Annotated in this window: 54 protein-coding genes, 1 rRNA gene and 2 pseudogenes (1 of these 57 cut by a window edge); 31 read left to right on the top strand and 26 right to left on the bottom strand. The window is 71.0% G+C overall.

Translation table 11 applies throughout. From position 1 onward, the window contains the following. A protein-coding gene (locus ACPT94_RS32640; protein WP_425247460.1) for an alpha/beta hydrolase crosses the window boundary here: on the bottom strand, window positions 1-453 show its 5' portion. Its footprint begins 387 nt before the window's first position; the window shows 453 of its 840 coding nt (coding positions 1-453); its start codon is at window positions 451-453; its stop codon lies off the left edge, out of view. Window positions 454-624: 171 nt separating this feature from the next. Between ACPT94_RS32640 and ACPT94_RS32635 the strand changes: the two genes are divergently transcribed. From ACPT94_RS32635 to ACPT94_RS32610, 6 genes are all read left to right on the top strand, one after another. Next, window positions 625-1,404 carry a winged helix-turn-helix transcriptional regulator gene (locus tag ACPT94_RS32635; protein WP_360344427.1) on the top strand — a complete coding sequence of 260 codons (780 nt, stop codon included), beginning with the start codon at window positions 625-627 and terminating at the stop codon, window positions 1,402-1,404. Window positions 1,405-1,509: 105 nt separating this feature from the next. Continuing rightward, a complete protein-coding gene (locus ACPT94_RS32630) occupies window positions 1,510-2,532 on the top strand; it encodes a LacI family DNA-binding transcriptional regulator (protein WP_360344424.1) in 1,023 nt (340 codons plus the stop codon). Between the two features lie 145 nt (window positions 2,533-2,677). Next, window positions 2,678-3,820 (top strand): S1C family serine protease, encoded by a 1,143-nt coding sequence (locus ACPT94_RS32625; RefSeq protein WP_360344421.1) that lies wholly within the window; start codon window positions 2,678-2,680, stop codon window positions 3,818-3,820. Between the two features lie 29 nt (window positions 3,821-3,849). Next, complete coding sequence (locus tag ACPT94_RS32620; RefSeq protein WP_360344418.1) at window positions 3,850-4,065, top strand: hypothetical protein; 216 nt, start codon at window positions 3,850-3,852, stop codon at window positions 4,063-4,065. A 98-nt stretch (window positions 4,066-4,163) separates the two neighbouring features. Next, window positions 4,164-4,898: a response regulator transcription factor gene (locus ACPT94_RS32615; RefSeq protein WP_360344415.1), complete on the top strand. Its 735-nt coding sequence runs from the start codon at window positions 4,164-4,166 to the stop codon at window positions 4,896-4,898. Further along, entirely contained in the window at window positions 4,895-6,406 is a 1,512-nt protein-coding gene (locus ACPT94_RS32610) for a sensor histidine kinase (protein ID WP_360344412.1), read from the top strand. The genes ACPT94_RS32615 and ACPT94_RS32610 overlap by 4 nt, the downstream gene beginning before the upstream one ends. 148 nt (window positions 6,407-6,554) lie before the next feature. Here the strand turns inward: ACPT94_RS32610 and ACPT94_RS32605 are convergent. Both ACPT94_RS32605 and ACPT94_RS32600 read right to left on the bottom strand, forming a co-directional pair. Then, window positions 6,555-6,641 (bottom strand): annotated as a pseudogene (locus ACPT94_RS32605) (DUF397 domain-containing protein); the annotation flags it as partial. After that, window positions 6,638-6,895 carry a Scr1 family TA system antitoxin-like transcriptional regulator gene (locus ACPT94_RS32600; RefSeq protein ID WP_360344597.1) on the bottom strand — a complete coding sequence of 86 codons (258 nt, stop codon included), beginning with the start codon at window positions 6,893-6,895 and terminating at the stop codon, window positions 6,638-6,640. The gene ACPT94_RS32600 and the pseudogene ACPT94_RS32605, both read right to left, overlap by 4 nt. A 101-nt stretch (window positions 6,896-6,996) precedes the next feature. Here ACPT94_RS32600 and ACPT94_RS32595 point away from each other — a divergent pair, with 101 nt between their 5' ends. Next, window positions 6,997-9,063 carry a pectinesterase family protein gene (locus tag ACPT94_RS32595; protein WP_360344409.1) on the top strand — a complete coding sequence of 689 codons (2,067 nt, stop codon included), beginning with the start codon at window positions 6,997-6,999 and terminating at the stop codon, window positions 9,061-9,063. A gap of 85 nt (window positions 9,064-9,148) precedes the next feature. On the opposite strand, the gene ACPT94_RS32590 is transcribed toward ACPT94_RS32595, so the two are convergent. The 7 genes from ACPT94_RS32590 to ACPT94_RS32560 all read right to left on the bottom strand — a co-directional run bounded on the left by ACPT94_RS32590 (window position 9,149) and on the right by ACPT94_RS32560 (window position 16,543). Beyond that, the gene (locus ACPT94_RS32590; protein ID WP_360344406.1) at window positions 9,149-10,186 is read right to left on the bottom strand and encodes a hypothetical protein; all 1,038 of its coding nucleotides are present in this window, start codon (window positions 10,184-10,186) and stop codon (window positions 9,149-9,151) included. A 7-nt stretch (window positions 10,187-10,193) separates the two neighbouring features. Further along, window positions 10,194-11,411: an ABC transporter permease gene (locus tag ACPT94_RS32585; RefSeq protein WP_360344403.1), complete on the bottom strand. Its 1,218-nt coding sequence runs from the start codon at window positions 11,409-11,411 to the stop codon at window positions 10,194-10,196. Further along, complete coding sequence (locus ACPT94_RS32580) at window positions 11,408-12,085, bottom strand: ABC transporter ATP-binding protein (protein ID WP_360344400.1); 678 nt, start codon at window positions 12,083-12,085, stop codon at window positions 11,408-11,410. Before ACPT94_RS32580 ends, ACPT94_RS32585 begins: the two co-directional genes overlap by 4 nt. Further along, the gene (locus tag ACPT94_RS32575) at window positions 12,082-13,683 is read right to left on the bottom strand and encodes a hypothetical protein (protein ID WP_425247459.1); all 1,602 of its coding nucleotides are present in this window, start codon (window positions 13,681-13,683) and stop codon (window positions 12,082-12,084) included. Before ACPT94_RS32575 ends, ACPT94_RS32580 begins: the two co-directional genes overlap by 4 nt. 44 nt (window positions 13,684-13,727) lie before the next feature. Next, window positions 13,728-14,225 (bottom strand): hypothetical protein, encoded by a 498-nt coding sequence (locus ACPT94_RS32570; RefSeq protein ID WP_425247458.1) that lies wholly within the window; start codon window positions 14,223-14,225, stop codon window positions 13,728-13,730. Between the two features lie 162 nt (window positions 14,226-14,387). Continuing rightward, window positions 14,388-14,552, bottom strand: a complete 165-nt coding sequence (locus ACPT94_RS32565) for a hypothetical protein (protein ID WP_425247457.1) — start codon at window positions 14,550-14,552, stop codon at window positions 14,388-14,390. Window positions 14,553-14,740: 188 nt separating this feature from the next. Beyond that, a complete protein-coding gene (locus ACPT94_RS32560) occupies window positions 14,741-16,543 on the bottom strand; it encodes a bifunctional metallophosphatase/5'-nucleotidase (protein ID WP_425247456.1) in 1,803 nt (600 codons plus the stop codon). A gap of 413 nt (window positions 16,544-16,956) precedes the next feature. Here ACPT94_RS32560 and mshD point away from each other — a divergent pair, with 413 nt between their 5' ends. After that, on the top strand, window positions 16,957-17,883 hold the full coding sequence (mshD, locus tag ACPT94_RS32555) for a mycothiol synthase (protein WP_360344386.1): 927 nt from the start codon (window positions 16,957-16,959) through the stop codon (window positions 17,881-17,883). A gap of 192 nt (window positions 17,884-18,075) precedes the next feature. Here mshD and ACPT94_RS32550 read toward each other — a convergent pair whose 3' ends face one another. From ACPT94_RS32550 to ACPT94_RS32525, 6 genes are all read right to left on the bottom strand, one after another. Then, the gene (locus ACPT94_RS32550; protein WP_360344383.1) at window positions 18,076-18,708 is read right to left on the bottom strand and encodes an ABC transporter; all 633 of its coding nucleotides are present in this window, start codon (window positions 18,706-18,708) and stop codon (window positions 18,076-18,078) included. A 461-nt stretch (window positions 18,709-19,169) separates the two neighbouring features. After that, window positions 19,170-20,726, bottom strand: coding sequence for an ABC transporter permease (locus tag ACPT94_RS32545; protein ID WP_425247455.1), 1,557 nt, complete (start codon window positions 20,724-20,726; stop codon window positions 19,170-19,172). Beyond that, entirely contained in the window at window positions 20,723-21,592 is an 870-nt protein-coding gene (locus tag ACPT94_RS32540) for an ABC transporter ATP-binding protein (protein ID WP_360344377.1), read from the bottom strand. Before ACPT94_RS32540 ends, ACPT94_RS32545 begins: the two co-directional genes overlap by 4 nt. Before the next feature lie 47 nt (window positions 21,593-21,639). Next, window positions 21,640-22,476: a cupin domain-containing protein gene (locus ACPT94_RS32535; RefSeq protein WP_360344374.1), complete on the bottom strand. Its 837-nt coding sequence runs from the start codon at window positions 22,474-22,476 to the stop codon at window positions 21,640-21,642. Further along, window positions 22,473-22,670 (bottom strand): hypothetical protein, encoded by a 198-nt coding sequence (locus tag ACPT94_RS32530; RefSeq protein ID WP_425247453.1) that lies wholly within the window; start codon window positions 22,668-22,670, stop codon window positions 22,473-22,475. Before ACPT94_RS32530 ends, ACPT94_RS32535 begins: the two co-directional genes overlap by 4 nt. After that, complete coding sequence (locus tag ACPT94_RS32525; protein ID WP_189942142.1) at window positions 22,667-23,209, bottom strand: RNA polymerase sigma factor; 543 nt, start codon at window positions 23,207-23,209, stop codon at window positions 22,667-22,669. The genes ACPT94_RS32530 and ACPT94_RS32525 overlap by 4 nt, the downstream gene beginning before the upstream one ends. Window positions 23,210-23,303: 94 nt before the next feature. Between ACPT94_RS32525 and ACPT94_RS32520 the strand changes: the two genes are divergently transcribed. The 9 genes and pseudogenes from ACPT94_RS32520 to pstB all read left to right on the top strand — a co-directional run bounded on the left by ACPT94_RS32520 (window position 23,304) and on the right by pstB (window position 32,907). Beyond that, on the top strand, window positions 23,304-23,549 hold the full coding sequence (locus ACPT94_RS32520) for a hypothetical protein (protein WP_360344368.1): 246 nt from the start codon (window positions 23,304-23,306) through the stop codon (window positions 23,547-23,549). A gap of 224 nt (window positions 23,550-23,773) precedes the next feature. Then, the gene (locus ACPT94_RS32515) at window positions 23,774-26,131 is read left to right on the top strand and encodes an RNA degradosome polyphosphate kinase (protein WP_360344365.1); all 2,358 of its coding nucleotides are present in this window, start codon (window positions 23,774-23,776) and stop codon (window positions 26,129-26,131) included. Continuing rightward, window positions 26,112-26,447 (top strand): annotated as a pseudogene (locus ACPT94_RS32510) (CHAD domain-containing protein); the annotation flags it as partial. The gene ACPT94_RS32515 and the pseudogene ACPT94_RS32510, both read left to right, overlap by 20 nt. A 252-nt stretch (window positions 26,448-26,699) precedes the next feature. After that, window positions 26,700-27,788 carry a CHAD domain-containing protein gene (locus ACPT94_RS32505; protein ID WP_425247490.1) on the top strand — a complete coding sequence of 363 codons (1,089 nt, stop codon included), beginning with the start codon at window positions 26,700-26,702 and terminating at the stop codon, window positions 27,786-27,788. 300 nt (window positions 27,789-28,088) lie between these two features. Beyond that, window positions 28,089-28,511 (top strand): NUDIX hydrolase, encoded by a 423-nt coding sequence (locus ACPT94_RS32500; protein WP_425247452.1) that lies wholly within the window; start codon window positions 28,089-28,091, stop codon window positions 28,509-28,511. A 232-nt stretch (window positions 28,512-28,743) separates the two neighbouring features. Further along, complete coding sequence (gene pstS / locus ACPT94_RS32495) at window positions 28,744-29,874, top strand: phosphate ABC transporter substrate-binding protein PstS (RefSeq protein ID WP_360344359.1); 1,131 nt, start codon at window positions 28,744-28,746, stop codon at window positions 29,872-29,874. 134 nt (window positions 29,875-30,008) lie between these two features. Further along, window positions 30,009-31,025, top strand: a complete 1,017-nt coding sequence (pstC, locus tag ACPT94_RS32490) for a phosphate ABC transporter permease subunit PstC (RefSeq protein ID WP_360344356.1) — start codon at window positions 30,009-30,011, stop codon at window positions 31,023-31,025. Beyond that, the gene (gene pstA / locus ACPT94_RS32485; RefSeq protein WP_360344353.1) at window positions 31,022-32,083 is read left to right on the top strand and encodes a phosphate ABC transporter permease PstA; all 1,062 of its coding nucleotides are present in this window, start codon (window positions 31,022-31,024) and stop codon (window positions 32,081-32,083) included. The genes pstC and pstA overlap by 4 nt, the downstream gene beginning before the upstream one ends. A gap of 47 nt (window positions 32,084-32,130) precedes the next feature. After that, the gene (gene pstB, locus ACPT94_RS32480) at window positions 32,131-32,907 is read left to right on the top strand and encodes a phosphate ABC transporter ATP-binding protein PstB (protein ID WP_360344350.1); all 777 of its coding nucleotides are present in this window, start codon (window positions 32,131-32,133) and stop codon (window positions 32,905-32,907) included. 1,038 nt (window positions 32,908-33,945) lie between these two features. Here pstB and ACPT94_RS32475 read toward each other — a convergent pair. Then, complete coding sequence (locus ACPT94_RS32475) at window positions 33,946-34,944, bottom strand: inorganic phosphate transporter (RefSeq protein WP_360344347.1); 999 nt, start codon at window positions 34,942-34,944, stop codon at window positions 33,946-33,948. A gap of 7 nt (window positions 34,945-34,951) precedes the next feature. Continuing rightward, complete coding sequence (locus ACPT94_RS32470) at window positions 34,952-35,572, bottom strand: DUF47 domain-containing protein (protein WP_187748798.1); 621 nt, start codon at window positions 35,570-35,572, stop codon at window positions 34,952-34,954. Between the two features lie 224 nt (window positions 35,573-35,796). On the opposite strand from ACPT94_RS32470, the gene ACPT94_RS32465 reads away from it, so the two are divergent. After that, complete coding sequence (locus ACPT94_RS32465) at window positions 35,797-36,204, top strand: metal-sensitive transcriptional regulator (protein ID WP_425247451.1); 408 nt, start codon at window positions 35,797-35,799, stop codon at window positions 36,202-36,204. Window positions 36,205-36,387: 183 nt separating this feature from the next. On the opposite strand, the gene ACPT94_RS32460 is transcribed toward ACPT94_RS32465, so the two are convergent. Together ACPT94_RS32460 and ACPT94_RS32455 are read right to left on the bottom strand one after the other, a co-directional pair. After that, window positions 36,388-36,561 (bottom strand): hypothetical protein, encoded by a 174-nt coding sequence (locus tag ACPT94_RS32460; protein WP_360344341.1) that lies wholly within the window; start codon window positions 36,559-36,561, stop codon window positions 36,388-36,390. Between the two features lie 142 nt (window positions 36,562-36,703). Further along, window positions 36,704-37,540 (bottom strand): SCO4651 family lipoprotein, encoded by an 837-nt coding sequence (locus tag ACPT94_RS32455; protein ID WP_425247450.1) that lies wholly within the window; start codon window positions 37,538-37,540, stop codon window positions 36,704-36,706. 160 nt (window positions 37,541-37,700) lie between these two features. Here ACPT94_RS32455 and ACPT94_RS32450 point away from each other — a divergent pair, with 160 nt between their 5' ends. Both ACPT94_RS32450 and ACPT94_RS32445 read left to right on the top strand, forming a co-directional pair. Then, window positions 37,701-37,874: a hypothetical protein gene (locus ACPT94_RS32450; RefSeq protein ID WP_360344335.1), complete on the top strand. Its 174-nt coding sequence runs from the start codon at window positions 37,701-37,703 to the stop codon at window positions 37,872-37,874. A gap of 81 nt (window positions 37,875-37,955) precedes the next feature. Next, complete coding sequence (locus ACPT94_RS32445; RefSeq protein WP_360344332.1) at window positions 37,956-39,491, top strand: FAD-binding oxidoreductase; 1,536 nt, start codon at window positions 37,956-37,958, stop codon at window positions 39,489-39,491. 39 nt (window positions 39,492-39,530) lie between these two features. Here the strand turns inward: ACPT94_RS32445 and ACPT94_RS32440 are convergent, their stop codons facing one another. Then, window positions 39,531-40,241 (bottom strand): phosphatase PAP2 family protein, encoded by a 711-nt coding sequence (locus ACPT94_RS32440; RefSeq protein WP_360344329.1) that lies wholly within the window; start codon window positions 40,239-40,241, stop codon window positions 39,531-39,533. 238 nt (window positions 40,242-40,479) lie between these two features. After that, window positions 40,480-41,487, bottom strand: coding sequence for a C40 family peptidase (locus tag ACPT94_RS32435; protein ID WP_360344326.1), 1,008 nt, complete (start codon window positions 41,485-41,487; stop codon window positions 40,480-40,482). 248 nt (window positions 41,488-41,735) lie between these two features. On the opposite strand from ACPT94_RS32435, the gene ACPT94_RS32430 reads away from it, so the two are divergent. Then, window positions 41,736-42,473, top strand: a complete 738-nt coding sequence (locus ACPT94_RS32430) for a carbonic anhydrase (RefSeq protein ID WP_425247449.1) — start codon at window positions 41,736-41,738, stop codon at window positions 42,471-42,473. 48 nt (window positions 42,474-42,521) lie between these two features. Here the strand turns inward: ACPT94_RS32430 and ACPT94_RS32425 are convergent, their stop codons facing one another. Beyond that, window positions 42,522-43,265: a trypsin-like serine peptidase gene (locus ACPT94_RS32425; RefSeq protein ID WP_425247448.1), complete on the bottom strand. Its 744-nt coding sequence runs from the start codon at window positions 43,263-43,265 to the stop codon at window positions 42,522-42,524. A 412-nt stretch (window positions 43,266-43,677) separates the two neighbouring features. Here ACPT94_RS32425 and ACPT94_RS32420 point away from each other — a divergent pair, with 412 nt between their 5' ends. Continuing rightward, entirely contained in the window at window positions 43,678-44,205 is a 528-nt protein-coding gene (locus ACPT94_RS32420) for a hypothetical protein (RefSeq protein ID WP_425247447.1), read from the top strand. Between the two features lie 14 nt (window positions 44,206-44,219). On the opposite strand, the gene ACPT94_RS32415 is transcribed toward ACPT94_RS32420, so the two are convergent. After that, window positions 44,220-44,639 (bottom strand): SgcJ/EcaC family oxidoreductase, encoded by a 420-nt coding sequence (locus ACPT94_RS32415; RefSeq protein WP_425247446.1) that lies wholly within the window; start codon window positions 44,637-44,639, stop codon window positions 44,220-44,222. 268 nt (window positions 44,640-44,907) lie between these two features. Between ACPT94_RS32415 and ACPT94_RS32410 the strand changes: the two genes are divergently transcribed. The 7 genes from ACPT94_RS32410 (at window position 44,908) to ACPT94_RS32380 (ending at window position 53,807) form a co-directional block, all read left to right on the top strand. Beyond that, window positions 44,908-46,245: a S53 family peptidase gene (locus tag ACPT94_RS32410; protein WP_425247445.1), complete on the top strand. Its 1,338-nt coding sequence runs from the start codon at window positions 44,908-44,910 to the stop codon at window positions 46,243-46,245. A gap of 405 nt (window positions 46,246-46,650) precedes the next feature. Further along, window positions 46,651-46,959, top strand: coding sequence for a DUF8827 family protein (locus tag ACPT94_RS32405; protein WP_004000049.1), 309 nt, complete (start codon window positions 46,651-46,653; stop codon window positions 46,957-46,959). Between the two features lie 186 nt (window positions 46,960-47,145). Beyond that, a complete protein-coding gene (locus ACPT94_RS32400; protein ID WP_425247444.1) occupies window positions 47,146-47,961 on the top strand; it encodes a DUF8175 domain-containg protein in 816 nt (271 codons plus the stop codon). Beyond that, complete coding sequence (locus tag ACPT94_RS32395) at window positions 47,951-49,312, top strand: hypothetical protein (RefSeq protein ID WP_425247443.1); 1,362 nt, start codon at window positions 47,951-47,953, stop codon at window positions 49,310-49,312. The genes ACPT94_RS32400 and ACPT94_RS32395 overlap by 11 nt, the downstream gene beginning before the upstream one ends. Next, window positions 49,309-50,868: an SCO6880 family protein gene (locus tag ACPT94_RS32390; RefSeq protein WP_425247442.1), complete on the top strand. Its 1,560-nt coding sequence runs from the start codon at window positions 49,309-49,311 to the stop codon at window positions 50,866-50,868. Before ACPT94_RS32395 ends, ACPT94_RS32390 begins: the two co-directional genes overlap by 4 nt. Before the next feature lie 6 nt (window positions 50,869-50,874). Next, complete coding sequence (locus tag ACPT94_RS32385; protein WP_360344300.1) at window positions 50,875-52,296, top strand: ATP-binding protein; 1,422 nt, start codon at window positions 50,875-50,877, stop codon at window positions 52,294-52,296. A 14-nt stretch (window positions 52,297-52,310) separates the two neighbouring features. Then, window positions 52,311-53,807 (top strand): type IV secretory system conjugative DNA transfer family protein, encoded by a 1,497-nt coding sequence (locus ACPT94_RS32380; protein ID WP_360344297.1) that lies wholly within the window; start codon window positions 52,311-52,313, stop codon window positions 53,805-53,807. A 3-nt stretch (window positions 53,808-53,810) separates the two neighbouring features. Here the strand turns inward: ACPT94_RS32380 and ACPT94_RS32375 are convergent, their stop codons facing one another. Then, the gene (locus tag ACPT94_RS32375; protein ID WP_425247441.1) at window positions 53,811-54,356 is read right to left on the bottom strand and encodes a GNAT family N-acetyltransferase; all 546 of its coding nucleotides are present in this window, start codon (window positions 54,354-54,356) and stop codon (window positions 53,811-53,813) included. Window positions 54,357-54,449: 93 nt separating this feature from the next. On the opposite strand from ACPT94_RS32375, the gene ACPT94_RS32370 reads away from it, so the two are divergent. Then, window positions 54,450-55,679: a sensor histidine kinase gene (locus ACPT94_RS32370; RefSeq protein WP_425247440.1), complete on the top strand. Its 1,230-nt coding sequence runs from the start codon at window positions 54,450-54,452 to the stop codon at window positions 55,677-55,679. After that, window positions 55,676-56,341, top strand: coding sequence for a response regulator (locus ACPT94_RS32365; RefSeq protein ID WP_425247439.1), 666 nt, complete (start codon window positions 55,676-55,678; stop codon window positions 56,339-56,341). Before ACPT94_RS32370 ends, ACPT94_RS32365 begins: the two co-directional genes overlap by 4 nt. A 67-nt stretch (window positions 56,342-56,408) precedes the next feature. On the opposite strand, the gene rrf is transcribed toward ACPT94_RS32365, so the two are convergent. Then, window positions 56,409-56,525 (bottom strand): 5S ribosomal RNA (rrf, locus tag ACPT94_RS32360). Between the last annotated feature and the right edge of the window lie 191 nt (window positions 56,526-56,716).

Raw genomic sequence — 56,716 nt, 5'->3', positions numbered from 1 at the left:
CGTTCCCGTGTGCAGGGCCGCGTGCCGCAGGACCGCCGAGCCGCCCATGGAGAAGCCGACGGTGGCCACGCGCGTGTGCCCGAGCGAGCGGGCCCATTCGACCGCTGCCGCCAGGTCCAGGACCTCGCGGTCGCCGACCGTGGAGCGTCCGCCGGAGCGGCCGTGGCCCCGGAAGGAGAAGGTGACGACCGCTCCGTACCTCATGAAGGCCGTCGCCACCCGGCGCACGTGCGGGCGGTCCACATCGCCGGTGAAGCCATGGGCCACGACGAACACCAGGTCACGGGAAGGTGGCCCGGAGGCGTCGTATACGACCGCTGCCGGGTCGTATACGGAATCGATGGAGATGCCGTCGGCCGTGTGCAGGAACGTCCGCATAGGGGTGCGTCTGCTCGTCTCGGAGTGCGGACGAACGAGGGAACGCGCCGGATGACCTGCCCGACCATTGCTCATGTCGGCTATTCTGCTGGGCAGAGGACTCGGGCAGCGTAGCCCCCGGGTCCTTTTGTGCTTTCGGAAGCGTTGTATACGAGGCGGGAAACCGCAGGTGTACGGGGCCCCGGGATCGCAGAGCAGTGCTGTGCCAACAAACGTCCTCGCAGGGACCGAGGAGGAACCAGACGTATGAGTTCTCTGCTGCTCCTGACCAACGCCCTCCAGCCGTCGACGGAGGTGCTTCCCGCCCTCGGCCTGCTGCTGCACAACGTGCGCGTGGCTCCGGCGGAGGGGCCCGCCCTCGTCGACACCCCGGGTGCCGATGTCATCCTCGTCGACGGCCGCCGCGACCTGCCGCAGGTGCGCAGCCTGTGCCAGCTGCTGCGTTCGACCGGGCCCGGCTGTCCGCTCGTCCTCGTCGTCACCGAGGGCGGCCTCGCGGCCGTCACCGCCGACTGGGGCATCGACGACGTGCTCCTCGACACCGCCGGTCCGGCGGAGGTCGAGGCGCGGCTGCGGCTGGCCATGGGCCGGCAGCAGATCGTCAACGACGACTCGCCCATGGAGATCCGCAACGGCGACCTGTCCGTCGACGAGGCCACCTACTCCGCGAAGCTCAAGGGGCGCGTCCTCGACCTCACCTTCAAGGAGTTCGAGCTTCTGAAGTACCTCGCCCAGCACCCGGGCCGTGTCTTCACGCGCGCGCAGCTGCTGCAGGAGGTCTGGGGCTACGACTACTTCGGTGGCACCCGGACCGTCGACGTGCACGTACGACGCCTGCGCGCCAAGCTCGGGCCCGAGCACGAGGCGCTGATCGGAACCGTCCGGAACGTGGGTTATCGATTCGTTACGCCCGAGAAGATCGACCGTGCCGGCGAGGAGACCAAGGGCAAGGCGGACCAGGCAAAGGCGGATGAAGCGGACAACGCGGCCTCCGTGAGCGCCGAAGAGGTCACGGCGGAGGCCTGATACCGGCCAGTACCCCTCCGCTCCTGCTCAGGGAGGTCGTCCTCCCACGCGCGGAAGCCGCGGTACGCCCTGCCCCGAGCGGATCCATCCGCGTAGACTCCGCGCGTGGCCAAGGTGACTCGGGACGACGTGGCGCGGCTGGCAGGGACCTCCACTGCCGTGGTCAGCTATGTCATCAACAACGGACCCCGGCCGGTCGCCCCGGCCACGCGCGAGCGTGTCCTCGCCGCCATCAAGGAACTGGGGTACCGGCCCGACCGGGTCGCCCAGGCGATGGCGTCCCGGCGCACGGACCTCATAGGCCTGATCATCCCGGACGCCCGGCAGCCCTTCTTCGGCGAGATGGCGCACGCGGTCGAGCAGGCCGCCTCCGAGCGCGGGAAGATGGTGCTCGTCGGCAACACCGACTACGTCGGCGAGCGCGAGGTCCACTACCTGCGCGCCTTCCTCGGGATGCGGGTCTCCGGGCTGATTCTCGTCAGCCACGCGCTCAACGACCTCGCCGCCGCCGAGATCGACGCCTGGGACGCCCGGGTCGTCCTCCTCCACGAGCGGCCCGAGGCCATCGACGACGTCGCCGTCGTCACCGACGACCTGGGCGGCGCCCAGCTCGCCGTACGGCATCTGCTGGAGCACGGCTACGAGTACGTCGCCTGTGTGGGCGGCACCGCGGAGACCCCCGCGGTCGGCGACCCCGTCTCCGACCACGTCGAGGGCTGGCGGCGGGCCATGGAGGAGGCCGGGCTGTCCACGGAGGGCCGGCTCTTCGAGGCGCCGTACAACCGCTACGACGCCTACCGGGTCGCCCTGGAGCTGCTGTCGGGACCGAACCGGCCCCCCGCCGTGTTCTGCTCCACCGACGACCAGGCGATCGGTCTGCTGCGGGCCGCGCGCGAGCTGCGCATCGACGTGCCGGGCGAGCTGGGTGTGGCCGGCTTCGACGACATCAAGGAGGCGGCGCTCGCCGACCCGCCGCTGACCACGATCGCGTCCGACCGCTCGGCCATGGCCCGCGCGGCGGTGGACCTCGTCCTCGACGACGGGCTGCGGGTCGCGGGGTCGCGGCGCGAGCGGCTGAAGGTGTTCCCGTCGCGGCTGGTGGTCCGGCGGTCCTGCGGTTGTGCCTGACGGCGGGGCGCACGGCTGGATGAAGGTTTCCTGAGAGACCCGGCCCTGCGCCCAGAGCCGGCCTTATATCGGGCGTACCAGCTTCTGCCGGGGTTCTCAGGGAGCACTCAGGAAGCTCTCATGGTCGGGCGGGAAGCTCATTGACATGACCGAGAGCTTCCGCCGCAGCGGCGATGACAACGCGTACGAGAACCACGCGGACCCGTACCAGGGCGCCCAGCAGCAGCACGCCTCCACCCCCGTGAACCCGGAGTGGCCGCCTCCGCCGGCGTACGACCCGGCGGCGCGGCCCGTCGAGCCGACCGCCGTGTGGCAGACGCCGGCGCAGACGCAGGTCTCCGGCGGCGGGAACGGCAGCGGCGGCGGGACCGCTCTCCTGAACCCGGTGGCGGCCGGGCCCGCGCCGGCGCCGAAGAAGCGCACCCGGGGCCCGATCGCGCTGCTCGCCGCCGTGGCGATCGTCGCCGCGGCCATCGGCGGCGGCACGGCCTACGGCATCCAGGAGCTGACCGGCAAGGACCAGGTCGTCGCCTCGTCCACGACCACCAGCGTGGTGCCCTCCAGCAAGACGGGTGACGTCGCCACCATCGCCGCCGCGGTCAGCCCGAGCGTCGTCGAGATCAACGCCACGCTGAACGGCGGGTCCTCGACCGGCTCCGGCGTGATCATCACCAGCGACGGCGAGATCATCACCAACAACCACGTCGTCTCCGGCGCCTCCTCGGTCAAGGTGACGACCAGCGACGGCAAGGAGTACACCGCCCAGGTCCTCGGCACCGACAGCAAGAAGGACCTCGCCCTGATCAAGCTGGAGAACGCCTCCGGCCTGAAGGCGGCGACCCTCGGCAACTCCGACGGCGTCCAGGTCGGCGACACGGTCGTGGCGATCGGCTCGCCGGAGGGCCTCACCGGCACCGTCACCAGCGGCATCGTCTCCGCCCTGAACCGGGACGTGACCGTCTCGACCGACGAGAGCCAGGGGCAGCAGCAACAGCAGCAGGGCGGCGGCTGGCCGTTCGAGTTCGGCGGACAGCAGTTCAACGGTGACACCGGCTCGTCGACCACGACCTACAAGGCGATACAGACCGACGCGTCCCTCAACCCCGGCAACTCCGGCGGCGCGCTGATCGACGCCAACGGCGACATCATCGGCATCAACTCCGCGATGTACTCCGCCGCGAACGCCTCCTCCTCCGACGCCGGCAGCGTCGGCCTCGGCTTCGCCATCCCGATCAACACCGTCAAGTCCGACCTGGCCACGCTGCGGGCCGGCGGTTCCGACAGCTGAAGCCCTCTTCGACCAGCAAGGAGTACGTCATGATCAAGCAGGTTTCGCACCCGGTGACCGGCGTCGGCGCGGCCGACCTGAACCTCGCCCTCCACGTGGCGTACGAGCTGCACGCACCGGTGACACAGCGCGTGGCACGGGCGCCGGAGGTGGCGGCCCCGCAGATGATGGGCCTGCGCACCTCGACCGCCCGCCCGCACCGCCGCAAGGTCCCGCTGAACCGGCTCACGGCCGTGCACGGCTGAGCCCGCCCCGTCCCTGCCTTCACGCACCCGCCGGGAAGCATGCGAGGCTGAAATCCTTCAGCCCCTGCCTTCCCACCGCACCCGAGGAATCCACGACCATGAGCCCCGCCGAAGGCGACCGTGACCCCCAGCGCATCCTGATCGTCGACGACGAGCCGGCGGTGCGCGAAGCACTCCAGCGCAGCCTCGCCTTCGAGGGCTACGACACGGAGGTGGCCGTGGACGGCGCGGACGCCCTGGAGAAGGCGACCGCCTACCGGCCCGACCTGGTCGTCCTCGACATCCAGATGCCCCGCATGGACGGCCTCACCGCCGCCCGCCGCATCCGCGGGGCCGGCGACACCACCCCGATCCTCATGCTGACCGCACGCGACACCGTCGGCGACCGCGTCACCGGCCTCGACGCGGGCGCCGACGACTACCTGGTCAAGCCCTTCGAACTGGACGAGCTGTTCGCCCGCGTCCGCGCCCTGCTGCGGCGCAGCTCGTACGCGGCCGCCGTGGCCGACGCCGTCCCGGACGACGAGGCTCTCACCTTCGCCGACCTGCGCATGGACCTCGCCACGCGGGAGGTGACGCGGGGCGAGCGGCAGGTGGAGCTGACCCGGACCGAGTTCACGCTCCTGGAGATGTTCATGGCGCACCCGCGCCAGGTCCTCACGCGCGAGCAGATCCTGAAGGCGGTGTGGGGCTTCGACTTCGAGCCGAGCTCCAACTCCCTCGACGTGTACGTCATGTACCTGCGCCGCAAGACCGAGGCGGGCGGCGAGCCCCGGCTCGTGCACACCGTGCGCGGTGTGGGGTACGTGTTGCGACAGGGCGGGGCCGAGTGAACAGGGTCGTACGCCGGTTCCGGGCCCTTCCCATCCGGGCCCGACTGTCGATGCTGGTCGCTGCCGCTGTGGCGTTCGCCGTGGCCGCGGTTTCGGTGACGTGCTGGTTCATCGTGCAGGGGAAGCTGTACCAGCAGGTCAACGAGGACCTCAACAAAATGTCGCAGCCGCAGCGGCTCACCATGGTCGAGGGCCTCCTCACGACGTGTCCCGAGGCCGTCCCCACCGACCAGGGCGCCCAGAACGACCAGAAGAACTTCGGCGGCCTGCGGACGCAGAACACCTACATCCAGCTGGTCAAGGCGGACGGGACGCCCTGCGTCTCCCCGAACTCGGCGGGCACCGTCAAGGTCACCGACGCCGACAAGAAGGTGATCGAGGACGCGAACAGCAGCGACGGGGTCGTTCACGACGGGATCATCCGCGACGGCACCGACTCGGAGGGCAACGCCGTCCGCGTGCTGACCTCGCCCCTGCTGGTCAGCATGGGCGGCCCGCCGCAGCCGTACCCCGACACCGCCCTCCTCATCGCGGTCCCCCTCAAGAACACCCAGTCCACCCTCAACGACCTCGCCCTCATCCTCCTCCTCGTCTCCGGCATAGGAGTCGTCGGCGCCGGCGCCGCCGGTCTCGCCGTCGCCCGCGCCGGCCTGCGACCCGTCGACAAGCTCACCGAGGCCGTCGAACACGTCGCCCGCACCGAGGACCTGAGCATCCGCATCCCGGTCGAGGACGACAGCGAGGACGAGGTCGCCCGCCTGTCCCGCTCCTTCAACTCGATGACCGCCTCCCTCGCCAGCTCCCGCGAGCTGCAGCAGCAGCTCATCGCCGACGCCGGCCACGAGCTGCGCACCCCCCTGACCTCCCTCCGCACGAACATCGAACTCCTCACCCGCAGCGAGGAGACGGGCCGTCCGATCCCCGCCGCCGACCGCAAGGCGCTGCTCGCCTCGGTGAAGGCACAGATGACCGAGCTGGCGTCTCTGATCGGCGACCTCCAGGAACTGTCCCGCTCGGAAGGCCAGCGCGGCGAACGCGTCCAGGTGGTCTCGCTGGAGGACACGGTCGAGGCGGCCCTGCACCGGGCCCGGCTGCGCGGCCCCGAGCTGACCATCACCTCGTCCCTGGAACCCTGGTACACCAGGGCCGAACCGGCCGCCCTGGAACGCGCGGTGGTCAACGTCCTCGACAACGCGGTGAAGTTCAGCCCCGAGGGCGGCACGGTCGACGTCCGGCTGACCGACGGCGTCCTGACCGTCCGCGACCACGGCCCCGGCATCCCCGAGGACGAACTTCCCCACGTCTTCGACCGCTTCTGGCGCTCCCCGAGCGCGCGGGCCCTGCCGGGGTCGGGATTGGGCCTGTCCATCGTGGCGCGTACGGTCCAGCAGTCGGGCGGCGAGGTGACGCTGGCCCGCGCGGAGGGAGGCGGCACGGTGGCGACGGTACGGCTGCCGGGGGCGCCGGTGCCGCCGCCCGACAGGACCGATCTTCCAGGCGGCCCGTAGCCGGTGGCCTCGCAGTCAACTCGTGCGCACGGAGGCCTGCTTCACCTCCACCAGGAACGCCCCCCACGAGGCCGCCCCGAAGACGAGTAGGGGGCCGTGGGGGGGCGGCCTTGCTGTCCCGGACGGGGACGAGGGCGGAGTGGCCGACGGCGACCTCGACGCAGTTGTTGGCTCCCCCGTCACTGTAGGACGACTTGCGCCATACGGCGGTGGTGAGGTCGAGGATTCGCTTCACGATCTGCACTCCTGCAGAAGGCGCTTGATGAACGCCGTCGACTCCGCGGGAGTCAGCGCCGCATCTCGGACGAGATCGTAGGACAACCGGAAGGACAGAACCTTGTCCAGATCTTCGATCAGCTCGCCGAAGCCGTTGCCCTCCACGTAGGCAACGGGCTCCCCCGCCAGCCGCCAGAAGAGCCAAAAGTGGCTGTCCATGAGGTCGTGCACCCCGGCCGCGAAGGGCAATACCTGGATTGCGACCGACGGCAGTTCCGCCGCTGGCGGCCGGAAAGCGGGCGGGTTCGCGGCAACCTTTCCGTGCGGGGCGGCGACTGCACAGCGGCCATCCCCCGTACGGAAACGGAATCCGCATGAGTGAGATCCGCAGCAAGGCCCGCCATCGCCGGCGCCGCACCGCCGTGGTGGCGGGCGTCCCCCTCGCCCTGATCGCCGCCGGCGTCCTGGGCTACGGCACGGACCTCGGCATGTTCGGCGCGGACGCGCGTCAGGCCTCCGCCGCCACCGCCGCCGCCCCCGCCTGGGCCACCGCCTCGGCGGACGGCTTCGCCTCGGTCAACGCGCTCGGCCAGAACGGCACCTACGGCGGCCGCGACGGCAAGACCGTCACCGTGAAGACCCTCGCCGACCTGGAGAAGTACGCGACGGCGCCCGAGCCGTACGTCATCGTGGTCGCCGCGACCATCAACATGAACCCGGTCGGCAAGGAGATCAAGGTCCAGTCGGACAAGACCATCGTCGGCGCCGGCACCTCCGGTCACATCGTCGGCGGCGGGTTCTTCCTGGGCCAGGGCGTCCACAACGTGATCATCCGGAACCTCACCATCCGGGACGCGTACCAGGGCGTCTGGAACGACAAGGAACACGACTTCGACGCCATCCAGATGGACGGCGCGCACCACGTGTGGATCGACCACAACGACCTGCGGCACATGGCCGACGGGCTCATCGACAGCCGCAAGGACACGACCTACCTGACGGTGTCCTGGAACAAGCTGAGCCAGGAGAACAAGGCGTTCGGCATCGGCTGGACCGACAACGTCACCGCGGACATGACCATCCACCACAACTGGATCCGCGAGACCGAGCAGCGCAACCCCTCCACGGACAACGTCGCCCACGCGCACCTCTACAACAACTACCTGGAGGACGAGGCGGGCACCTCCATCACCGCCTCGTACGGCAACTACTCGCGCGGCAAGACGAACATGGTGCTGGAGAACTCGTACTTCCAGGGCCTGAAGAACCCGGTGACGCGGGACGCCACGGCCACCGTCGTCCAGCGCGGCAACGTCTTCTCCGGTACGAGCGGCCGTAACGAGAGCGGCGGCCCGGGCGCGGCCTGGGACCCGAAGAAGTACTACGCGTACACGCTGGACAAGGCGGCCGACGTACCGGCGCTGCTGAAGTCGGGCGTTGGCCCGCGCGCGTCCATCGGCACGAGCGCCACGACCAAGGCGGCCGCGGCCACCACCCTCACCGTCGCCAAGGACGGCAGCGGCCAGTACACCTCGGTCCAGGCCGCCGTGAACGCCGTACCCGCGAACAACCCCTCGCGTGTGGTGATCGCCGTCAAGCCGGGCACGTACCGTGAGCTGGTCAAGGTCCCGGCCAACAAGCCGCACGTCACCATCCAGGGGACGGGGGGCAGCCGCAAGGACACGACGATCGTCTACAACAACGCGGCGGGCACCCCCAAGCCCGGTGGAGGCACGTACGGCACCGGCGGCAGCGCCACCGTCGCCGTCGACGCGGACGACTTCCAGGCCCGTAACCTCACCATCTCCAACGACTTCGACGAGGCCGCGCACCAGGACATCGCGGGCCAGGCGGTCGCCCTGCGCACCTCCGCCGACAAAATCTTCCTCGACGGCGTCATCGTCAGCGGCGACCAGGACACCCTTCTGGTGGACACCCCGTCCAAGGACAAGCTCGGCCGCGTCTACATGACGAACTCGTACGTCATCGGCAACGTCGACTTCATCTTCGGCCGCGCCACGGCCGTGATCGACAAGTCCGTCATCACCCTGAAGAAGCGCTGGAACGGCACTTCGGCCGGCTACGTCACCGCCCCGAGCACGGCGGCGAACCGCAAGGGCATCCTCATCGCCAACTCCACGGTCAACGGTGACGTCTCCGACCGCAGCTTCTACCTGGGCCGCCCCTGGCACGCCGGCGGTGACGCGAGTCTCGACCCGCAGACCACGGTCCGCAACACCACTCTGAGCGCCGCGATCAAGACCACCCCGTGGACCGACATGAGCGGCTTCTCGTGGAAGAACGACCGCTTCGCCGAATACCAGAACAAGGGCGCCGGCGCGGGCGGCGCGAGCTCGGACCGCCCCATCCTCACCGACGCCCAGGCCGCGAACCAGGAAGTCGCGGACTGGCTCGGCGACTGGACGCCTTCGGCTTCCTGACCCCCGGCAGCGTGCGACGCCGTGAAGCGGCCCCATCCCGTGGTTCGGGGCCGCTTCCGCCGTTCGGGCGGCACGACCGGACACGCTAGGAATCCAGCCATGTTCCGGGGAGCGGGAACCCCTCCGTCCGTCCCGACTCCAGGTCCACACGGGTCACCGAGTCCTCCGTGTACACCAGCCAGCCGGCCGGGCTCGGAGCCAGCGCGAGAGACGCGGTCATGCCCTCGATCCGGACACGGTGGCGCTCGCTGCCGGTGTGGGCGTCGATCTCGATCAGCCAGGTGTCGTCTCCGGCAGCCGCCGCGATCACGATCGACGAGCCGGTCGCCTCCACGCCGTCGACCCGGCCGCCCGCGACGCGCACCGTCGTCGCGGCGGAGGTACGCGTCAGGGTGGTCCCGACAGCGGCCGACCCGCCGCCGGAGGCCGACGAACGCACGATCACGGGGTGGCCGTCCGGGCAGGCCAGCCCCGCGGCCTCCGCCCCTCCCGGCACGGCCGCGGACCGGACCTCGCCGTCGCCCAACTCCGCGACCACGACCTCGGTGTCAGTGCCCAGGCAGACGGTGTCCGACCCGGGGTCGGAGGCGGCGAGCCCGATGGTGCCGGGGATCGTCAGCTCCCGCCGGGTGGACCAGTCGGAGGGGTCCCTGACCAGCACGCTGGTCGAGGGGGCCCGGCCGGGGGTCCCGGTGTCCGGCAGGCCCGCGACCTCGGCGACCAGGGTCCGGCCGGGCAGCACTCGGCGCAGTCGCTCGTCACCGGCCAGGCCGTCCAGGGTGTGCTCCGCCCGGTTCACCGCGTACCGCCGGTCCGGTCCGCCTCCCTCTCGGGGAACGGTCACGATCCAGCGGCCGTCAGCGAGCCGGACGATGTGCGGGCTCACCCCGTCGGTGTCGTCCGGCTGCTGGGGCACCACCGCGAGGCTCTCCGCGCGCGCCCGGTCCGGGTCGACGCCGACCACCGTGACCAGTCCGTCCACCCGCGCGAGCACGAATGTCGTGGCGCCCTCCCAGTCCTGCCCCAGCTCCACCCCGGCCGGTCCGGAGCAGGCGGCGGTGAGCAGGGCCAGGCCACCGAGTGCGGCACGAAGACGGGTACGGGTCCAGGCCGAGTGCGACACGAGTGCCTCACCAGTCCTTCATGGCGTCGGTCGGGGACATCCGCGCCGCCCTGCGCGCCGGGACCAACGCGCCCGTCGCCACGACCAGGACCGTCACCACCACCAGCGGCAGCAACGTCCCGGGGGGCGGCAGCGGAACGCCGCCCCCGGCATACGGCGCGAGCTCGGTGCTACGACGCAGCAGGGCCGCGCCCACGCCGCCGAGCAGCGCACCGAGAACCACACCGATCAGGGCCGCGACCGCTGCGGCCAGAGCCATCTCCGTGACCAGCATGGTCAGCACCGCCCTGGTGCGGAATCCGACCGCCTTGAGGATGCCGATCTCCTGCGCCCGCTGCCGCGACAGCGCACCCGTCACCGTGACGGCGCCGGCGAAGGCCAGGACACCGATCACCACCAGCAGCACCCTGCCGGCCACTCCGACCAGCTCCAGCACCACGGGCAGCGCATCGAGTTGCTGGCGAAGGGTGACCGCCGGATAACCCAGTTTCTGCACCGCCTTCATGGCGCCCGGCACGTCCGCCGCCGTCTCGGTGACGACGGTCAACTGGTCGTAGCCGACGGTGTCCAGGTAGCGGTTCGCCGGTTCCCCCGCTCGTTCCGCCGCCCACGTGACCACCATGGAGTCGGCCGCGTAGGCCGCGTCAGGGCCGTCCAGTTGCCAGGTCGGGTCGTAGACGCCGACGAGGCGGGCGTGGCGGGTGATCCCGGTGCCCTCGCCCGGTCGTACGTAGCGCGTGGTCTCGATCTCGATCTCCCGGCCGAGCATCCGGCGCAGGTCCACGCCCTGGGAGGTCGCGGGAGCGACGATCTCGCCCGGGCGGAGCGGGAAGAGCCGGGCCCGGACGGACTTGGTGACCGGCGGTGTGAGCGCGGCGCGGTGCGTCGTCGCGTACAGCAGAACGGTGTCCCCGGCCGGCGTCCGGGCCCCGAACGACGCCTGGGTCCTGTGCTGTACGGACACGACGTGCGGCAGCTGTCCCAGGCGGGCCGCTGTTCGCGCCGTCAGCGGCGGAGTGCCGGGACGGTCGTCGGGCCGGTCCACCGTGATGCTGCGGTTGGCCGCGCTCTCCCGGACCCCGGAGTCGGTGGCGCTGCGGGCGCTGTCGGCGACACCGAGTGCGCCCAGGCAGACGGCACCGCCGACGGAGACGAGCGCGACCAGTCCGTACATCCGTCGGCGCAGGGCTCGGACGTTGGCCCATGCCAGCGAGAAGACGTTCACGCGGCGCTCCCCTCGGTCACCAGCACTCCCGAATCCAGCCGGTGCACGACGTCCGCCGCGTCGGACACGGCCGGACTGTGCGTCACCAGGACGACCGCGCGTCCCTCGTCCGCCAGTTGGCGGAACAGGCCGAGCAGCACCTTCTCGCTCGCCGCGTCGAGATTGCCGGTGGGCTCGTCCGCCAGCACCACGGGAGGATCGTTGATCAGGGCCCGGGCGAGCGCGACCCGCTGCTGCTCGCCGCCGGACAGCGCGCCGGGGACGTGCCGGGCTCGTTCGGCCAGTCCCACCCGCTCCAGCAGCCCACGGGCACGTTCCTCGCCCCGGGCGCGGCGGCCGACGTAGGGGAGGGCGACGTTGCGCAGGGCCGGGTGCTGCGGCAACAGGTGGGAGGACTGGAAGACGAACCCGATCCGGCGGCGACGTACGTCGGCGAGAGCGTTGTCGGTGAGCCCCGTCGTGTCGGCCTCCTGCACGAGCACCCGGCCGCGGTCCGGTTCGGTCAGCAGTCCGAGGATGTGGAGCAACGTGCTCTTCCCGGAACCGGAACGACCGACGAGCGCGGTGATCTCCCCTCCTCTCACGGTGAGATCGACGTCGCGCAGGACATCGACTCTTGCTCCTCTGAGGGAGTAGGACTTGCCGACGCCCTCGGCCCGCAGCAACGCGCTCACCACACTTCCGTCCGTTTTCCGTTCGTGCCGGCGCCGCTCGGCAACCAGCCCATGGCACCGTGCAGTTGCCGGTCCAGCGTCCAGACACCCCAGGTGGTCTTGAGGTCGCAGGCCCGGTCCCCGCCGCCGACCTGATAGAGGTCGGGCAGCTCCGGACAGCCCTTGTACGCCGTCACACCACGGCCGAGGGATCCCCGCAGCGCCGCGTCGAGTGCGCCGCCGAGCAGCGCGTAGGCCCGTACGACCAGCGTGTAGTCGTAGACCGAGGCGAACCGGTCCGGGTGACGTGCCCACGGCTCCAGGCTGCTCGCGGTGATCCAGGGCGGGATCCCGCCGCGCTGCCCGGTGTCGGCCAGGCCCACGGCGACCGTGGCGGCGGCGACCACACGGTCAGGGGTGTTCGGTTCCCAGCGACGAACCTGGGGAGTGCCCACCTCACCGCCGGCATCGGCGCAGTTGAGGGCGGTGCGCTGCCACCGGGTGGCGCTGTGCTCGGTCACGGTCGTGGGCAGGATCCCGGGATCCGCGCACAGGCGGAGGGCTTCCTCGTTCGCCTCCGCTTTCTCCACGACTCTCCGCAGGGCCGCACGGCTGAGGCGTTCGGCGGCTTCCTGGCCGGCGGTGCCGGTCTTCTCCTCGCGGTCGAGCGCCGCGACGAGTCGGGGGTCCTCGAGCGGCCAGCCGGCGAGTGCCCGCAGCCGTTCGACGAAGAGTGAGGTGTCCGGGTTGCCCAGGTAGGCGTCGGAGTCACGGACGGTCCCGTCGTCGAGTCGCTCGCTCTCCAGCCGCTCCACCACGGGCGTGAACACGCTCCGCGGAGAACCGGCCGCCTTCAGGACGTGGACCAGCAAGTAGAGATGCTCGTAGGTGAGAGTTCGTGCGCCGTCCCGCAGTACCGCCTCCCACATGCCCCGGTCGATGGCCGGCGGTGTGTGGGCCGCCTCCTGGATCAGGACGTAGCTGTAGGTGTCATTGAGCCGGTCCGCCCGGCTCTGCGGACTCAGGGTCGCCCAGTCGTTCGTGCGGGGCGGGTCGATGCTGGTGAGCGTGGCGGGCACGGGTTGCTCGAGCCGATGCAGAGCAACGGCCAGCGCGGCGCTTTCGCCGAGAGGGTGCGGTCTGCCGGCCAGTGACCGCAGCCAGTCCGCGGTGACCGGAGCGCCCGGCTGCCCGAGCGCGTCGAGCACATCGAGCGCCGCCCACGTGGCGCCCAGCCTGGCCGCGTCTCCGTCGTCGCCCAGTGCGGGATCGACGTACCAGCCGCCCTGTGTCCGCAGCCTTTCCACGGCTTGCACGTCACTCGCGCCGAGCACCGTCGGGGCCCCGGACTTCCGCAGCGGAACGAGCCAGGTCCGCCCCCACAGGGGGGACGACGCCAGCGCTTCCCTGCGCATCGACGCGACGCGCGTCGCGGACAGGCTGGTCCGGGGGGCGCGGCCCAGTTCCCGCAGCGTGCGCAGCGCGTAGGACTGCACCTCGGGAGGCGCCGGCTGCTCCCGTAGAAACGGCGGGTAGTGATAGCCGTTCTGTTTGCTGACCAGGAGGTCGAACTGCCGGGCGGCGGGTGCGCGCGTCTCGGATCGCCCTGGAGCGTCCATGCACGAGGACAGCAGAGCGGCGCACACGGCCACCCCCGCACCGGTCAAGAGGCGCCCGCGTAGGCGCACTTCTCACTGACCTTGATCGCTCCGGTCACCTGGGCCGAGCCGCAACTACGGGTCGACACGTACACGGTGCCCTTGCTCGGACGCATCTGACCGAAGGTGTCGGAGATGCTGGCGTTGGTGTTCTTCCACCGCACCACGCCGAGGGACTTGCGCACCATCGTCAACGACGCCTCGGGGTTCTTCGAGATCGAGACGGAGACGCTGACGCCGTGGGCCTCGAGTTCGGCACGGTTCTGGATCCACCGCGCCTTCTTCGGGCGACTGCCCGACATCTTCGTGGAGGCCCGCCAGTCACAGGCGTTGGTGTAGAGAGAGCAGTGCCAGGCGTTGATCGCGATCTTGTTGCCGCCCGGTAAGCCCACGGACGTGGAGGCGGAGGTCGCATGCGTGGGGGGCGCCGAGAGGACAAGGGCCGTCGCCGCCAGAGCAGCGACGGAGCCGTGCACCAGACGTGCACGCGTGCTCTTGTTCATGAGGATCGTCTCCTGTGGAGGTGGCCGCGACAGCGGGCCTCTTTCCTACAGGTCGACGACGTCGAAACACGCGGTGCTGATCACCGCGAAGAGTGATCAGCACCTGAATATGCCTCCTTGAGGATCAAAATCGCTACGGCCGCTGACGCCGGCCGGTCGCCCTCACACCCGCAGCACCAACGTGTCCTCCGACGCACCCTCCGTCCCCGCCGCCCCCGCCCGGCCGGTCATGAGGCGGCGCAGGGGCTGGACGACCTGGCGGGCGGCCACCGAGTCGAGGCCGGTGGTGGGTTCGTCGAGGACGAGGACCGGGGCGGCGCGGAGCATGGCGCGGGCGATGGCGGCCCCGCCTCGTGGCGTGCCTCATGTTGCGGGGGAAACGCGAGGGGCCCGGGAAGCACGGGTGTGCTTCCCGGGGCCCCCCCCGGGGCCCGCGGGGCCGGGTCGGCCCCGCGGGGGGCGGGGGCCCCGGGGGGGGGGGCCCCCCCCCCCCCCCCCCGGGACCGGAGGTCCGGTTACTTCACGATCGTGATCCGGTTCGCCACCGGAGGCGCGATCGGGCTGGTGGCCGAGGAGTTGGCCGTCAGGTACTTCTCCAGGGCGGCCAGGTCGTCGGTGCCGACGAGGTCGTTCGTGCCCTGGCCCAGCGTGGTGATGCCGTCGCCGCCGCCCGCGAGGAAGCTGTTCGTCGCGACGCGGTAGGTGGCGGCCGGGTCGATGGCCGCGCCGTTCAGCCTGATGGAGTCCGTGACGATCCGGTCGGCGCCGGTCTTCGTCAGGTCCAGCGTGTACGTCAGGCCGGCGGAGGGCTGGAGGATCTTCGGCGACGCCGCGTTGGAGCCGCTCACCTGGTCCTTGAGGACCTGGACGAGCTGGGCGCCGGTGAAGTCCTGCAGGTTCACCGTGTTGGAGAACGGCTGCACGGTGAAGCCCTCGGCGTAGGTCACCACCCCGTCGCCCTCACCGCCCTTGGCCGCGTAGGTCAGGCCGGCCCGGACGCCGCCCGGGTTCATCAGCGCGAGGTCGGTCTCCGGGTCGAGCTCCTTGCCGTACGCCAGCTGCGCGTCCGCTATCAGGTCGCCCATCGGGGACTCGGTGCCCGCGTTGGCGATGTCGGCGGAGATGTAACCGATCGCGCGGTTGCCGATCGGCGCCGCGAGGGTGTTCCACTTGCTGATCAGCTCGGTCATGTCCGGGGCCTTGGGCACGGTCCGGGTGACGACGTGGTTCGCCGACTTCACCGCCGTACGGGCGATGTCACCGGTGAAGCGGTCGTACGTCAGCGTGGTGTCCGTGTACAGGCGGCCGAACGACGCGGCCGAGGTGACCGTACGGGGCTTGCCCGACGGGTCGTTGATGGTGCACGCGTACGCGGCGTGGGTGTGGCCCGTCACCAGCGCGTCCACCTGCGGCGTGATGTTCTTCGCGATGTCGACGATCGGACCGGAGATGCCGTCACCGGCGCCCGGCGAGTCGCAGTCGTAGTTGTACGACGTCGACGCGGGCAGGCCGCCCTCGTGGATCAGCGCCACGATCGACTTCACGCCCTGGCGCTGCAGCACCTTGGCGTACTTGTTGATCGTCTCGACCTCGTCCTTGAACTTCAGGCCCTTGACGCCCTCGGCGGAGACGACGCCCGGAGTGTCCTCCAGGGTCACACCGATGAAGCCGATCCTGACGTCCTTCTTCTTCCAGACCCAGTACGGCTTCAGGATCGGCTTGCCGGTCTTCTCGTCCAGGACGTTCGCCGCGAGGTACGGGAAGTCGGCGCCCCCGAACTTCTCGTCCGTGTAGCAGCCGTCGGTCGGGTGGCAGCCGCCGTTCTGCAGCCGGGCCAGTTCCTTGGCGCCCTCGTCGAACTCGTGGTTGCCGACGGACGTGACGTCCAGATCCAGCTTGTTCAGCGCCTCGATGGTGGGCTCGTCGTGGAACAGGCCCGAGATCAGCGGAGAGGCGCCGACCATGTCACCGCCGGCGGCGGTGATGGAGTACTTGTTGCCCTCGCGGGCCTGGCGCAGGTGGGTGGCGAGGTACTCCACACCGCCCGCGTCGATCGTCTTGGTCGTACCGTCCGCCTGGATCTCCGTGACCCGGCCGGAGGAGCCGGACGGCGGCTCGAGGTTGCCGTGCAGGTCGTTGAAGGACAGCAGCTGCACGTCCTGGTAGCGGCTGGGCAGCGGCTTGCCGTGCTTGGCGTCGTGCGCGCCCGCCGGCAGCGCCGCGACCAGAGCGCCGGCGGTGGCCAGACCGGCGGCCGCCGCGAGCAGCCCGTACGTACGGCGTCTGCGGCTCGGATACGACTGGGAAGTGGCTGGCATGCGCCCCCCTGTGTGTCGGCAGTGGTGTCGGCGTCCTCCGGGCCGGGCCGGCCCTGGGAGGCGTGTGAGACAAGTGGCCCCGTCGGGCGGCAGCCTAGAGTCAACGCGCGTAGCGCGACAGGGGGTTCATGGTTACATCCTGGTTTCCCTTTGCCGTCGCCTTGCCCTCACCTTTGCGTTTCGCCTGCCCTGCGGGGGTGCGCGCGGGTGGCGCCTGCGCGGTGGGCTTCCCCGTTGGCTCACCGGTTGGCTTACGGGTTTGCTGACCGGTTGGCTTACGGGTCTGCTGACGGGTTGGCTCACCGGTTGCTCACGGCGTCCTTGCCGGCGTGCTGCACGGTGTGTTCACCGGCGGCTTCCCGGCCTGCTCCGGTGCCGCCACTTTGCGGGGCCCGCCCCTTACCCTCGTACGCATGACCAGCGACGACACCGCACGGACCCACGGCTCCCGATCCATCGAGACCTACTCCGCGCTCTCCCCCGAACAGACCGAGGCCGTCCTCGAACTGCTCGCGGACGCCGCCCGGAACGACGGCCAGCAGGCGGTGTCCGAACAGGGCCGGCTGCAACTGCGCGGGGGCCCTCGCGAGGGCGTCTCCCATCTGCTGCTCACCGTGGGCGGCGAACTCGTCGGCTACGCCCAGCTGGAGGACACCGACCCCGTCGAGGCGCCGGCCGCGGAACTCGTCGTCCACCCGGCGCACCGCGGGCACGGACACGGCCGTGCGCTCGGTTCCGCCCTCCTCGCCTTCTCCGGCAAGCGGCTGCGGGTCTGGGCCCACGGCGGTCACTCCGCCGCCCGGCATCTGGCGCAGGTCCTGGGGTTGACGCTGTTCCGTGAACTGCGTCAGATGCGACGGTCGTTGACCGACCTCGACCTGCCCCAGCCGGTGCTGCCCGCGGGGTTGACCGTCCGGACCTTCGTCCCCGGCCAGGACGACGGCGCCTGGCTCGCCGTCAACGCCGCCGCCTTCGCCCACCACCCCGAGCAGGGCTCCCTCACCCAGCGCGACCTCGACGACCGCAAGGCCGAGCCCTGGTTCGACCCCGCCGGCTTCTTCCTCGCCTTCCGCGGCGGCGAACTCGTCGGCTTCCACTGGACCAAGGTCCACGCCGAGGAACGACTCGGCGAGGTGTACGTCCTCGGCGTCGCCCCCGGCGCCCAGGGCGGTGGCCTCGGCAAGTCCCTCACCACGATCGGCCTCCGGCATCTCGCGGGGCAGGGGATGCCTACGGCGATGCTGTATGTCGACGCCGACAACAAGTCGGCGGTGTCGGTGTACGAGCGGCTCGGGTTCGTCACGTACGAGACGGACTTGATGTACCGGACGGAGACGTGAGGGTTCCTTGAACGTCGGGTTCAGGTGAGGCGTCTTTGCCGGCACCGGCGCGAGGGCTCGGGACGGTCGCCCGTGCCCTCGCACGCCCCACGGGTCGACTTTGCGTGCCCCGCCAGGAGGCTCGTCCCCAGTCTCCCGAGCCTCCCCGGCTCCGCGCGGATGCGCAGTCGTCGCCCCTCGACCTCACACGCCCTACGAGCGCAAACGCACCGACCGGCGTCGCAACGGCTCCGGGGTGTACAGCGCCGTCGCCGCCGACGTCACCCCCAGTACCACCGCCCATCTCACCTGCGTCGCCTCCCACCACGGCTCCCCCGGCACCGCCGACAGTCCCCACCGCTCCGGAACCAGCGTCACCGCCGCCGCCGTGACGCCGAGCCAGATCGCCGTCCCCTTCCCCACTTCCGCCGCGTCCGTGAAGCGGACGGCGGCGGTCGCGAGGGCCAGGGCGGCCGCAGCGATGGCCGCTGCCTCCAGGGTGGCCGGGCCCAGGGGCGGGCGGGTCGGGCCGGGTATGAGCAGGAGGGCCGTCGTCCACCACAGCACCGCGAGCGGCGCGACGAGCAGCACACGCAGGCCGGCGCGGAGCGGACGGCCGAGCGGGGTCGTCTCGGTCGTGTTCCGAGCGGGGTCGTCGAGGAGGAAGGCCAGGCCCAGGGCGCCGGTCAGCGCGGCGAGCCGCAGGAGGAACAGCCCCGGCCCCTGCCCCGGTCCCTGCTCGGGCAACCGTGCCGCCGCAGCGAGCAGCAGCCCCAGCCCGCCCGCCACGGCCAGCGCCCGCCAGGGGAGCGACTGCCAGACCGGCGGGACGAGCGACCGGAGCAAGGCGGGGCTGAGAAGCACCCGCAGGTCGGGCCGCCCCGGCTCGGCGGGCTCACCGGATCCACCGCCCCGGCGAACACCGCCCCTTCCGGCCGACCCACCACCGCCGTTCCCTACCGATCCACCGGTCCGGTCGGCACCGCCGCTTCCGGCCGGCCCACCGGTCCAGTCGGCTCCGCCGCTTCTGCCAGCCCTGTCGGCCCACCCCACACCGTGATTCCCGCCTGGGCCACCGCCCCGGCTGGTTCCGCCGCCTCCGTCGGCCCCACCACCCGAGCCACCACCGGCACTTCCGCCTTGGCCGGCTCCGCCACCCCCACCACTCCAGCCGGCACCGTCACTTCCACCTGACCCACCACCGCGGCCGACACCACCGTCCCTGCCGGCCTCACCACCCCCACCGAACCGCCCCGACCGAACAACCCCCAGCCGCCCCAACGCGCCTCCCTCCGTCATGCCCTCCTCTACTCCTCGCACGATGCCTCTCCCTTCGGCACCGCGACGTCCAGCAGCTTCGCCGCCTCCGCAGTCGATGTCGCCGGGGAGGTCAGCTCCGTCCAGTGGGCCTTGACCTGGGCGGTGACGTCCGTGTGGGGGCGGGTCAGCAGTTCACGGATCACCGTTGTCTGCTGGGTCGTCAGGGACAGGCCGTTCGTCGGGGCCAGGATCTGTCCGGGGCCGCTGATGCTGTCGTCCAGGCGGAGGCTGGGGAAGGTGGCCATCGGGGTGGGGTCGGTGCTCAGGACCAGCCACATGATCGTCACCGGCCTGGCGTCGTCGCACATGTCCTGGGATGTGTCCTCCGTGCCTGTCACCAGGACCGTGGCGACGCCGACCGCGAACTCGGGGACGCGGTTGCCGCCCCAGCGGGTGCCGACTGTGACCTGGCCAGGAGTGGTGGAGGGGGTCAACGAGGTGTCAGACTCCAGGCCGCCGCTGGTGTCGACGCGTTGGCGCACCGTCAGACGGGTCTTGGCGGCGGTGCCCCCGGCCGCGGACTGCACGCGGTCGACGACCCGGGCCCAGTCGTCACGCACGCCGTCCCATTCGGGGAAGGCGCAGTACGTCGAACCACCGCCGTACGTCCTGCACGACTGGACCTTCTGCGGTGTCGTGGAGGCCGTCTTTCGAGCCGCCTCCAGGGCGTCCGCGTCGCGCGGGACCTGGCCGACCACGCCGGCCACGGTGGCCGCGAGGGAGAGCGCGGTCGCCGCCTTGAGCAGCCGGGTGCGGCCACCGGCGAGCAGTGTCGCCGCGCACATCAGCAGGGCGCACAGGCCCACCAGGTAGAGCGCGTGCCAGTCGGCCGGGCGGCCGAGCAGTTCGGAGGGGACCGGCTCGTCGCCGGTGGAGATGCCGGAGAACTGGATCGGGGAGAGCCGGCTCACCCACCCGCCCCCGGCGCCGACCGCCGACGCGATCACGATGACCAGGTACGTCGCGACGACGAACAGCATGGGGACGAAGGAGGAGGGCAGCAGCCGGGCCAGCAGAACGCCCGTGACGCCGGCCAGCAGGACGGTCAGGGGGCCCACGGCCAGCTCGCCGAGCGAGCCGTGGCCGATCGCGCCGGGCTTGAGCGCCTCCCGGGTGAACGTGGCCGCGACGACGACCGCCGTGAGCGCCGCGAACGGCACCACGGAGAGGAGATGGGCGAGGGTGCGCCGCCAGGGTTCCAGGGGGAGGACGTCGAACTGCTGGACGGTGCCGTGCTTGCGCGAGCGCAGCGCGGCCGCGTTGGTGCAGACGAGCACGGCGATGGCGAGCAGGAGGGGGTCCGTCTGGGTGCCGCGGTCGACCATGTGGAGGACGGGGTAGTCGTCCATGCCCTCCTGGCGCGTCAGCCGCGCGACGACCTGAACGACGTAGAGGGCGAGGAAGACCAGCACCGGGATCTGCAGCAGGAGTTCGCGGACCTCGAAGCGGGCCAGGGCGAGGACGGCGCCGGTGCGGCGGACCGGGCGCGGGGGCTCGGGGAGTGTGGCGGCCGGGTCGCTGGGGGGCGTGATCGTGGTGGTCATGCCGTCACCGTCCTGCTCTCGCTGTCGAGGGCGAGCAGATAGCCGTCCTCCAGGGTGGGCTCGAGGAGGTCGGCGCCCTCCGGGGGGTCGCCGATGTTGCGGAAGGTGCCCGAGCCGGTGCGCCAGCCGGCGAGCGCTGCCGGGTCGCGTTCCGTGCTGCTCCAGACCCGGCCGGCCGCGCGGGCGGTCAGCTCGGCGGGGGTGCCCTCGAAGCGGACGCGGCCGTGGGCGAGGACGACGACCCGGTGGCAGAGCATCGCCACGTCCTCCGTCTGGTGGGTGGACAGCAGGACCGTGCGGCCCTGACCGGCCTCGGCGATCAGTTCCCGGAAACGCATGCGCTGTTCCGGGTCCAGGCCGACCGTCGGCTCGTCCAGGACGAGGAAGCCGGGGTCGCCGACGAGCGCGGCGGCCAGGGCGACGCGCTGCCGCATACCGCCGGACAGCCGCTTGATGCGCTTGCCGCGCACGTCCGAGAGATCGACGGCCTCCAGCACGCGCCGCACCTCGCGGTGCCGGGCGCCGCGGTCGGTCAGCTCCTTGAGGATCGCCACGTAGTCGACGAAGTCGAAGGCCGTGAAGTCCGGGTGGAAGCCGGGGGTCTGGGGCAGGTAGCCGAGGCCGCGGCGCACGGCCAGGCGGCCGGCCGCCGTGCCGGGGTCGTGGCCCAGGACGGTGAACTCGCCCCGGTCGGGCGGCACGGCCGTGGCCAGCACGCGCAACAGGGTCGTCTTTCCCGCGCCGTTGGGGCCGAGCAGGCCGGTGACGCCCCCGGTCAGCCGCAGTGAGACGCCGTCGAGGGCGTGGGTGCCGCCGTAGCGCAGGGACAGATCGGTGGCCGTCACGGTGGCGGGCTCGGTGGTCATGCGGGGCTCCTGGAAGTCCGGTCGACGGGCGGGGGCGGGAGGCGGTGTCATACGGCGCCTCCGTCCGCGAAGCCGCCCACGGGACGGGCGTCGAAGCGGTCACGGGTCTGGTAGAGCAGCACGGCGGCGAGGGCGGCGAGGGCAGCCGCGGCCGACTGTCCGCCCGCCGTGAACGGGGCGAGCGTGCCCTCGGTGTGCATGCGCGCCACCGCCAGCAGCGCCAGCCAGGCGCCGCCGACCAGGGCGGGCGCGAGGGTCGGGCCCAGCCGGGGGGTCAGTGCGAGGCCGGTCGCGGTGAGGGCGAGCGCGGGCAGCAGCCAGGTCAGGGCCAGCAGCCCGTACTCCGGCAGGGCGAGGGTCGCCAGGCCGTTGAACGCCAGGCCCGCGGTCAGCACCGCGACCGTGCGGATCATCAGCAGCCGGAAGCCGTGCATCGGGGCGACGACGGCCATCTCGTGCGTCGGGTCCACGGCGGGCCCGTAGGAGAGGGCGACTCCGGCGAGCGGGAGCAGCGGGGCGAGGGCGAGGAACAGGACGGGCCGGTCCGCCAAGTGGACCGCGAGGACCGTCGTGAACAGCAGGGAGATCACGGCCAGCAGCCAGGAGCGGCGCAGCACCGGGGTCGCCGTCAGCAGCCGCGCGGTGTGGTCGGTCACGCCGACCCGCACCAGAAGCCGCTCGAACACACCCGGCCGCGGCGCGTCCAGCTCGGCGTCCAGCCGCTCCCAGCCCGCGTCCAGCGCGACCGGGTCGACCGCGCCCGCGAGCCTGTCCCGGCACTGCGCGCACCCCGTGAGGTGGGTGTCGGCGGACCACAGCAGCGGCGGCGCCAACTCGCCCTGCGCGTAGGCCCGCAGGTCGTCTTCTGCCACGTGCCACGTCATGCCAGCGTCTCCTTCAGCCGCCCGGCCTCCGCACCCACGCGCAGACCCTGTCCGTCGCCGAGCCGCGTCACGCCGGCGACTCCCGCATCCGCCCCGCCCCGCAGGCGCTCCTCGCCCGCACACGGCGGCCCGTCGAATCTGCGCCCCTCAACGGCGGGGCCGACCTCGCGTCCCTCCCCCACATACCGCCTCATGCCAGCGCCTCCCGCAGTTGCTTGCGGGCGCGTTGGGCCCGCGTCTTGACCGTGCCCGGCGGGATGCCGAGCAGAGCGGCCGCCTCCCGGGTGGTGAGCCCGTCGATGACGGTGGCCTGGAGGACCGCCCGCAGCTCCGGGGAGAGGCGGGTGAGGGCCCCGGCGAGGTCCCCGTGCTCCACCCCCGCGAGCACGCGGTCCTCCGCCGAGGCCTCGTCGCGATGGCGCAGCCGGGCCAGCGCCTGACGCAGGCGACCGCGCGCCCCGTCGCCGCGCACCGCGTCGACCAGCCGCCGCGCGCCGATGCGCCACAGCCAGCCGGCCACATCGCCCTCCTCGCGATAACGGGCGCTGCCCCGCCACACCGCGAGGAACGTCTCCTGGACGACGTCGTCGACTATCCCGGCGTCGGCACAGCGGCTGCGCATGCGCGCGGTCAGCCACGGCGCGTATCGCCGGTACAGCTCCTCGAAGGCATGACGGTCCCCGTCTGCCGCGATGGCCCGCAGCAGCTCCCCGTCGCTTCTCGTTTCGCTCACACCCCCTCATCGGACGAGCCCCGCCGATCGGTTCACGGTTCGGCCCACGATTTTTTCCTCAGCCGGCCGACGTGTCCCAGATATCCTCTGACCAGTGGTTTTCCGGCTCCGTGACGCCCCGCAGCCGCCCGGGGACGCCTGCCTCCTGTCCCGGGAGCCCCGCCGCTGCCCCCGGGACGCCTGGCCCCTGCCCCGCTCCCAGCAGACCCTCACGACCGACACCCCATGGTGGCAACCGCGCTCCGGGGAGGCCGCCGAGCCCGGACGCGCCTGGCTGCTGATGCACGGTGCCCGGGTCCGCGGCCGCCCCGGTCCCCGGCGGCGCGGCCGCGCGGCCTGAGCACGGCCCGCCGTACGTCCCTCACCTCGTACGTTCCCGCACGTCCTGCCACGTCGTGCGTCCTCTCCGCCCGGGGGGACGTACGATCCGGACGCGCCTCGGTCCGCGCCCCCTCCGCCCCCAGGGCCCCGCGAGCGCCCCGCACCCCCGCGAGCCGCTCCCCGATATCCCGCACGCCATGTCCCCGTAACCGTCGGTTCAGACGAACTTGCGACGCTCGGTCAATGAACCCCGCCGTGCCCGAGCCTTCGCCGCCCCCCGAGGGGAATCGCCCCGACGGGACTGCCGCCGTGCTCCCGCCCGCACTTTCCGACGCGCCTGTAATGCTGCCGACGCGGAAGAATGGGTTCATGAGCCAGCAAGACACCCAGGAAATGGTCAAGCACGCGCAGCCCTCCGTGGGCTCCATAGCCGCGCACCGCCCGCACACCGTGGCCGCCGCGGTCTCCGACCTGGAACCCGACCTCGACGCCGACCTCGACGCGTACGAGGAGTCGCAGGTCGACGGGGTACAACTGCCGCAGGGTCGTTTCCTCGACCGGGAGCGCAGCTGGCTCGCGTTCAACGAGCGCGTCCTGGAGCTGGCCGAGGACCCGAACACGCCCCTGCTGGAGCGGGCGAACTTCCTCGCGATCTTCGCCAGCAACCTCGACGAGTTCTTCATGGTCCGGGTGGCCGGTCTGAAGCGCCGTATCGCCACCGGGGTCGCCACCCGCTCCGCCTCCGGTCTCCAGCCCCGTGAGGTGCTGGAGATGATCTGGGCCCGCTCCCGCGAGCTCATGGCCCGGCACGCCGCCTGCTACCACGAGGACGTCGCCCCCGCGCTCGCGGAGGAGGACATCCACCTGGTCCGCTGGAGCGAGCTGACCGAGAAGGAGCAGGCCCGGCTCTTCACGCTGTTCCGGCACCAGATCTTCCCGGTCCTGACCCCCCTCGCGGTCGACCCGGCGCACCCCTTCCCGTACATCTCGGGTCTCTCGCTCAACCTCGCGGTCGTCGTCCGCAACCCGGTGAGCGGTCACGACCACTTCGCGCGCGTCAAGGTGCCGCCGCTGCTGTCCCGCTTCCTGGAGGCCTCCCCGGGTCGCTACGTCCCCGTCGAGGACGTCATCGGCGCCCACCTGGAGGAGCTGTTCCCGGGCATGGAGGTGCTGGAGCACCACGCCTTCCGCCTCACCCGCAACGAGGACCTGGAGGTCGAGGAGGACGACGCCGAGAACCTGCTCCAGGCCCTGGAGAAGGAACTCATGCGGCGCCGCTTCGGGCCGCCGGTGCGCCTCGAGGTGGAGGAGTCGATCGATCGCAAGGTCCTCGACCTGCTGGTGCGCGAGCTGAAGATCTCCGAGGCGGAGGTCTACCCGCTCCCCGGCCCCCTGGACCTCACGGGCCTCTTCCGCATCCACAGCCTCGACCGGCCCGAGCTGAAGTACCCGAAGTTCATCGCCGGCACCCACCGCGACCTCGCCGAGGTCGAGTCCGCGACCCCGCCCGACATCTTCGGCGCCCTGCGCAACCGGGACGTGCTGCTGCACCACCCGTACGACAGCTTCTCCACCTCCGTGCAGGCCTTCCTGGAGCAGGCGGCCGCCGACCCGGACGTCCTCGCGATCAAGCAGACCCTGTACCGGACCTCCGGCGACTCCCCGATCGTGGACGCCCTCATCGACGCCGCCGAGTCCGGCAAGCAGGTCCTCGTCCTGGTCGAGATCAAGGCCCGCTTCGACGAGCACGCCAACATCAAGTGGGCCCGCAAGCTGGAGGAGGCCGGCTGCCACGTGGTCTACGGGCTCGTCGGCCTGAAGACCCACTGCAAGCTGTCCCTGGTGGTCCGGCAGGAGGGCGAGACGCTCCGGCGTTACAGCCACGTCGGCACCGGCAACTACCACCCGAAGACGGCCCGCCTCTACGAGGACCTCGGCCTGCTGACGGCCGACCCGCAGGTCGGCGCGGACCTCTCCGACCTCTTCAACCGGCTCTCCGGCTACTCCCGCCGCGAGACCTACCGCCGGCTGCTGGTCGCCCCCAAGTCCCTGCGCGACGGCCTCGTCTCGCGGATCAACAAGGAGGTCCAGCACCACCGTGCCGGACGTCCCGCCTACGTCCGCGTCAAGGTCAACTCGATGGTGGACGAGGCCGTCATCGACGCCCTCTACCGGGCGTCCCAGGCCGGCGTCCCCGTCGACATCTGGGTGCGCGGCATCTGCGCGGTGCGCCCGGGCGTGCCCGGACTGTCGGAGAACATCAGCGTCCGCTCGATCCTCGGCCGCTTCCTCGAGCACTCCCGTGTGTTCGCCTTCGGCAACGGCGGCGAGCCCGAGGTGTGGATCGGCAGCGCGGACATGATGCACCGCAACCTCGACCGCCGTATCGAGGCCATGGTCAGGGTCACCGACCCGGCCCACCGCGCAGCCCTGAACCGGCTGCTGGAGACCGGCATGTCGGACACCACCGCCTCCTGGCACCTCGGCCCGGACGGCGAGTGGACCCGGCACGCCACCGACGGGGACGGCCAGCCCCTGCGCAACGTCCAGGAGATGCTCATAGACGCCCGGAGGCGCCGGCGTGGCACAGCGACACCATGACCTGACGGACACCACGGCCGGGCCCGCCGCCCTGCCGGTGACCGGGGAGGCCCTCGCGGCCTACCTCCGGGCGCAGGCCACGGAGTTCCTCCGCGCCCTGCGCCTGCACCGGGAAACGGGCGGTGGTACGCCGAACGGTTCGGCGGGCGGCGCCGTGGAAACCGTCGACGCGGCGCGCGCCCTGCGCCGCTCGGCCCGCCGCATCAGCGGCAGCCTGCACACCTTCCGGCCCCTCCTCGACCCCGACTGGTCCGAGGAGATCCGCCCCGAACTGGCCTGGCTCTCCGGCACCCTCGCCCTGGAACACGCCTGCGAGGCCCGCCTGGAACGCCTCCTGCTGGCCCTGCACCGCCTGTCGGGCGCGACGGCGGTACCGGCCCAGCCGGCCGGCGCCACCTCCAAGGGCGCCGGTACGACCACAGCCGCACGCGGCGGCTCCACGGCGGGCGGCCCTTCAGCGGGCACGGCCGCCGCCGCCGCCGCGAGCGTGGGCGCCGGCACCGCTCGCGGCGGAGCCACAGCGGACGCGAGCAGCGCCAACCCCGTCAGCACGGACGCCGGCGTGCCCGTGAGCACGGGAACGAGTGCCGCCGCGGGCACGCTCGCCGGAGCCCCGGCGGACACGGGCACCAACACCTCCGCAAGCACCGGCACCGCCACCGGCGCTCCCACGAGCACGGGAGCCGACACCGCCGGCCACGGGCACCCCGGCTCCGCGACGGGCACGGGCACGGGCATCGCCTCCACAACCGGCACGGACAGCAGCACCTCCGCAAGCCCGGGCGGCGCGTCCGCAATCCCGGGCGGCGCCCACGATCCCGTGGGCGCCGGGGCGGGCGCCGTCGCAGGCGGGCGCACCGGCTCCGCCGCGCGCCCCCGTACCTCCGCCGCCGCGAGCACCGGCTCCACCGCGCGCGCCGACGCCTCGGTAGCCGTCGGCAGCCGTGCCACCGGAGCGGCTCCCGTCGCGAAGAAGGCGGCCTCCGGCAACGCCGGAAGCCCCACCCATCCCGCCACCCCGGACCGCGGCAACCTCACCGTGGGCGCGGCGAAGGCGGGCGCCCTGCTCGACCGTCAGCTCACCCTCGCCCGTACCCGAGCCCACTCGACCGCCCTCCAGGCGCTGGGCTCCTCCCGCTTCCACGCCGTCGCGGACAAGGTCGCCGTACTGGCCAGCGAAGTGCCCCTGACCCCCACCGCCGCCACCACCGACCTCCGCCCCCTCGCGGCCGCGGCCGAGGAGCGCCTCACGGACGCCGTGTCCGCGCTGCCCCTGGTCACCGCGGGGCACCCGTACAACGCGGAGGCGTTGGTCCACGGCCTGTCCCCGGATCCGTCCCCGCACCCGCAGGACGCGCCCTGGCACCAGGTCCGCCTCCTGCTGCGGCTGCACCGCTACGCCCTGGAGGTCCTGTACGGCGGCGACGCCCCGCTCGGCGTACGGCTGGTCTCCGCCGGGCAGGCCCTCGACCGGCACCGGGACGCCTCGGAGGCGGCGGCCGCCGCGGCCCAGGCGGCCCGTACGCCGCGCATCGCCCCGGCGACGGCGTACGCGCTCGGCGTGCTGCACGCGGACCAGCGGCACGAGGTGGAGGCGGCCCGGTACGCCTTCCAGCGCTCGTGGCAGAAGCAGACCGTCGGCAGCGGCACCTCCTAGTGCCGGCCGTCGTACGACCCAGCCGCCCACAAGACCCCGCCGGAGACAGCCCCAACCGCCACAGGACACCACCGCCGCAGGACACCACCGCCGCAGGACCCCGCGCCGAACAGGACCCCTCCGAACAGGACGCAGCGAACAGGACCCCGCCGTCGTGAGCCCGAGCCGTCGGCCCCCCACCCGTCGACAGACCCGACGCACCGCACGTCGCACGCCGCACGCGGTACGCGGGACCCAGCACGTCGTACGCGGACCAGCAGACCACCAGCCCTCGTAGACGACCCAGGAGGCGGTGACCCGGTGAGTTCTCCGAACGACACCCCCGTCCAGGCTGCAGGCTGTGTCCTGTGGCGCCGCTCACCGATCGGAGGTGAGCTGGAGGTATGCCTGGTCCACCGGCCGAAGTACGACGACTGGTCACATCCGAAGGGCAAGCTGAAGCGCGGCGAGGACGCGCAGGCCGGCGCCGTGCGCGAGGTGGCGGAGGAGACGGGCTACACCGCCCGTCCGGGCGCGCGGTTGCCTACGCTCCGCTACCTCGCGCAGGGCCGCCCCAAGGAGGTCCACTACTGGGCGGCCGAGGCCGTCGACGGCGCGTTCGCGTCGAACGACGAGGTGGACCGCATTCTGTGGCTGTCCCCGACGGCCGCCCGAAACCGTCTCACGCAGCCGAGGGACCGCACGCTCGTGGACGCCCTGTTGGCCGCTCTCCACCTGACATAGGCCGGATCGGTCCGGAATCGTCCCGTGTCCTCAATGTGAGCCTTCCGTGACCTAACCGCACCGTCCACAGGGGTTCACCCTCCGTTCATTTGCGCCCGCCGGTGCCTTCACCTGTTCTGCCTAATTTCAGCCTTACCCGGTGCGGGGTGCGACCTGCTGGACGTGTCCGCGCCGCCCAGTCTTCGCACGCCGCCGGATTCAGGACGGCGGCTCCTGGAAGGATCTCCCTCAAGTGAAGCTTCAGCGCATGAACCGGCGGGCCCTCACCCTCGGTGCTCTCGCCGTCTCCGGCGCCCTGGCCCTCACGGCGTGCGGCTCCGACGACACCGGTTCGGGCAGCGGCGACAGCACCTCCTCCGCGACCGCCGCGGCCGGCTCCATCAAGTGCGACGACGCCAAGGGCCAGCTGCTCGCCGACGGCTCCTCCGCGCAGAAGAACGCGATCGACGCCTGGGTCAAGAACTTCACGCAGGCCTGCAAGAGCGTCCAGGTCAACTACAAGGGCTCCGGCTCCGGCGCCGGTGTCACCGCGTTCACCCAGGGCCAGGTCGCCTTCGCGGGCTCCGACTCCGCGCTGAAGCCCGAAGACGTCACCGCCTCCAAGCAGGTCTGCTCCGGCGGCCAGGGCATCGACCTGCCGATGGTCGGCGGCCCGATCGCCGTCGCCTACAACCTTTCCGGCGTGGACAACCTCGTCCTGGACGCCCCGACGATCGCCAAGATCTTCAACGGCAAGATCACCAAGTGGAACGACTCCGCGATCGCGAAGCTCAACCCCGGCGCGAAGCTTCCCGACCTCAAGATCCAGCCGTACCACCGCTCGGACGAGTCCGGCACCACGGACAACTTCACCAAGTACCTGATCGCCACCGCCAAGGCCGACTGGCCGTACGAGGGCGGCAAGGCCTGGCAGGCCAAGGGTGGCCAGGCCGCGGCCGGCTCCTCCGGTGTCGCCCAGGGCGTGAAGCAGACCAACGGCGCCATCGGCTACATGGAGCTGTCGTACGCCAAGGACGGTCTGGGCACGGTCGCCATCAACACCGGCGCCTCCGCCCCGGTCAAGGCCTCCTCCGACGGCGCCACCAAGGCCATCGCGGACGCCAAGGTCGTCGGCACCGGCCAGGACCTGGCGCTGAAGATCAACTACTCCACCAAGGCCGAGGGTGCCTACCCGATCACCCTGGTGACGTACGAGATCGTCTGCGACAAGGGCAACAAGGCCGACAGCCTGCCCGCCACCAAGGCGTTCCTGCGCTACACCGCCAGCGAGGAGGGCCAGAGCATCCTCTCGGGCATCAACTACGCGCCGATCCCCGACGCCATCATCTCCAAGGTCCGCACCACCATCGAGGGCCTGAGCTGATCTGAAGGTGCGGTCCGCGCCGGGGCGACCCGGCCCGGACCGCACCGTCCGGTGCACCGCCGCCAGGGGCCGCCCGCACGACCGGCCCCGCCCGAGCCGCCCAGCCACGAGCGGCTCCGCAGACCGGAGAACCCATGGACATATCGACGAAGAAGTCACAGAACACAGACGAAGCCCCTCCCCCGGCTCTGCCGACCCCGGCCGAGCAGAAGCGCGCCGCCCGCGCCGCCACCCGACCCGGTGACCGGATCTTCCTCGGTCTCTCCCGCGGGTCGGGCATCCTGCTGCTGGTGATCATGGCCGCGATCGCGGTCTTCCTCACCTACCGCGCGACGCTCGCCATCAGCAAGGACGAGGCGAACTTCCTCACCGCGTTCGAGTGGAACACCAACCTCGTCCCGCCGAAGTTCGGCATCGCCGTCCTCGCCTTCGGCACGGTCGTCTCCTCGATCATCGCCATGGCCATCGCGGTCCCGATCGCCGTCGCCATCGCCCTGTTCCTCACGCACTACGCCCCGCGCCGCCTCAGCGGCCCCATCGCGTACGTGATCGACCTGCTCGCCGCCGTGCCGTCCATCGTGTACGGCCTCTGGGGCGCCCTGATCCTCGTACCGCACATGGACGGCCTGTTCGGCTGGCTGGACAACTACCTCGGCTGGACCGGGATCTTCTCCTGGGACGGGGGTGCCCCGCGCTCGATGCTGACGGTCGGCGTCCTCCTCGCCATCATGATCCTTCCGATCATCACCAACGTCAGCCGTGAGGTCTTCCGCCAGGTCCCGCAGATGCACGAGGAGGCGGCCCTGGCGCTGGGCGCCACCCGCTGGGAAGTGGTCCGCATGGCGGTCCTGCCCTTCGGCCGCTCCGGCGTGATCTCGGCATCGATGCTCGGCCTCGGCCGCGCACTCGGCGAGACGATGGCGGTGGCCACCGTGCTGTCTCCCGACTTCGACATCCACGCCAGCCTCCTGAACCCCGGCGGCGGCACCTTCGCCCAGAACATCGCCAGCAAGTTCAACGAGGCGACGGAGTTCGGCCGCGACGCGCTCATCGCCTCCGGTCTGGTCCTGTTCGTCATCACCCTGCTGGTCAACGGCGCGGCCCGCGCGATCATCGCCCGCCGCAAGGAGTACTCGGGGGCCAACGCATGAGCAACGCCGTCGTCACCGACAAGCGCCCCAGCACCCTGCGCGGCGCCAGCCTGCCCAAGTGGACCCCCTGGGCCATCCTGGCCGGCTCCATCGCCGCGGCCGTCGCGATCGGCCTCGGCACGGGCCTCGACAGCCGCGTCCAGTGGGGCCTGATCGCCGGCCTCCTCTTCCTCCTGGCCACCTACGGCATCGCCGCCCGCGTCGAGGGCCGCCGCCAGGCCAAGGACCGCATCGCCACGGCCCTGGTCTGGGTCGCCTTCCTCCTGGCCGTCATCCCGCTCGCCTCCCTCATCTGGGCGACCGTCCAGCGAGGCGTGAAGGTCCTCGACGGCTACTTCCTGACCCACTCCATGGGCGTCGTCGCCGACTCCGAGCCGGGCGGCGGCATCTACCACGCCATCCTCGGCAGCCTGGAGCAGGTCGGACTCGCCACCGTGATCGGCGCCCCGATCGGCATCCTGACGGCGATCTACCTGGTGGAGTACGGCCGAGGCAACCTGGCCAGGGCGGTCACGTTCTTCGTGGACGTCATGACAGGCATCCCCTCGATCGTCGCGGGCCTGTTCATCCTCAGCCTCATGCTGATGTTCGACATGCAGCCCTTCGGCTTCGCGGGCTCGCTGGCCCTGGCGATCCTGATGATGCCGGTGGTCGTCCGCTCCACGGAGGAGATGCTCAAGCTCGTCCCGAACGAGCTGCGCGAGGCCTCCCTGGCGCTCGGTGTCCCGAAGTGGCGCACGATCCTGAAGGTGGTCGTCCCGACCTCGATCGGCGGCATCATCACGGGCGTCATGCTCTCGGTGGCCCGCATCGCCGGCGAGACCGCTCCTGTCCTGCTCCTCGTCTTCGGCAACCCGTTCATCAACGCGAACCCCTTCGAGGGCGCGCAGGCGTCCCTGCCGCTGTACATCTACCAGCAGTACGCGCAGAGCGCCGGTTCGCAGGCGGCCTACGACCGTGCCTGGGCGGCGTCGCTCACGCTGATCGCCTTCGTGATGATCCTCAATCTGCTGGCCCGCGGCATCGCCCGCTGGAAGGCCCCGAAGACCGGTCGCTAGCGCGCGGCCACACAGCGACCGATCTGAATTCTGGAAGTGACGTAAACATGGCCAAGCGAATCGACGTAAGCGGACTGACCGCCTACTACGGCTCCCACAAGGCGATCGAGGACATCTCGATGACGGTCGAGCCGCGCTCGGTGACGGCGTTCATCGGCCCGTCCGGCTGCGGCAAGTCGACGTTCCTGCGCACCCTGAACCGCATGCACGAGGTGACCCCCGGCGGCCGCGTCGAGGGCAAGGTACTGCTGGACGACGAGGACCTCTACGGCCACGGCATCGACCCGGTGTCCGTCCGCCGCGAGGTCGGCATGGTCTTCCAGCGCCCGAACCCGTTCCCCACGATGTCGATCTTCGACAACGTGGCGGCGGGCCTGCGCCTGAACGGCAACTTCAAGAAGTCCGAACTGCAGGACGTCGTGGAGAAGTCCCTCAAGGGCGCGAACCTCTGGAACGAGGTGAAGGACCGCCTGAACAAGCCGGGTTCCGGCCTGTCCGGCGGCCAGCAGCAGCGCCTGTGCATCGCGAGGGCGATCGCGGTGGAGCCCAAGGTCCTCCTCATGGACGAGCCCTGCTCCGCCCTCGACCCGATCTCGACCCTCGCCATCGAGGACCTGATCGGCGAGCTGAAGGAGCGCTTCACGATCGTCATCGTGACGCACAACATGCAGCAGGCGGCCCGCGTCTCCGACCGCACGGCCTTCTTCAACCTCGCGGCAGTGGGCCAGCCCGGCAAGCTCATCGAGATCGACGAGACCGAGCGCATCTTCTCCAACCCGTCGGTCCAGGCCACGGAGGACTACATCTCCGGCCGCTTCGGCTGACCCCGATCCCCTCGCGGTGCTGCATGGCGGTGCCACCGCGAGGACACAAAAGGGCCCGCCCCCTGGCTCCCGGGGGGCGGGCCCGTGTGGTGACGAGGAGTGGGGTGGAACGGAGGCTTCCTGGAGGGGGCTGGGGTGAGCCCGCGGCGCCGACGGAGGGCGGAGCACCGACTCACGACGGGGGAACGCACCTGGCCCTCCAGGACGAAGTCCCCCTGCAGGGCCCCCCTCACCCAACCGAAACGGGCGGGTGGGCAACCCCCGGGGCCCAGGGGCAAAGCCCCGCCCGGACCCGGGGCGAAGCCCGAGACAGAAGAGCCCCCACCTAACCGAGACGGGCGGGCGGGCAAACCACCCCGGGCACAGGAGCCAAACGCGGGGGCGTGGGCGCAGGGCCAAAGCCCCGCCAAGACCCCAGGGCGAAGCCCGAGACAGGGGAACTCCCCACCCAACCGAGACGGGCGGGCGGGCCAAGCACCCCGGGGCACAGGAGACAAACGCGGGAGCGGGGGCGCAGGGCGAAGCCCGAGACAGGGGCCCCCACCAACCAAGACGGGCGGACGGGCAAACCACCCGAGGCACAGTGGCGAAGCCCCGCCCGGACCCGGGGAAGCCCGAAGCAGGGGGCCTCCTCACCCAACTGAAACGGGCGGGCAGGCAACCGGCCCGGGGCGAAGCCCCGAGACAAGGAGACCTCCCACCCACCGAGACGGGGCGGGCAAACGCCCGGGGCGCAGGGGCGAAGCCCCGCCCGAAGCCCGGGGCGAAGCCCCAAAACAAGGGGACCCCTCACCCAACCGAGACGGGGCGGGCAAACGCCCGGGGCGCAGGGGCGAAGCCCCGCCCGAAGCCCGGGGCGAAGCCCCAAAACAAGGGGACCCCTCACCCAACCGAGACGGGGCGGGCAAACCAACCGGGGCGCAGGGGCGAGCCCCGCCGGGGTCCGGGGCGCAGCCCCGAGGCGGTCCGGGGCGCAGCCCCGAGGGAGGGGGACTCCTCACCCAACCGAGATGGGCGGGTGGGTGGGCAAACCCCCCGCTACAGAAACGCCAGCTTCACAACCCAGAACGCACAAGCCGCGACAACCGCCGCCGCCGGCATCGTAATGAACCAGCCGAGAACGATGTTCTTGGCAACCCCCCACCGCACGGCATTGATCCGCTTCGTCGCCCCAACCCCCATGATCGCCGACGTGATCACATGCGTCGTGGAGATCGGCGCCTTGAAGAGAAACGCCGTCGTGAACATGATCGACGCCCCAGTGGTCTCCGCCGCGAACCCCTGCGGCGGATCCAGCTCAATGATCTTCCGCCCCAACGTCCGCATGATGCGCCACCCACCCGCATACGTCCCCAGCGACAGCATCACCGCGCAAACGATCTTCACCCACACCGGGATCGGATCCCCGTAGTCCTCGACATCCGCGATGACCAGCGCCATCACCACGATGCCCATGGTCTTCTGCGCGTCCTGCAGACCATGCCCAAGAGCCATACCGGCCGCGGAAACGGTCTGCGCTATCCGGAACCCCCGCTTGGCCTTGTGCGGATTGGCCCGCCGGAAGATCCACAGAATCGCGGTCATCACCAGGTACCCGACGACCAGCCCCACCACCGGCGACACGAACATCGGAATGACGATCTTCTCGAGAACGCCGTGCCAGTACACGGTCGTCCCCCCGGCCAGCGCGGCCCCCACCATGCCCCCGAACAAGGCGTGCGAGGACGACGACGGCAGCCCGAAGTACCACGTGACGAGATTCCACGTGATCGCCCCGACCAGCGCGGCGAAGAGGATCCCCATCCCCTTCGACCCCTCGGGCGTCTGAATCAGCCCCTCGCTGACGGTCTTGGCGACCCCGGACCCCAGGAAGGCGCCGCCGAGGTTCATCACCGCCGCCATCAGCAGCGCGGCCCGGGGTGTCAACGCCCGCGTGGAGACGGACGTGGCGATCGCGTTCGCCGAGTCGTGGAAGCCGTTGGTGTATGTGAAGAAGAGCGCGACCAGGATGGTCACGACCAGAGCGAAGGTGTCCATGAAGAGCTCAGGACTCCTTGACGGCGATGGTCTCCACCGTGTTCGCCACGTGCTCGAACGCGTCCGCCGCCTCCTCCAGGACGTCCACGATCTGCTTGAGCTTCAGCACCTCGATGGCGTCGTACTTGCCGTTGAACAAGTGGGCCAGCAGCTTCCGGTGGATCTGGTCCGCCTGGTTCTCCAGCCGGTTGACCTCGATCCAGTACTCGGTGAGGTTCTCCATCGTCCGCAGATTCGGCATGGCCTCGGCCGTGAGCTCCGCCGCCCGCGCCAGCACCTCGATCTGCTGCTCGACGCCCTTGGGCAGTTCCTCGACGTTGTAGAGGACCACCAGGTCGACGGCCTCCTCCATGAAGTCCATGATGTCGTCGAGGGACGAGGCCAGGGAGTAGATGTCCTCACGGTCGAACGGCGTGATGAACGAGGAGTTCAGCTGGTGGAAGATCGCGTGTGTGGCGTCGTCACCGGCGTGTTCCGCGGCCCGCATACGCTCTGCGATCTCGGCCCGGCCGGCGGTGTCCGCCCCGAGCAGTTCCATGAGGAGTTTCGAGCCCGTGACGATGTTGTCCGCGGACGCGGCGAACATGTCATAGAAGCTCGTCTCCCTGGGGGTCAGACGAAAGCGCACGTGGGGTCCTCAAAATGCATCGGTTTCGGTCAGGCTGATGCTAGGCGCATCATCCGGCCACGGCTAATGGGCCGTCCCCCAGTGTCGCCCATGGGGTCCGGCCGCCTGCAGCGGGGCCGCCAGGTGGTCCAGTCCACAGACCTCCCACAGCGGTGGCCACAGGCCCTATACCCGCCAAAGTTCGGTACGATATACCCAGTAGGGGTATATGTCTGGAGGACGCGATGACGACCACCGAGGCCGGCGCGGGAGCGCCCTCCGCCGCAGCCGAGGCCGTACAGGCCGAGACCGCACAGCCCGTCACCGCGGAACCGGAATCCGGGACCGCAGCGGTGACCACAGCCGCGACCGTGCACGGGTACCACAAACAGAAGGACGAACACCTCAAGCGCCTGCGCCGCATCGAGGGCCAGATCCGCGGCCTGCAGCGCATGGTCGACGAGGACACCTACTGCATCGACATACTCACCCAGGTGTCCGCCTCCACCAAGGCCCTGCAGTCCTTCGCACTGCAACTGCTGGAGGAGCACCTGCGCCACTGCGTCGCCGACGCGGCTCTCAAGGGCGGCGACGAGATCGACGCGAAGGTGGAGGAGGCGACGAAGGCCATCGGCCGCCTGCTCCGCACGTGACGCATGACACCCCGCCCCCTGCGCGCAGGGACGCACAGGACGCAGGGACACCCCAGGCCAGGGCTGCACAGGCCCCGGCGCCGCACAGACCACTGGACACCGAACACCGGCCCCAGGGACGCACCGAACTCAACGGCGCCCCCGCAACGACGCACCTGAGACACACAACAACACGGAGCAGCCTCACCCGCCGGAGGCGTCCCGCTCCTCCCCCACCCGCAGCACCTCGTCGATACTCTCCAGACTGAGCCGCTCCTCGGCCGCCGAGGCCGCGATGATCAGCTCTCCGCACAGCTCGATCTCGGCGAGGGCCACGTGGTCCTGAACCGCCGTACCGCCGACCGGAGCCACGCGCATCACCTCATCTCTGCCGTCACCGACTTCCTAGAGTAGGGAGCGGCCTACACACCGCGCATGGCACGGACGGGCTAGTCCTCACGCCCGTTCCGTGACCGAATCCGACCGTCGCCTGCCCCAGCCGGCCCGCTTCATGCGCCGCTCACTCCTCCGCGATCCGCCCCGTGTAGATGTCCCGATCGGCCGGGAGCCGTACGTCGACGGGGGCCCCGAAGTCGTACAGCAGCGTCGTCGAGGCGACCGCGACGGCCTCCTTCTGACGGCCGTTGACGAAGCTGAAGCGGTGGCGGACCTTGCGGATACGGCCCTGTTCGTCGAGGTAGACGTCGAAGGGAACCCGCGCCGTGGCGAACCCTTTCGCCGCCGCGCTCAGCGAACCCCGGCCGCCCGCGGAGGCGTCCTCGGCGGCCACGGTCAGGTCGGCGGTCCCGCGATAGTGCCGCACCTCGGTCCCGGCGAACTCGCTCTTCCCGACGTACGTCGCCGTCCGCGTCCCGCGCAGCACCTCGGCGGCGGCGTACGGATCGGTGGCCCCGCCGGTGACGAGGTTGCCGTCGGACAGTGTCGCCGTCTCCACCCGTACCCATTTCTCCGCGGGCACCCCGGCACCGCGGTTCTTCATGAACAGCGCGCCGGGTGCGAGGAGTTCGGTGATGGGCCGGTGCTCGCTGGCCCCGGCCGGATCCTGCGGGAGCACCACCTTCAGCCGCCCCAGCTGCCTGCGGAAGTCGTAGACGCCCTCGCCCCGGATGGTCACGCGGGTCCCGCCGGTGGCCATCTCCATCGACGTCCGGGCCTTGGAGCTGCCCGCCTCCACGAGCCTGTCGGCGGCGCGGCGCAGCGTCTCGACGGGGTCGGCCGCGTGCGGGTCCTCGGCGGCGGCTCCGCTGCCGGAGCATCCGGCGGTACCGGCACAGATCCCGGCCACGAGTCCCGCAACGACCGCCGTTCCCCACCGCCGCTGCTGCCGATCCGCCATCGCTGTCTACCCCCAGCCGGTACGTCCGTCACGGGCCCCACGTCGTTCCGGTCAACGACGGGCAGGCGGGGCGCGTCACGCCTGGCGGAGGGCTTGCGCGTGGCCGAAGGGTTGCCCTCGCCGGGTGAGCCCTTTACCCGGGGTGGGTAACGTTCCTGATGTGACGCAGCAGGACCGCTCGGCCCCCACCCCCACCGACGGGGAAGTCCACCGCACCTCGACCGTCGAACAAGGTCCCTTCTGTCTGGCCCGCTGCACCTGCGGCTGGCGCGGTCCGGCCCGCCGGGCGAGAAGCCTGGCCAGAGCGGACGCGCAGGGCCACACCCACAGCTGATTCCGCCGCCTCCCCGTGGAACCCCTGGACCTCCGGCTCCGTCTCGGTCCATGAAGCCGACGGAAGGCGCAGGGACGACACATGGAACGGCGTACGTTCATAGCGGGCGGCACGGCCGCGGCGGCGGCGGTGGCGACGGCCGCGTGCAGGGCGGCGGGCGACAGCGCCTCCGCCGGCGGGACCTCCCTCACCACCACGAGCGCCGTGGCCGCCGCCAACTGGGCGGCCCTCGCCCGTGACCTGGACGGCCCCCTGATCCGCCCCGGCGACGCCTCCTGGTCCGCGGCCCGGCAGCTGTACAACACGCGCTTCGACGGGCTCAAGCCGGCCGCCGTCGCCTACGTCGCCCACACCGACGACATCCGTACGGCCCTGGCGTACGCCCGCGCCCACGGCACCAAGGTCGCCATCCGCAACGGCGGCCACTCCTACGGCGGCTGGTCCTCGGGCAACGGGCGGCTGATCCTCGACGTCTCCAAGCTGAACCGGGTCCGCGCGAGCGGCAACTCCGCCGTCGTCGGCGCCGGCGCGAAGCTGATCGACGTCTACCGCGCGCTGACCGCGAGGGGCGTGACGATCCCGGCGGGCTCCTGCCCCACGGTCGGCGTCTCCGGCCTGGTCCTCGGCGGCGGCCACGGCGTGGTCTCCCGCGCGTACGGCCTGACCTGCGACAGCCTGACGCAGGCCACGCTGATCACGGCGGACGGCAGGCAGCTCACCGCCAACGCGACGACGAACAAGGACCTCTTCTGGGCCTTGCGCGGCGCGGGCAACGCCAACTTCGGCGTGGTGACGGAACTCCAGTTCAGGACCCACGCGGCCCCGCAGGCGGTGACCGGCTACCTCTCCTGGCCCTGGTCCAGGGCGGCCGCGGTGGTGAAGGCCTGGCAGGAGTGGGGCCCGGCCCAGCCCGACGAGATCTGGTCCTCCCTGCACCTGGCGAACACGCCGGGCGGCACGCCCAGGATCTCCGTCGCCGCCTTCTGCATCGGCACGTACGGCCAGCTGCAGAACGCGGTCGACCGCCTCGCGGCCCGTGTGGGCGCCCCGGCGAGCAGCGTGTCGTTGCGCCGCCGCTCGTACGAGGAGGCCATGGAGATCTACGCCGGCTGCTCCTCCTTCTCCACCGACGCCCAGTGCCATCTGCCGGGCTCGACCCCGGGCCGCTCCCCGCAGGGCAAGCTGGGCCGGGAGACGTACGCGGCCCGCTCGGACTTCTTCGACCGCTCGCTGTCGACGGCCAGCATCCAGACGCTCCTCAACCAGATGAAGACCGTCCGGGGCGGCTCGGGCAGCATCGCCCTCACGGCGCTCGGCGGCGCCGTCAACCGCGTGTCCCCCACCGCCACGGCCTTCGTCCACCGCCGCTCCCGCATGCTGGCCCAGTACATCGCCTCCTGGCGAGCGGGCACGACGGGCACGGCGGCCCAGTCCTGGCTGGCCTCGGCCCACAAGTCCATGAGGCCCCACGCCTCGGGCGCCGCGTACCAGAACTACGCGGACCCCTCCCTGACGAACTGGAAGAAGGCGTACTACGGCGACGCCCTGCCGCGCCTGACCCAACTGAAGAAGCAGTACGACCCGAAGGGCTTCTTCGCCTACCCCCAGGGCCTGTAGCGACCCGACTGACCGACCAAGTGCCTGACCGGCTGCGGGCTACGCGGCCAGATCCCGCTCCTCGGCGGCCGTCTCCACCCGGGCCCCCGGGATCACCGCGTCTCGCCCCGCCACCCGGGCGGAGCGGCTCCGCACCACCCATCCGACCCGAGGCGACCGGTCCACGGCCTTCAGCACGGGAGTGAGCAGCATCGAAGCGAGCGGGGACAGCAGCAGCGCCACGGCCGTACCGAGCGCGAACCCTCCGACGACGTCCGTCGGGTAGTGCACGCCCATGTACACCCGGCAGAACCCCTCCAGCAGCCCGAGGCCGAGGCCCACCAGCCCGAACTTCCGGTTGGCGACGAACAGCGCGACACCCATCGCCATGGTGATCGTCGCGTGGTCGCTCACGAAGGAGTAGTCGGTCTTGCCGGAGACCAGCACCTCCAGCCCCTGATGGTCGAGGAACGGCCGAGGCCGCTCAACGAACCCGCGTATCGGCACATTGACCAGCACCGCGATGCCCGCGGCCAACGGCGCCCACACCAGCGCGGCCACGGACGAGGCGGCCTCCTCGGCCGACCCGGGCCGCCGCCGCACGGTCCACCAGCACCACAGCACCAGCAGCACCATGCCCAGCAACAGCCCGTACTCGCCGACGAACTCCACGACCCGGTCCAACCAGTGCGGGGCGTCCTTGGCAAGGCCGTTGATGTCGTAGAGCAGGTCGACGTCGGGGTTCGAACCGGATGCGGCGAGTCCAGCCATGGTGCTGCGGCCCCTTCGTCGTGTTTCTGCCCGGCGCGCCTCACGCCCGCCGCTCGTGCCCACCCCCGTGGGTCGTAGATCCGCTTCCGCCGGTCCAGTCGGTCACAGGCATTGCTCGGCTACGTCAACAGGAACGCACGGCCCCGGTTGATACGTTCCACTCTCCACTGAATGATCACGCAGACGTTATCGAAGAGAGATACATCGCCGCAGCTCAGGGGATGCCTTACCGACTGGTTCAGACGGTCGTGGGGAGCGCTTTCGCGCCATCTTCGGTCACCCGGGTGGCACCGAAGTACTTACGGGTGTCGATCGGATCGAACCGGATGACGGCCCCCGTGTAAGGAGCGTCGATCATGTACCCACCCCCCACATAGATCCCCACGTGGTCGATGGCCCGGGAGTTGGTGGGATCGGGCGAGAAGAACACCAGATCCCCCGGCAGCAACTCGTCCCTGGACGGGTGCGGCCCCGCGTTGTACTGATCGTTCGCCACCCGGGGCAGGGTGATCCCGACGCTCTCGTACGCCGCCTTGGTCAACCCCGAACAGTCGAACCGTCCCCCCTGCTCAGGCGTACCGTTCCCACCCCACAGATACGGCGTCCCGAGCTTCTTCTGTGCGAAGTAGATGGCCCCGGCGGCCTGCTCGGAGGGATCGACCCGGGTGACGGGGGCGGCGAAGCTCTCCGCCAGAGTCGTGATCGTCTTCACGTAGTTCTGGGTTTCCCTGTACGGCGGTACACCCCGGTACTTGATGACCGCGTACGCCCCCGCGTTGTACGACGCGAGCATGTTCTTCGTCGGGTCGCCGGGCACGTCCTTCACGTACGAGGCGAGCTTGCAGTCGTACGAAGCGGCCGACGGAATCGCGTCATTCGGGTCCCACACATCGCGGTCGCCGTCGCCGTCGCCGTCGATTCCATGGGTGGCCCACGTCCCCGGGATGAATTGCGCTATTCCCAGGGCCTTCGCCGGACTCTTCGCGTTCGGGTTGAATCCGCTCTCCTGGTACAACTGGGCGGCGAGCAGTGCCGGGTTGATGGCCGAGCAGAGATTGCCCCACTTCTGCACGAGCGCCTGGTACGCGGCCGGCACCGCCCCCTTGGCCAGCCCGACGCTTTTGCCGCCCACCCCGTTGACGACGTTCCCGGCGACGACGTACACCCCGACGACGAGCAGCATCACGAAGCTGAGCCCCACCGCACCGACGGCACCCGCCACGATCCACGCCTTACGCACCGTCAACCGCCCATCACCGAAAGGGAGTACGCCCGCGTCAGTTTACGAGCTTCCCACGCGGAAGCCGGCGCAACCGATGCTCTCGCGGTCGGTTGAGCTGTGCTTGACGTGAAGTCACGGGAGACCGCGGGAGTCAACGGCAGCTCTGCCGGGTGTCAAGAGATGCCCAACATCCCCTCCCGGGTTCCCCATGCCTTCCCATGATTCAGCAAGCCGCGTAGGTCAGTTCAAAGCTCGGACATACGTTCCAGCGCGTGAACTCTGAAGACACGCCCCTCAGATCCATCCGCCGTGCTCTCGGCCGCCGTTCGCTTCTGCGCGGTGGCTTCGCCGGGGCCGCGACCCTCGGCGGTGCGGCCCTCGCCGCGGCCCCCGCCTCCGCCGCCCCGCGCAGGACCACCCCCCGTCCCACGACGGCCGCCGAGGCCCTGCGGGAGCTGGCGGCCGGCAACCAGCGCTGGCGCACCTACTGCGAGCGGCACCCGGACGAGACCCCGGCCGTACGCCAGAGCCTGATATCCGGTCAGCACCCCTTCGCCGTGGTCCTCGGCTGCATCGACTCCCGCGTTCCCCCGGAGCTGGTCTTCGACCAGGGCCTCGGCGATCTGATGACCGTCCGGACGGCCGGCGAGGTCCTGGACGAGGCCGTCCTCGGCAGCGTCGCCTACGGCGTTCTCGAACTGGGCATCCCGCTGGTCGTGGTGCTGGGCCACCAGTCCTGCGGCGCCGTGAAGGCGGCCGTCCAGGCGGACCTGTCCGGCGAGGAGCTCCCCGCCCACATCCAGTACCTGGCCGACCAGATCAGCCCGTACATCGACCGCACGAAGGAAGGCGACGCCCGCGTCGACTCGACCATCGACGCCAACATACGAGCCGTCCGCTCCCGCCTCGCCGCCGAGCCCGACCTGGCCTCGAAGATCGCGTCCGGTCAGCTGGCCGTCGTAGGCGCCCGCTACGAGCTGACGACCCAGCTCGTCCACCGCATCGCCTGACGCCCGGTCCCCTTACTGGTACTACGGGGATTGCGGGTAGTACGGGTTCTACGGGTCGGAGGCCGCCTCCCGGTACAGCGACGCGGCCTCCGACCCGAACACCACGCTGTACGAGATGTCCGCCGTGGCCCCACCCTGCTCGTGCCCGCCCAGTACCCCCACGACCTCCCCGTCCCCGTTCACCCATGGGCTGCCGCTCGTCCCCGCGGCGAACTCGGGGCAGTCGATCCGCTGCTGGGTGGCGCTGTGGGCGGTGGGTTTGTTGGTGCAGGTGATCGGGGTGTCGCGGGAGTTCGGGTAGCCGGTGAGGGTCACGGCGGTGGCGCCGGTGGTGGCGCCGGTGACGAAGCGGTTGGCCCCGAGGACGTCCTCGACGCCCTTGTCGTACTTACTGCCGCTCTCGTCGAGAACGGCGAACGCCACGTCACTGTCCTCGTCCTGCTCCTTGGCCCACCCGTCGGGCAGGAACGACCGCTCGACCTTCCACACCCCGTAGGGGGCCTTCCCGTCCCGGTACCCGGGTGCGAACACCAGGTGGTCCTGCCCGCCGAGACAGTGCGCGGCGGTGACGACGAGGTCGTGGTGCGGGCTGTGGACGACGGATGCGGTGCAGAAGTGGCCGTCGGCGGGTTCGTCGGTGTCGAACAGCGCCCCGACCCGCACGGACCGCGCTGTCGCCGAGGCGACGACGGTCACCCCGAAGGGTCCGGGCCCCTCGTCGGCCGCCGCCTCGGACGCGGCGGTGGCGGCCAGCAGCACGACGGCGACGAGAAGACGAGGGCTGCGCTTCATCGGCCCCACTGTGTCCCACGAAGGTGAGAGTCCGGTCAGACGCTTCTCATCGACTCCCGGCCCACGGCTGTCACGCGGCCCGGCCTGCGCACTGGCGACCTCGGAGTCGCGGGACTCGTCCACCACGCCCCGATGCATCCACCTCATGGAAAGCAGCTACCCCACCGGCGCCCCGACCTCACAGCGGCCCCGGCCGACTTCGACACCACCATGACCACGAAGATCACCGTGCCACTCGCCGGCCGAACCGTCACCCGGATCGCGTCACGCCGTGCTACCGGAGAGTGACAGAGCCAACCCCGGAACTGCGCCTCAAGGCGTACGGGATCGACCCCACGGCAGGACGCCCGGACCCCGGCCCGGGCGCCAGCATCGTGACGTCGTATCCGAACTCCCCACGAGGAGCGCCCGTATGTCCACCCTCAGCCCCACCGCCGGGCCGGCCACCGTCCTCCCCCGCGTCCCCCGCTGGGCTCACCGAGCCGCCGCCGCGGTCCTCTGGGTCAACCTCCCCTCCGCCGCATGGCGCGTGGCCGTCGTCCTCGGTGTCCCCCTCGGCTTAGGGGAGTCCGAGTACGACGCGATGCTCCTCCCGGGCTGGGGCCTGCTGATCCTCCCCCTGCTGTCCCTCGCCCAGGAGGGCCTCGCCTGGCTGACGTACGGGCTGGTGCGGCCGTGGGGCGAGGTGTGGCCCCGCTGGATCCCGTACCTCGGAGGTCGCCCCGTCCCCGTACTCGCCGCCGTCGTCCCCGCGGCCCTCGGCGCGGTCGCCTGCACCGTCTACGGCGTACTCCTGGTCTGGACGACTCTCCACTCCCAGATGGACGTCGAACCCTGGGGGCAGTGGCTCGTGAACCTCTGCTACCTCCCCCTGGTCGCCTGGGGCCCTCTGCTCGGCGCGGTCACCGTCCACTACTACCGCCGCCGCACGCGCGGGTGACCCTCAGCCCGCCCTCACCCGTCGATCACCTCGGTGTTCTGGCAGGCGACCAGCACCCACCGCCCGTCCTCCTTCGCCATCACGTACAGCGGGCTCCCCGGGTTGCCGACCGGGTCGCCGCCCTCCTGCGTCCAGTACTGGGCCCGTGCCTTCACCGCCGCCACGTCCGGCCGGACGAACAGCACATGCTCCACCTCGTACGTCACCGTCCCCTCCCGCATCGACCCGGGCAGCACCCGGTGCGTGAACTCGGAGATCTCCGCGCGGTCGTAGAGGCGCCTCCCGTGGCCCGTCGTCCACAGGGCGTCCTCACGGAAGAGGTTCACGAACTCGTCGGGGAGTTCGTTGCGCTGGCTGTGCTCGAGTGTGGCGACCACCGCCCGGATCGCCTCGAGGTCGGCCGCACGGGACGCCGTCAGTTCTTCAGTCGTCATGCCGGCGATGTTCGTAGCTCAATCGCGCTCGAGGTCAAGCCCGTGCCATCCCCGAGCCATCCGCCCACCATTGGTCAGTAAGCCCCCAACCCCCTTGATTAAGGCGGAAGTCAGGATTCCACCGGCTGCCTTGTTGTCGCGTACCTAACAACGTCACAGTCGTCGGCGGGCCGCCGCCCGCCCCCGGGGACCGCGTACCGGAGGCACCGCACCACGCACCACCCCCACCCGCACTGCCCCTGACACCCCACTCCCAGGAGGCTGGACGTTGCGTACGACACCCCCCAACACCCCTGCCATATCGGGCAGATGGCGCCGCATCGGCGCATCCGCCCTCGGCACCGCCGCTCTCGTGCTCGCCGGTTTCGGCACCGCGGCCCACGCGAGCGCGGCAACCACCACAAGCCCGACCACCACCCAAGCCGCCCAGGCCGGCAAGGTCACCTGGACGGCCACCCCCTGCGCCACCCCCAAGCACAAGGGCGACCTGGCCTGCGACTCCTTCCGCGTCACCGGCGGCCTCACCGCCTTCCAGAAGCACGAGGCAGCCGTCGACGGCGTCACCCCCAAGGCCGCCGACGCCTCCACCCCCTCCGGCTACGGCCCCTCCGACCTCCAGGACGCCTACGGCCTGACCGACGCGGCCGCGAGCAGCGGCTCCGGCCAGACCATCGCCATCGTCGACGCCTACGACGACCCGAACGCCGCCGCCGACCTCGCGAAGTACCGCTCGTACTACGGCCTGCCCGCCTGCACCACCGCCAACGGCTGCTTCAAGAAGGTCAGCCAGACCGGCTCCACCACCTCCCTGCCCTCCGCCGACAGCGGCTGGGCCGAGGAGATCTCCCTCGACCTCGACATGGCCAGCGCCGTCTGCCCGCAGTGCGGCATCCTGCTCGTCGAGGCCAAGTCCGCCAGCATGGCCAACCTCGGCACCGCCGTGAACGAGGCCGTCAAGCTCGGCGCCAAGTTCGTCTCCAACAGCTACGGCGGCTCGGAGTCGTCGTCGGACACGAGCTACGACTCGTCCTACTTCAAGCACCCCGGCGTCGCCATCACCGTCAGCGCCGGCGACGAGGGCTACGGCGCCGAATACCCGGCCGCCTCCAAGTACGTGACATCCGTCGGCGGCACCGCCCTGAAGACGTCCTCCACCACGCGCGGCTGGACCGAGACCGTGTGGAGCACCTCCAGCTCCGAGGGCACCGGCTCCGGCTGCTCCGCCTACGACACCAAGCCGAGCTGGCAGACCGACACCGGCTGCGCCAGGCGCACCATCTCGGACGTCTCCGCCGTGGCCGACCCGGCGACCGGCGTCTCCGTCTACGACTCCTACGGCGTCACCGCCGGCTGGTACACCTTCGGCGGCACCAGCGCCTCCGCCCCCATCATCGCCGCCGTCTACGCCCTCGCCGGCACCCCGGGCAGCGCCGACTACCCGGCCCAGTACCCGTACACCGCGGGTACCTCCGCCCTGAACGACGTCACCAGCGGCAGCAACGGCACCTGCTCCGCCACCGCCGGCTACCTGTGCACGGCCAAGGCGGGCTACGACGGCCCGACCGGCCTCGGCACCCCCCGGGGAACGGACGCCTTCACCGGCTGACCCTCAGTCACCGCATACAGCCACCGTGGGCCGTGGGGGCCACACGTGGCAACGGCGAACGGGCCGCGGCATCCAGCCGCGGCCCGTTCGCCATGCGTCAGGAGTCGGCATGCCGGTCGGCATGAGACCATCGAGACGGCCTCTCACCCGACCGGCCGTCAGAAACGGCGCAGGGCTGTGAAGTGGACAACGACGGAACCACACAACAGGTTCCGTACCTACCTCATTGCCCGGCGTGACCTGCCGTGATACACAGAGTGACCGAACAAGGTATTCGTACGAATCGCGACCGTCAATGACGCCAAGTCGACATACGGCGGCGCCTTCGTCGGTGAGAATGAGGCCTGACCTCTGCACACCGCAGGGGACCGACTGCGGAACTACCCACCAGGGGCGGTGACTTACATGCTCTTTGCGGCCGACAAGGGAGACATCAACACCATCATCGGCGGGATCGCTCCGGACTGGGGCCCCTTCGGCAGCCTGGGCAACGAGGCGAAGGTGATGATCGAGGTCGTGATGGCGGTCGCCATCCTGATCTGCCTCGGAATCGCCATCTGGGGTGCGGCCAAGCAACGCATCGGCGCCACGGCCCTGCGCGACACCTTCAGCGCGGAACAGGGCAAGGGCCTCATCATCGCCGGACTGACGGGCGTCTTCATCATCGGCTCCCTGGGCACACTGTTCACGATCGTGTACGGCATGGCCGTATAGCCGCCGCCCTCCCCCAGTCCCGTCCGGGCACGCCCGGCCCCCTCCACCCCACCCACCCGTCGTGCCCACCGGCTGAGGTTGCGTTTCCCTGATGTCGAGTCACCACACCGCGCCCGCGCGGGAGCCAGCACGGCTACCGTCGTACTTCTACGCGTACCGGTACGGCAACGAGGGGGCGTACACGGCATGAGCGACGAACACCACTACGGCGAGCCGACGGGTACCCGCGTCCGCCTGCCCGAAACCGACCCCTACGGCGGCGCCCGCCGCCCCGCCCGCTCCTCCTCACGCGGCCTGGTCACGGTCGTCGGCGTCGTCGTCCTCCTCATCGCGGCGATCGCCTTCGCGAACCGTGGAGGCGAAGATTCCTCTTCCTCCTCGGCAGCGGGAGACAACGGCGACAAACCGCAAGCGACCTCCACGGCGGCGACCGGGACCAAGCCGGTGAAGTCCAAGAGCGGGGGGATTCCGACGGGGTACGCGCACACCCAGCAGGGCGCCCAGTCCGCAGCCGCCAACTACGCCGTCGCGCTCGGCTCGACCGGCATGTTCCAGAAGGACAGCCGGCACGCGATCGTCAGCACCGTCTTCACCGCCGACGCGGCGGCCAAGCTCCAGGCACCCATGGACCAGGCCTACTCGGCCGACTTCCTCGCCAAACTGGGCCTCGACGAGAACGGCAACGCGCCCGAGGGCGACACGTTCGTCTCCCGCCTGGTCCCGGTGGGCACCACGGTCCAGACGTACACCGCCACCACCGCCAAGGTCGCGGTCTGGTACCTCGGCCTCATCGGCATGTCCGGGGAGAACTCCACCGACCCCGTGACCTCGTCCTGGAAGACCTGGACCTTCGAGCTCCAGTGGACCGGCGGCGACTGGAAGATCGTCAGCGACGAACAGAAGGACGGTCCCGCCCCGGTCCCCGGCGACGACAGAGCCGCCGCCTCCGACGAGATCAGCAAGGCCATCGAGGAGTACGGAGGGTTCACGTATGCCCGGTAACCCGCACCGCGTGCTCCGGCTCGCCGGAGTCGTCACGGCAGTCCAGACGTCGGCTGTGCTGCTGGCCACCCGCGCCTTCGCGGCGCCGACGCCGGACCCGACGCCCAGCTCCTCCGGGTCGCCGGCCGCCTCGCCCTCCCCCTCGGGCAGCCTCGACTGCAGCCTCATCCCCGGCGAGGCCAAGAAGTACTGCGAACGAGGCAACGGCAGCTCCGGCACCTCCACCAACCCCGGCGTCTCCGACACCCTCGACCCCCTCTCCTCCCTCGCCAAGGGCTGTGCCGACGCCGCCGCCTGGACCGTCGACAAGCTCAGCGAGGCCGTCAAGGACACGGCGAACGTCGACTTCACCAACCCCAGGTTCCTCCAGCAGTACGCCGTCGTCTTCGCGGCCTCGACCGTCCTGACCCTCCTGCTGTGGCTGCTGGCCGTCGCCAAGCGGGCGGTGCGCGGAGTCCCCCTGACCACCGCCATCGGCGAAGCCGTCGGCTTCCTCTGGCTGACGGTCCTCGCCTCCGCCTTCACCCCGCTGATCCTCTACACGGTCGTGTCCGCCACCGACGGCCTCACGGACGTCCTCGCCAGGACCACCGGCAACCAGACCGACACGTTCTTCGGCACCTTCTCCGCCGCCCTGGAGAAGGGCGAGGACATCGGCGGCGGCCCGATCATGCTGATCGTGGTCTCCCTGGTCTCCATCCTCGCCGCCGGCGTCCTGTGGCTGGAGCTGGTCATCAGGGCCGCCCTGCTCTACGTCGGCGCCCTGCTCGGCACGGTCGTCTACGCGGGCCTGGTCGACAAGAACCTCTGGGGCCACGTCCGCCGCTGGGCCGGCATCATGATCGCGGTCATCCTGGTCAAACCGATCATCGTGATCGTGCTGGGCCTCGCCGGCGCGCTGTCCGCCGACGACGGCCCGGACGCCTTCGGCGCCGTCGTCTCCGGCCTGTCCATCATCCTGCTCGCCATCTTCGCCAGCGCGATGATCTACCGCTTCGTCCCCGGCTTCGGCGACGAGATCGCGGGCTCCCGCAACAACCGCATCATGCAGAGCGCCGAAGGCAAGGCCGCCGCCGTCATCAGCAGCCCGGCCACCCTCGTCGCCCAGGGCATCAAGACGCACAGCACCCGCGCCGACAGCAACGGCGGCGGTACGTCCTCCAGCGGCCCCCGCCCGGCCAACCAGGCCGCCGGCGGAGTCGCCGCGCACAGCTCGCGCACCTCGAACGGAGGCGGCGGATCCGTCCCCTCCGCCGCACCCCCGCCACGCAGCGGCAGTGCCGTCAACACCCCGCACGCCAGCAACACCCGCAACAGCAGTACCAATCGCACGGGAGGTGAAGGGCGTTGACGACCGAGTCCCACGTGTCCCACGCGGTCACGCCCCGCCGGACATATCTGATCGGCCGCGCCCGGCCGAACGCGATCGTCGGCCGCAACCGCGAGACCGGCGAGATCGCGCTCATCGTCGTCGGCGCGTTCCTCGGCATGATGTGCGGGCTCCTCGTCCCCCTCCTCGCCCTGCGCATCGTGCTGCTCGCCGGCTTCCCGATGCTCGCGCTGGCCGTGGTGTACGTGCCGTACAAGCACCGCACGTTCTACAAGTGGTTCGAGATCAACCGCAGCTACAAGCGCACCCTGCGCCAGGGCACGGTCTACCGCTCGGCCGCGATGGAGGCGGGCACCCGGCTCGACGGCGAGGAGGTCGAGATCGGCCCGCCGCCCGGCATCGGCCGCATCACCTGGCTGGCCGCCCCCTTCGGCCCCGACGAGATCGCCGTACTGCTGCACGCCGACCGCCGTACGGTGACGGCCGCGATCGAGATCGAGGGCCCCGGCGTCGGCCTGCGCGACAGCGAGGACCAGGAAGCCCTCGTCGACCGCTTCGGCACCCTGCTCAAGCACGTGGCCAACGGCGACGGCTTCGTCACCCGCCTCCAGATGCTCGCCCGCACCCTCCCCGCCGACCCCGACGCCCACGCCAAGGACGTCGCCCAGCGCGGCGACGACAAGGCCCTGCCCTGGCTGCAGACGTCGTACGACCAGCTGCAGTCGATGGTGTCCACGAGCAGCGAGCAGCACCGCGCCTACCTCGTCGCCTGCATGCACTACACGCGCGAACTGGCCGCCGAGGCTCATGCCATGGCCCGCGCCGCCCGCCCGCAGAGCGGCCGCAAGCTCGACCGGGACGCCGGCCTCGCCGTCGTCATGGCCCGCGAGCTGACCGACATCTGCTCCCGCCTGCAGGAGGCGGACATCCGCGTCCGCCAGCCCCTCGGCCAGGGCCGCCTCGCGTCGCTCATCCACTCCATGTACGACCCGGACCACCCCATCGACCACATCCAGGCGATGACCAGGCGCAACGCCTGGCCGGCCGAGCTGGACGCCATGGAGCCGACGTACCTGCAGGCCAAGACCCGCGAGTCCACCACCCGCGCCCCCTGGTGCCACGCCACCGCCTGGATCAAGGAGTGGCCGATGACCCCGGTCGGCGTGAACTTCCTGGCCCCGCTCCTCGTCCACACCCCGGACGTCATCCGAACGGTCGCCGTCACGATGGATCTCGAACCCACCGAGGTGGCCATCGAACGCATGCTGACCGAGAAGACGAACGACGAGGCGGAGGCGAGCCGCGCCGCCAAGATGAACCGGACCGTGGACCCCCGTGACGTGGCCGCCCACTCCCGCCTCGACCAGCGAGGCGAGGACCTGGCCAGCGGCGCCGCCGGCGTCAACCTGGTCGGCTACATCACCGTCTCCTCGCGCAACCCCGAGGCCCTCGCCCGCGACAAGCGGACGATAAGGGCCTCGGCGGGAAAGTCGTACCTCAAACTGGAGTGGTGCGACCGCGAGCACCACCGCGCCTTCGTCAACACACTCCCCTTCGCCACCGGCATTCGGAGGTAGGACCTCATGCGGGACCCGCTGTCCGTCCTCACCGACGCCTTCACGTCCTTCCTCTTCGGCAAGGTCGAGACGACCCGCCTGCCGGTCCGCACCTCCACCGGCCAGGCCCAGGCGGTCTACCTCCCGACCGCCGCCCCCGGACTCGGCGACTCGGGCGTGATCATCGGCCGCGAGGTCTACTCCGGCAAGGGCTACATCTACGACCCCTTCCAGCTGTACGGCCAGCAGCTCCCGGCCCCGCACTGGCTGGTCCTCGGCGAGTCCGGCAACGGCAAGTCGGCCCTGGAGAAGACGTACGTCCTGCGCCAGCTCCGTTTCCGCGACCGCCAGGTCGTGGTCCTGGACGCCCAGGGCGAGGACGGCGTCGGCGAATGGAACCTCATCGCGGAGGCGCTGGGAATAACTCCCATCCGCCTGGACCCGATGGCGGCACTGGACCACGGGATCCGGCTGAACCCCCTCGACCCCGCGATCACGACCACCGGACAGCTGGCGCTGCTGCGCACCATCATCGAGGTCGCGATGGGCCACGGCCTGGACGAACGCTCCGGCTTCGCCCTCAAGGTCGCCCACGCCTACGTCAACGAGACCATCGTCGAACGCCAGCCGGTCCTCACCGACATCGTCGAGCAACTGCGCCACCCCGAACCGGAGTCCGCGGAGGCGATGAACGTCGCCATAGACGACGTACGGGCCTGGGGCCTGGACGTGGCCCTGGTCCTGGACCGCCTGGTCGACGGTGACCTGCGGGGCATGTTCGACGGCCCCACGACGGTGGGCATCGACCTGGACGCCCCGCTCATCGTCTTCGACCTCTCCCACATCGACCGCAACTCCATCGCCATGCCGATCCTGATGGCGATCGTCGGCGTGTGGCTGGAGCACACCTGGATCCGCCCCGACCGGAAGAAGCGCATCTTCCTGGTCGAGGAGGCCTGGCACATCATCAACAGCCCCTTCGTCGCCCAGCTCTTCCAGCGGCTGCTGAAGTTCGGCCGCCGCCTGGGCCTGTCCTTCGTGGCGGTCGTCCACCACCTGTCCGACGTGGTGGACGGAGCGGCGGCGAAGGAGGCGGCCGCCATCCTGAAGATGGCGTCGACCAGGACGATCTACGCCCAGAAGGCCGACGAGGCGAGGGCGACGGGCCGCGTCCTGGGCCTCCCCCGCTGGGCCGTGGAGATCATCCCGACCCTCACCCCCGGCATCGCCGTCTGGGACGTCAACGGCAACGTCCAGGTCGTCAAACACCTGGTCACCGAGACGGAACGCCCGCTGGTCTTCACCGACCGCGCGATGACCGAGTCCTCCGCCGACCTGGCCGACGACGCCCTGCGCGCTGCCGAACGGGAACAGGAACAGCGCGCGGCGGCCTTCATGGAACAGCACATGGCCGACCTGGACGACTCGTCCGAGTCGACGGTGGCGTAAGAGGGCGGGGCGCCATGAGACCGGGTGACCACCACCGCGGGCACAGCGGGGAGGGCCAGGGAGGCATCCCCGACGGCCTCCTGGTCGGCATACTCGCGTTCCTGCTCGGCATGACCCTGCTGGTCTGGACAGCCACCGGACTGGCCGCCGTCTTCTCCCACGGCGCCTGGCCCTCCGGCGTCACCTTCGTCCGCACCCCGCTGGCCATGCGGCACCTCGTCGCCCAGCCCCACGACATCGCCGGCGCCTGGCCGGACGCACAGCCGGCCGCCCTCTCCGGCTACGGCCTCTTCTGGGGCCTGCTCATCGGCCAGCTGATGCTCCTGTTCGTCCTCACCGTGTTCGTCATGGGCACGGTGGCCCGGTGGAGGGCGGTACGGGCGAGGAGGAGGACGCAGGCACCGGACGGCGCGGGCGCGGCGGCCCACAGGGCCCCGCAGGAGGCACCGATCCCCCCGGCCCACCACGAGGTCCCCACCCCCAGGACCGAACCGGCCCCGGAGCCGAGGACGGAACCGCAGCCGACGCCCTCGCCGCTCACTTCCCCGAAGGCCGAACAGGCGGCCGCGTGGGACACGCACCGCACCGAAGGCCCGGTCCTCTACGCACCGCCCGAGACCCGCTACACCACCGCCGCCCAGGCCGTTCGCGACGCCGAGGGCCCCGCCCTCGTCGTCACCTCCAACCCGACCCTCTGGCAGGACACCAAGGACGCCCGAGCCAAACTCGGCCCGGTCCTCCTCCACGACCCCACCCACCTGTGCGACACCCCGGCCCGCCTCCACTGGTCCCCGACCACGGGCTGCGAGGACAAGTCGACCGCGGCAGCGAGAGCGACCGCCCTGCTGACCCCCGTACGCCCCACCGCCCGCCTGGACCAGGCGGTCACCGACACCGCCGAAACGCTCCTGCGCAGCTACCTCCACGCGGCCGCCATCGACGGCCGCACCATCCGCCACGTTCACCGCTGGTCCCAGGGCACGGGCATCCAGGAAGCGGTCCGCACCCTCCGCACCAATCCCAAGGCGGCCCCCGGCGCGGCAGGCGAGCTCGAAGCCGCCCTCACCGCCCACCCCGAACGCCGTGACATCGCCCAGGAACTGACCACGAGAGCCCTCTCCGCCCTCTCCACGATCAACATCCGAGAATCCTGCACTCCCAACCGAAGTGATGCTCTCGCCTTGGATTCCTTCGTCAACGAAGGGGGAACGCTTTACGTGGTAGGTGAATCCATCGAGGACCCGAGGACCCGTCCCGGCGCGATGCCCCTCCTCACGGCCCTCGTCTCCAGCGTGGTCGAGCGCGGCCGGCGCATGGCCGAACGGTCATCCTCCGGTCGCCTCGACCCACCACTCACCCTCGTCCTGGACGACATCGCGGCCGTGGCCCCGCTCCCCCAGCTCCCGGACCTCCTGACGACAGGAGCGGACCGCGGCCTGCCCACCCTGGCCCTCCTCCGCTCCCGCGAACAGGCCCGAGCCCGCTGGCCGCACGACGAACTCCCGGTGTGACCGCTACGGACGCTCGAGGACGTACTCCAGTTCACGCGCGTCAGGAGTCCCCGCCAGCGGCACGATCACCCCGCTCGGCACAAACCCCGCCCGCCGGTAGAAGGCCCGCGCCCGCCCGTTGTCCTCGTGCACGATGAGCCGCACCCGCTCCACACCCCGCGCCCAGGCCCACTCCAGCCCGGCGTCGAACAGCACCTCGGTCAGCCCGATCCCACGACAGTCGGGCCGTACGAACACCCCGACGACATGCCCCTGCCGCCGTTCGACCGGGAACCCCGCCCAGTCCTTCGTCCCGGCCTCCTCCAGCAGCACCGTCAGCGTCCCGACCCACTCCCCGTCGGGCCCCTCCGCTATGACCTGCTGCGCCCCGTCCGCCCCCTCGGCAGCGCCCGCCGTCCGCTCCCGCCAGAAGGAGTCCGGCTTCGCCAGCGCCTCCTCGTACGTCTCCAGGAAGGCGAGGTGCGCCACCGGATCCCGCAACGCCAGCAGCCGCAACTCCCTCGCGGCAGCCCACTCATCGGCACGCACGGACCGGATCACGTAGTTCATGCAGGTCACCGTAGTACCCGAGTACTACACCCCTCACCTGATATAGCCCCAGGGCCTGTTCCCCTCCCCCGGCGAACCCGCGACGATGATCCCGTGGACCAGGAGCCGACCCCCGACCCCCTCACCCGGTACGTCCAGCGCACAGCAAACCGGATCCGCGTCTTCGATCACCGCCACCCCCTGGTGTGGGACCTCCACCTCACCGCCTTCTGGACGCTCGCCGCGCTGATCGACGCGAACGGCGGCTGGCGCAACGTCACCCGCAACCCGGACGCCCCTTTGGCCCTGGTGCTCGCCCTGAGCCTCGGCTTCTCCCTCCCCCTGATCTGGCGCCGCAGCCACCCCAGGGCCGTCCTCCTCGCCATGGCCCCGGCAGCCTTCGTCAACGCCTGGACGGGAGCCGCCCTCCAGGCTCAGCTTCTCCAGCTGCTCGTCGTCTTCCACATCGCCCTGCGCCGCCCGCTGCGCTCCCTGTGGTGGACGACGCTCATCTTCGTCACCGCCGTCGTCCTCACCGTCCGCCACCCGCAGGGCAGCGCGGACAAGGACCTCGTCCCGGTACTGATGTCCGTCGTCCTGGCGGCCGCGATCGGCATCACGGTCCGTACCCGCCGCAGCTACACCGAGGCCCTCGAGGACCGCGCCCGCCGCCTGGAGATCGAACGCGACCAGCAGGCCCGCCTCGCCGCGGCCGCCGAACGCACCCGCATCGCCCGCGAGATGCACGACATCATCGGCCACAACCTCTCCGTCATCACCGGCCTCGCCGACGGCGGCCGCTACGCCGCCACCAAGTCCCCCGAGCGCGCCGCCCAGGCCCTCGACGCCATCGCCACCACCAGCCGCCAGGCCCTCGGCGAACTCCGCCGCCTCCTGGACGTCCTGCGCGAGGAGGACACGACAGGCCCGAACGCCGCGCTCACCCCGCAACCCACCCTCACCGACCTCGACCAGCTCCTCGACGGCGTCCGAGCAGCCGGCCTCCCCGTCCACACCACCGTCGACGGCACTCCCACCATCCCCCCGGGCCGCCAGCTCACCGTCTACCGGGTCATCCAGGAAGCCCTCACCAACACCCTCAAACACGCCGGCCCCGAAGCCACCGCCACGATCGCCCTCTCCTACGCCGACTCAGGCGCCGTCACCGTCACGATCACCGACACCGGCCGCGGCGGCCCACCCCCCGACAACGGCGGCCGCGGCCTGCCCGGAATGCGCGAACGCACCGCCCTGTACGGCGGCACACTCGAAGCCGGCCCCCGCCCGCACCCCGAACGGGGTTGGCGCGTCCACCTGCACCTACCGGAGGAACTCCCGCAGTGACCACCGTCCTCATCGCCGACGACCAGCCCCTCCAGCGCCTCGGTTTCCGCATGCTGCTGGAAAGCCAGGACGATCTGACAGTGCTGGCCGAGGCGACCAACGGCAGTGAGGCGGTCCGCCTGACGGCCGAGCTCCTCCCCGACGTCGTCCTCATGGACGTCCGCATGCCCGGCCTGGACGGCATCGAGGCCACGCGCCGCATCACCGCCACCGGCGACCGCACCCGCGTCCTGATCCTCACCACCTTCGACCTCGACGAGTACGCCTACGCCGGCCTGCGCGCCGGAGCCTCCGGCTTCCTGGTCAAGGACGCCCAGCCCGAGGACCTGCTGTCCGGCATCCGCGCGGTGGCCACCGGTGACGCGGTGGTCGCCCCCAGCCTGACCCGCCGCCTCCTGGACGCCTACGTCCACCACCTCCCGGCCGGCACCCACTCCGAACCGTCGGCCCCGGACCCTCGCCTGGCGACGCTCACGGACCGGGAACGCGAGATCCTCACCGTCATCGGCAAGGGCTGGACGAACACGGAAATAGCCACCCGCTTCCACCTCGCGGAGTCCACGGTCAAAACCCACGTGGGCCGCATTCTGGCGAAGACCGGCTCCCGGGACCGCGTCCAGGCGGTGATCCTGGCGTACGAGACGAGACTGGTGCAGCCATGAAAGGCGTTGGTGACCGTAAACGCAGAAAACCCCCGTGCCATTCGGCACGGGGGTTTTCTCAATGATTGTTCGGCGGCGTCCTACTCTCCCACAGGGTCCCCCCTGCAGTACCATCGGCGCTGTAAGGCTTAGCTTCCGGGTTCGGAATGTAACCGGGCGTTTCCCTCACGCTATAACCACCGAAACACTATGAAACTGTGAACGCCGCGCCACGTGTGGCACGTGGGGCTGTTCGTGGTTTCAGAACCAACACAGTGGACGCGAGCAACTGAGGACAAGCCCTCGGCCTATTAGTACCGGTCACCTCCACACGTTACCGTGCTTCCAGATCCGGCCTATCAACCCAGTCGTCTACTGGGAGCCTTACCCCATCAA

The organism is Streptomyces aurantiaciflavus (assembly GCF_049808595.1).
Taxonomy (GTDB): domain Bacteria; phylum Actinomycetota; class Actinomycetes; order Streptomycetales; family Streptomycetaceae; genus Streptomyces.
This window is presented reverse-complemented; position numbering and strand designations above follow the sequence as displayed.

Bases quoted from the DNA above. Each gene is read 5' to 3' on its own strand.
- ACPT94_RS32635 (WP_360344427.1), top strand. From the start codon at position 625: ATGAGTTCTCTGCTGCTCCTGACCAACGCCCTCCAGCCGTCGACGGAG.
- ACPT94_RS32625 (WP_360344421.1), top strand. From the start codon at position 2,678: ATGACCGAGAGCTTCCGCCGCAGCGGCGATGACAACGCGTACGAGAAC.
- ACPT94_RS32620 (WP_360344418.1), top strand. From the start codon at position 3,850: ATGATCAAGCAGGTTTCGCACCCGGTGACCGGCGTCGGCGCGGCCGAC.
- ACPT94_RS32615 (WP_360344415.1), top strand. From the start codon at position 4,164: ATGAGCCCCGCCGAAGGCGACCGTGACCCCCAGCGCATCCTGATCGTC.
- ACPT94_RS32595 (WP_360344409.1), top strand. From the start codon at position 6,997: ATGAGTGAGATCCGCAGCAAGGCCCGCCATCGCCGGCGCCGCACCGCC.
- ACPT94_RS32575 (WP_425247459.1), bottom strand. From the start codon at position 13,683: ATGGACGCTCCAGGGCGATCCGAGACGCGCGCACCCGCCGCCCGGCAG.
- ACPT94_RS32570 (WP_425247458.1), bottom strand. From the start codon at position 14,225: ATGAACAAGAGCACGCGTGCACGTCTGGTGCACGGCTCCGTCGCTGCT.
- ACPT94_RS32565 (WP_425247457.1), bottom strand. From the start codon at position 14,552: ATGCTCCGCGCCGCCCCGGTCCTCGTCCTCGACGAACCCACCACCGGC.
- ACPT94_RS32560 (WP_425247456.1), bottom strand. From the start codon at position 16,543: ATGCCAGCCACTTCCCAGTCGTATCCGAGCCGCAGACGCCGTACGTAC.
- mshD (WP_360344386.1), top strand. From the start codon at position 16,957: ATGACCAGCGACGACACCGCACGGACCCACGGCTCCCGATCCATCGAG.
- ACPT94_RS32545 (WP_425247455.1), bottom strand. From the start codon at position 20,726: ATGACCACCACGATCACGCCCCCCAGCGACCCGGCCGCCACACTCCCC.
- ACPT94_RS32540 (WP_360344377.1), bottom strand. From the start codon at position 21,592: ATGACCACCGAGCCCGCCACCGTGACGGCCACCGATCTGTCCCTGCGC.
- ACPT94_RS32535 (WP_360344374.1), bottom strand. From the start codon at position 22,476: ATGACGTGGCACGTGGCAGAAGACGACCTGCGGGCCTACGCGCAGGGC.
- ACPT94_RS32530 (WP_425247453.1), bottom strand. From the start codon at position 22,670: ATGAGGCGGTATGTGGGGGAGGGACGCGAGGTCGGCCCCGCCGTTGAG.
- ACPT94_RS32515 (WP_360344365.1), top strand. From the start codon at position 23,774: ATGAACCCCGCCGTGCCCGAGCCTTCGCCGCCCCCCGAGGGGAATCGC.
- pstC (WP_360344356.1), top strand. From the start codon at position 30,009: ATGGACATATCGACGAAGAAGTCACAGAACACAGACGAAGCCCCTCCC.
- pstA (WP_360344353.1), top strand. From the start codon at position 31,022: ATGAGCAACGCCGTCGTCACCGACAAGCGCCCCAGCACCCTGCGCGGC.
- pstB (WP_360344350.1), top strand. From the start codon at position 32,131: ATGGCCAAGCGAATCGACGTAAGCGGACTGACCGCCTACTACGGCTCC.
- ACPT94_RS32475 (WP_360344347.1), bottom strand. From the start codon at position 34,944: ATGGACACCTTCGCTCTGGTCGTGACCATCCTGGTCGCGCTCTTCTTC.
- ACPT94_RS32465 (WP_425247451.1), top strand. From the start codon at position 35,797: ATGACGACCACCGAGGCCGGCGCGGGAGCGCCCTCCGCCGCAGCCGAG.
- ACPT94_RS32460 (WP_360344341.1), bottom strand. From the start codon at position 36,561: ATGCGCGTGGCTCCGGTCGGCGGTACGGCGGTTCAGGACCACGTGGCC.
- ACPT94_RS32455 (WP_425247450.1), bottom strand. From the start codon at position 37,540: ATGGCGGATCGGCAGCAGCGGCGGTGGGGAACGGCGGTCGTTGCGGGA.
- ACPT94_RS32445 (WP_360344332.1), top strand. From the start codon at position 37,956: ATGGAACGGCGTACGTTCATAGCGGGCGGCACGGCCGCGGCGGCGGCG.
- ACPT94_RS32440 (WP_360344329.1), bottom strand. From the start codon at position 40,241: ATGGCTGGACTCGCCGCATCCGGTTCGAACCCCGACGTCGACCTGCTC.
- ACPT94_RS32425 (WP_425247448.1), bottom strand. From the start codon at position 43,265: ATGAAGCGCAGCCCTCGTCTTCTCGTCGCCGTCGTGCTGCTGGCCGCC.
- ACPT94_RS32420 (WP_425247447.1), top strand. From the start codon at position 43,678: ATGTCCACCCTCAGCCCCACCGCCGGGCCGGCCACCGTCCTCCCCCGC.
- ACPT94_RS32415 (WP_425247446.1), bottom strand. From the start codon at position 44,639: ATGACGACTGAAGAACTGACGGCGTCCCGTGCGGCCGACCTCGAGGCG.
- ACPT94_RS32405 (WP_004000049.1), top strand. From the start codon at position 46,651: ATGCTCTTTGCGGCCGACAAGGGAGACATCAACACCATCATCGGCGGG.
- ACPT94_RS32400 (WP_425247444.1), top strand. From the start codon at position 47,146: ATGAGCGACGAACACCACTACGGCGAGCCGACGGGTACCCGCGTCCGC.
- ACPT94_RS32395 (WP_425247443.1), top strand. From the start codon at position 47,951: ATGCCCGGTAACCCGCACCGCGTGCTCCGGCTCGCCGGAGTCGTCACG.
- ACPT94_RS32385 (WP_360344300.1), top strand. From the start codon at position 50,875: ATGCGGGACCCGCTGTCCGTCCTCACCGACGCCTTCACGTCCTTCCTC.
- ACPT94_RS32380 (WP_360344297.1), top strand. From the start codon at position 52,311: ATGAGACCGGGTGACCACCACCGCGGGCACAGCGGGGAGGGCCAGGGA.
- ACPT94_RS32375 (WP_425247441.1), bottom strand. From the start codon at position 54,356: ATGAACTACGTGATCCGGTCCGTGCGTGCCGATGAGTGGGCTGCCGCG.